General features: G+C 63.1%; 39 protein-coding genes. 28 read left to right on the top strand and 11 right to left on the bottom strand.

Annotation, left to right across the window (positions count from 1 at the left end):
• The 6 genes from G365_RS24165 to G365_RS0118460 all read right to left on the bottom strand — a co-directional run.
• The coding region (locus G365_RS24165; protein ID WP_019647028.1) for an Arm DNA-binding domain-containing protein at window positions 1-401 on the bottom strand (401 nt) is incomplete at its 3' end.
• A 92-nt stretch (window positions 402-493) separates the two neighbouring features.
• Entirely contained in the window at window positions 494-832 is a 339-nt protein-coding gene (locus G365_RS24160) for a hypothetical protein (protein WP_019647027.1), read from the bottom strand.
• A complete protein-coding gene (locus tag G365_RS0118475; protein ID WP_019647026.1) occupies window positions 814-1,140 on the bottom strand; it encodes a hypothetical protein in 327 nt (108 codons plus the stop codon). The genes G365_RS24160 and G365_RS0118475 overlap by 19 nt, the downstream gene beginning before the upstream one ends.
• 394 nt (window positions 1,141-1,534) lie before the next feature.
• Window positions 1,535-1,717, bottom strand: a complete 183-nt coding sequence (locus tag G365_RS0118470; protein WP_019647025.1) for a hypothetical protein — start codon at window positions 1,715-1,717, stop codon at window positions 1,535-1,537.
• A gap of 65 nt (window positions 1,718-1,782) precedes the next feature.
• Window positions 1,783-2,991 (bottom strand): helicase RepA family protein, encoded by a 1,209-nt coding sequence (locus G365_RS0118465; RefSeq protein WP_081628625.1) that lies wholly within the window; start codon window positions 2,989-2,991, stop codon window positions 1,783-1,785.
• A gap of 431 nt (window positions 2,992-3,422) precedes the next feature.
• Window positions 3,423-3,620: a helix-turn-helix transcriptional regulator gene (locus tag G365_RS0118460; RefSeq protein ID WP_019647023.1), complete on the bottom strand. Its 198-nt coding sequence runs from the start codon at window positions 3,618-3,620 to the stop codon at window positions 3,423-3,425.
• A 567-nt stretch (window positions 3,621-4,187) separates the two neighbouring features.
• Between G365_RS0118460 and G365_RS24155 the strand changes: the two genes are divergently transcribed.
• The 9 genes from G365_RS24155 (at window position 4,188) to G365_RS23275 (ending at window position 20,522) form a co-directional block, all read left to right on the top strand.
• Window positions 4,188-4,364, top strand: coding sequence for a hypothetical protein (locus tag G365_RS24155; protein WP_019647021.1), 177 nt, complete (start codon window positions 4,188-4,190; stop codon window positions 4,362-4,364).
• On the top strand, window positions 4,364-7,462 hold the full coding sequence (locus G365_RS0118445) for an anti-phage-associated DUF499 domain-containing protein (RefSeq protein WP_019647020.1): 3,099 nt from the start codon (window positions 4,364-4,366) through the stop codon (window positions 7,460-7,462). Before G365_RS24155 ends, G365_RS0118445 begins: the two co-directional genes overlap by 1 nt.
• Complete coding sequence (locus G365_RS0118440) at window positions 7,462-8,034, top strand: anti-phage-associated DUF3780 domain-containing protein (RefSeq protein ID WP_019647019.1); 573 nt, start codon at window positions 7,462-7,464, stop codon at window positions 8,032-8,034. Before G365_RS0118445 ends, G365_RS0118440 begins: the two co-directional genes overlap by 1 nt.
• A 7-nt stretch (window positions 8,035-8,041) precedes the next feature.
• A complete protein-coding gene (locus tag G365_RS0118435; protein WP_211217704.1) occupies window positions 8,042-11,200 on the top strand; it encodes an anti-phage-associated DUF1156 domain-containing protein in 3,159 nt (1,052 codons plus the stop codon).
• Between the two features lie 16 nt (window positions 11,201-11,216).
• The gene (locus tag G365_RS0118430; protein ID WP_019647017.1) at window positions 11,217-13,985 is read left to right on the top strand and encodes a phospholipase D-like domain-containing anti-phage protein; all 2,769 of its coding nucleotides are present in this window, start codon (window positions 11,217-11,219) and stop codon (window positions 13,983-13,985) included.
• 756 nt (window positions 13,986-14,741) lie between these two features.
• Window positions 14,742-15,593, top strand: coding sequence for an outer membrane lipoprotein-sorting protein (locus tag G365_RS0118425; RefSeq protein ID WP_155976375.1), 852 nt, complete (start codon window positions 14,742-14,744; stop codon window positions 15,591-15,593).
• An 81-nt stretch (window positions 15,594-15,674) separates the two neighbouring features.
• Complete coding sequence (locus G365_RS0118420; protein WP_019647015.1) at window positions 15,675-18,500, top strand: MMPL family transporter; 2,826 nt, start codon at window positions 15,675-15,677, stop codon at window positions 18,498-18,500.
• Window positions 18,501-18,562: 62 nt separating this feature from the next.
• The gene (locus G365_RS0118415) at window positions 18,563-19,861 is read left to right on the top strand and encodes a hypothetical protein (protein WP_155976374.1); all 1,299 of its coding nucleotides are present in this window, start codon (window positions 18,563-18,565) and stop codon (window positions 19,859-19,861) included.
• 55 nt (window positions 19,862-19,916) lie between these two features.
• Entirely contained in the window at window positions 19,917-20,522 is a 606-nt protein-coding gene (locus G365_RS23275) for a hypothetical protein (RefSeq protein WP_155976373.1), read from the top strand.
• Between the two features lie 4 nt (window positions 20,523-20,526).
• Here the strand turns inward: G365_RS23275 and G365_RS0118405 are convergent, their stop codons facing one another.
• Window positions 20,527-21,252 carry an MgtC/SapB family protein gene (locus tag G365_RS0118405; RefSeq protein WP_019647012.1) on the bottom strand — a complete coding sequence of 242 codons (726 nt, stop codon included), beginning with the start codon at window positions 21,250-21,252 and terminating at the stop codon, window positions 20,527-20,529.
• Between the two features lie 215 nt (window positions 21,253-21,467).
• On the opposite strand from G365_RS0118405, the gene G365_RS0118400 reads away from it, so the two are divergent.
• Entirely contained in the window at window positions 21,468-21,749 is a 282-nt protein-coding gene (locus tag G365_RS0118400; protein WP_019647011.1) for a DUF2249 domain-containing protein, read from the top strand.
• 5 nt (window positions 21,750-21,754) lie between these two features.
• Here G365_RS0118400 and G365_RS0118395 read toward each other — a convergent pair whose 3' ends face one another.
• Window positions 21,755-22,267: a hemerythrin domain-containing protein gene (locus G365_RS0118395; protein ID WP_019647010.1), complete on the bottom strand. Its 513-nt coding sequence runs from the start codon at window positions 22,265-22,267 to the stop codon at window positions 21,755-21,757.
• A 12-nt stretch (window positions 22,268-22,279) separates the two neighbouring features.
• Window positions 22,280-23,605, bottom strand: coding sequence for a hypothetical protein (locus G365_RS0118390; RefSeq protein WP_019647009.1), 1,326 nt, complete (start codon window positions 23,603-23,605; stop codon window positions 22,280-22,282).
• A gap of 271 nt (window positions 23,606-23,876) precedes the next feature.
• Between G365_RS0118390 and G365_RS0118385 the strand changes: the two genes are divergently transcribed.
• From G365_RS0118385 to G365_RS22345, 4 genes are read left to right on the top strand one after another with little or no spacing between them, the layout of a single operon-like run.
• The gene (locus G365_RS0118385) at window positions 23,877-24,497 is read left to right on the top strand and encodes a paraquat-inducible protein A (protein ID WP_019647008.1); all 621 of its coding nucleotides are present in this window, start codon (window positions 23,877-23,879) and stop codon (window positions 24,495-24,497) included.
• Window positions 24,494-25,120 carry a paraquat-inducible protein A gene (locus G365_RS0118380; RefSeq protein WP_019647007.1) on the top strand — a complete coding sequence of 209 codons (627 nt, stop codon included), beginning with the start codon at window positions 24,494-24,496 and terminating at the stop codon, window positions 25,118-25,120. The genes G365_RS0118385 and G365_RS0118380 overlap by 4 nt, the downstream gene beginning before the upstream one ends.
• Window positions 25,110-26,735, top strand: a complete 1,626-nt coding sequence (locus tag G365_RS0118375) for a PqiB family protein (RefSeq protein ID WP_019647006.1) — start codon at window positions 25,110-25,112, stop codon at window positions 26,733-26,735. The genes G365_RS0118380 and G365_RS0118375 overlap by 11 nt, the downstream gene beginning before the upstream one ends.
• Window positions 26,732-27,355, top strand: coding sequence for a PqiC family protein (locus G365_RS22345; protein WP_019647005.1), 624 nt, complete (start codon window positions 26,732-26,734; stop codon window positions 27,353-27,355). Before G365_RS0118375 ends, G365_RS22345 begins: the two co-directional genes overlap by 4 nt.
• A 24-nt stretch (window positions 27,356-27,379) precedes the next feature.
• Here the strand turns inward: G365_RS22345 and G365_RS0118365 are convergent, their stop codons facing one another.
• Complete coding sequence (locus G365_RS0118365; RefSeq protein ID WP_155976372.1) at window positions 27,380-28,036, bottom strand: helix-turn-helix domain-containing protein; 657 nt, start codon at window positions 28,034-28,036, stop codon at window positions 27,380-27,382.
• A gap of 187 nt (window positions 28,037-28,223) precedes the next feature.
• Here G365_RS0118365 and lhpI (G365_RS0118360) point away from each other — a divergent pair, with 187 nt between their 5' ends.
• The 3 genes from lhpI (G365_RS0118360) (at window position 28,224) to G365_RS0118350 (ending at window position 32,833) form a co-directional block, all read left to right on the top strand.
• Complete coding sequence (gene lhpI, locus G365_RS0118360; RefSeq protein ID WP_019647003.1) at window positions 28,224-29,201, top strand: bifunctional Delta(1)-pyrroline-2-carboxylate/Delta(1)-piperideine-2-carboxylate reductase; 978 nt, start codon at window positions 28,224-28,226, stop codon at window positions 29,199-29,201.
• A gap of 98 nt (window positions 29,202-29,299) precedes the next feature.
• A complete protein-coding gene (lhpI, locus tag G365_RS0118355; protein ID WP_019647002.1) occupies window positions 29,300-31,009 on the top strand; it encodes a cis-3-hydroxy-L-proline dehydratase in 1,710 nt (569 codons plus the stop codon).
• Between the two features lie 126 nt (window positions 31,010-31,135).
• Window positions 31,136-32,833 carry a methyl-accepting chemotaxis protein gene (locus tag G365_RS0118350; protein WP_019647001.1) on the top strand — a complete coding sequence of 566 codons (1,698 nt, stop codon included), beginning with the start codon at window positions 31,136-31,138 and terminating at the stop codon, window positions 32,831-32,833.
• Between the two features lie 80 nt (window positions 32,834-32,913).
• On the opposite strand, the gene G365_RS23270 is transcribed toward G365_RS0118350, so the two are convergent.
• Window positions 32,914-33,564 carry a DUF1826 domain-containing protein gene (locus G365_RS23270; RefSeq protein ID WP_155976371.1) on the bottom strand — a complete coding sequence of 217 codons (651 nt, stop codon included), beginning with the start codon at window positions 33,562-33,564 and terminating at the stop codon, window positions 32,914-32,916.
• Between the two features lie 186 nt (window positions 33,565-33,750).
• Between G365_RS23270 and G365_RS0118340 the strand changes: the two genes are divergently transcribed.
• The 11 genes from G365_RS0118340 to G365_RS22335 all read left to right on the top strand — a co-directional run.
• Window positions 33,751-35,448: a sensor histidine kinase gene (locus tag G365_RS0118340; RefSeq protein ID WP_019646999.1), complete on the top strand. Its 1,698-nt coding sequence runs from the start codon at window positions 33,751-33,753 to the stop codon at window positions 35,446-35,448.
• Window positions 35,441-36,814, top strand: coding sequence for a sigma-54-dependent transcriptional regulator (locus G365_RS0118335; protein ID WP_019646998.1), 1,374 nt, complete (start codon window positions 35,441-35,443; stop codon window positions 36,812-36,814). The genes G365_RS0118340 and G365_RS0118335 overlap by 8 nt, the downstream gene beginning before the upstream one ends.
• 231 nt (window positions 36,815-37,045) lie before the next feature.
• Window positions 37,046-38,398: an ABC transporter substrate-binding protein gene (locus tag G365_RS0118330; protein WP_019646997.1), complete on the top strand. Its 1,353-nt coding sequence runs from the start codon at window positions 37,046-37,048 to the stop codon at window positions 38,396-38,398.
• A 28-nt stretch (window positions 38,399-38,426) separates the two neighbouring features.
• Complete coding sequence (locus tag G365_RS0118325; RefSeq protein ID WP_019646996.1) at window positions 38,427-39,755, top strand: ABC transporter substrate-binding protein; 1,329 nt, start codon at window positions 38,427-38,429, stop codon at window positions 39,753-39,755.
• 188 nt (window positions 39,756-39,943) lie between these two features.
• Window positions 39,944-40,849: a branched-chain amino acid ABC transporter permease gene (locus G365_RS0118320; RefSeq protein ID WP_019646995.1), complete on the top strand. Its 906-nt coding sequence runs from the start codon at window positions 39,944-39,946 to the stop codon at window positions 40,847-40,849.
• Window positions 40,849-41,802 (top strand): branched-chain amino acid ABC transporter permease, encoded by a 954-nt coding sequence (locus tag G365_RS0118315; protein WP_019646994.1) that lies wholly within the window; start codon window positions 40,849-40,851, stop codon window positions 41,800-41,802. Before G365_RS0118320 ends, G365_RS0118315 begins: the two co-directional genes overlap by 1 nt.
• Window positions 41,799-42,578: an ABC transporter ATP-binding protein gene (locus tag G365_RS0118310; protein WP_019646993.1), complete on the top strand. Its 780-nt coding sequence runs from the start codon at window positions 41,799-41,801 to the stop codon at window positions 42,576-42,578. Before G365_RS0118315 ends, G365_RS0118310 begins: the two co-directional genes overlap by 4 nt.
• The gene (locus G365_RS0118305) at window positions 42,575-43,258 is read left to right on the top strand and encodes an ABC transporter ATP-binding protein (protein ID WP_019646992.1); all 684 of its coding nucleotides are present in this window, start codon (window positions 42,575-42,577) and stop codon (window positions 43,256-43,258) included. Before G365_RS0118310 ends, G365_RS0118305 begins: the two co-directional genes overlap by 4 nt.
• Before the next feature lie 20 nt (window positions 43,259-43,278).
• Window positions 43,279-44,448, top strand: a complete 1,170-nt coding sequence (locus G365_RS0118300; protein ID WP_019646991.1) for an iron-containing alcohol dehydrogenase — start codon at window positions 43,279-43,281, stop codon at window positions 44,446-44,448.
• A 17-nt stretch (window positions 44,449-44,465) separates the two neighbouring features.
• Window positions 44,466-44,921 carry an acyl-CoA thioesterase gene (locus tag G365_RS0118295; protein WP_019646990.1) on the top strand — a complete coding sequence of 152 codons (456 nt, stop codon included), beginning with the start codon at window positions 44,466-44,468 and terminating at the stop codon, window positions 44,919-44,921.
• 1 nt (window position 44,922) lies between these two features.
• A partial coding sequence (locus G365_RS22335) for an aldehyde dehydrogenase family protein (RefSeq protein WP_043742975.1) occupies window positions 44,923-45,232 on the top strand: 310 nt, incomplete at its 3' end.

Below are 45,232 nucleotides of genomic sequence, written 5' to 3'. Positions count from 1 at the left end.
GGAAGCAGGCGGAGACGGCAGAAGGACTCATGGTCACGGTAGGACCGTAACCGTTCGCGGGCATAGGGCAGATACTGGCCGGTGACGAAATCAGCAAAGCTGGGGATGGCGCGGAGGCGGTCGCGCTGGGCCGCCGGATCGCCGCTCAGGGACACCTGAGCCCGCAGCTCCTTTGCTTTCCTGCGGGCCTGATCGGTGCTGATATCCCGCGCCTTGCCGATCTTGATTTCGCGGCTGCGCCGGTCGGCAGCGGTATACCGGAACCAGTAGACGATGCCGCCGGTGGGCCAGACTTCCATGGTGAAACCGGCGATCTCGGTATCGCTGATCCGCAGCTTCCGGCTTCCGTCTGGAACGGCGGGAGGGGCTTTTGCCAGCGCGGCAGTGAGGCGGGCTTTCATGATAAGGGGACTCCCCGAGGACAAGAGGACCCCCGGCGGATACCGGGGGCAACAATAGGCTGTTTGCGGTCTTTTGCGGGGGAAACGGGAGCTTAAGGCAGGGGCGGGTCTGACGGATGGAAGCGGGAGAGGTCCAGCAGAGCGTGGCGGACCAGACCGGCAATCTCTGATGCCGGTGCCGGGATGTGGTCCGGATCGGTCAGGACCGCATGGCCGCCGTAGCGGGCGGTCAGCTCCCGCAGATGGAAATGCCGCCATTCGGGGATGGTCCGCAGGGTGAGGCCATAGAAAACATCGTCGGTGCGCTCGACCGGAAACCACGTCAGCTGATGCCAGCGGCAGGACAGGCGGAAGGGCAGAACCAGCTGGTCGGTCTCGCAGGCATCGGTGGACCACAGGGGCGGTAGATCGGTCAGGAAGAAACCGGACATGGGCGGGTCTCCGGTCGGGGGGTGAAGAGGAACCATGCGTCCTCGCTGGCGATGGAGACGGCGATGCCTTCCTGAACCGGCCACGCGTGGAGCTCCTCCTCGTCGGGCAGGGCATTGACGCAGGCCAGAAGATCATCGAGGCAGGCCGGGCTTCTGCCGAAGCGGGCGAGATAGGGCAGGATGCCGCCGGGATCGGCTCCGGCCTGTCGGGCAGAGGGGAAGGACACGGTGGTGATGATCCGGGGATCATCGGGATCAGAGAAACGGTCGATCAGGACCGCAAGGGACGGGAGATCGGAAAGGGGCATGGCAGTCTCTTTCGGGCAGCAGAAAGGCCACAGACCGGGCAGTCTGTGGCCTTCTGGCGGCGGTGAGATGTGGGGCTGGGCTCAGGGCTTCTTCTGGTCCAGCAGCGCCTTGGCGACTTCGGTGGCAACCAGAACAACGATCGGAATCCATAGGGGCATCGAGGGTCTCCGTTGTGCGTTTCGGCAGCGGCAAAAGGCCGGGCCAACGGAATGAAATGGGACCGATGCGCCGGGCTCAGGCGCTTGGGGCCGGGCTCAGGCGCTTGGGGTAGGATCCCATCATCCGCTAGCCGCCTAAGCGGCTTTGCGGATGATGGGATCCGTAATCCTCTTATAATAGCGGATCTGCGGATTGGCGGATTACGCCTCTGAGCATGCCCTTTGGGCAATCAAGTCACGAAAAAGGGTATTTCTTATCCCAGAGTTTCAGGAATGCTTTCTGTTCTTTCAGGGGCAGGCAACCGAAGATTTCCTCTTCCAGATCGTGAGGAAGGTTCGCGCTGAGCAAAGCCTCTCCTGTTGTGATATGGCTGTAATCCTCTTCGTCGTCGTGGTTTTCGTTTCCGTCAATGTCCATCGGTTGTCTCCTTGTGCCCCCTGCCGCTTGGCGGCAGGGGAGTCTGGAAGTCGGGAGGGCGTCAGTTAGCCGGGGGGTGCGATATCGACGAACGTCGTTTTCCCGGACGGCCCGGCAGACACATCATCAAAGATGGTCATGGTTTTCGAGCCGACGGTCGGATGCTTCCTGATTGCGGTCTTCAGCAGTTCGCGCAGGCGTTGGGGTGCCCGGGTCTGGTCGGAGCAACTGATCCCGGGAAAGAGCTCCTGATTCTGAGCAAAAGCCTGTGCCGCCAATTTGTTGATGCTGATCTTTTCGGTCAGGATGTTTGCTGCCGCTTCCGAAATCTGTTCAAGATCGTATGACCTGATAGATCTGTCTTCGGTCGCGGAAAGGGCCTTCTCGGTCAGGACGCCGACCGTGTCTCCATTGGGCAGCTCAACGGTTTCCTTCCGGAAAACGCTGGATTTTCCCTTTGCGGAGTAGTTGGCCTTTGCGATATCGAACCGGACGTATTCGGCTCCAGGATTGTCGGTGATGGTTTCCTCATCGGTGTGGTGAGTCAGGGTCGCGATTGCTCTGACCGCGCCGTTGATGGCGCTGGCTCCCCGAGACAGATTCTGATCCCCGGCTCCCCCCTGTGACTTGCCGGAGTGATGGATTAGCAGGACTGCCGTATTCCCGATCTGGGCAATCCGCCTGATATCTGCGATGACGCGCCCCATGGCGTCATTCGAGTTTTCGTCAGCATCATGCACTTCGATCAGGGGATCGATAACGACCAGCCCGGCCCCGGTCTTTTCGATCAGCGCAAGAATGCGATGGACCATGTTCTGGGAGGGCGTCCCCCCTCCGCTGCGTGGGCCAAGCCGCAGTGTCTGCCCTGCGACAATGTGAATATTGTCCAGAGTATTTTCCGGGATACCAAGGTGCGCGGTTGTTGCCGCCAGCCGCCGCATGGTTTCCATTTTCGAGTCTTCCGCCGAGATATAAATCGTCGGGCGAGGGATGGGGACGTGCTGACCGCCCCAGTCTTGGCCTGCGGCAACAGCACAGGCAACATGCAGCGCGTAAGTTGATTTTCCGGAGCCGGGGGCGCCGACCAGAAGGGAGATGGCTTCGGTCATGCAAAAGGTTCCGAAAACCCAATCCCGAGGGGGGATTGGAAGGTCACGCAGTTCTCGTGCCGTATAGGCAGGGAGAGGGAGGACGGTGGGATGTGTCGTCTGGGACCGTACCGCGATCTGAGTCCTGTTAACGCTGTACGACGAGGTACGGGGTGAGAGTTCCATGGGCGCGGGTTACCCTTTCTGACGTAGATGGAGTGTTGCTGAGAAGGGCCCATCTCTGTGTCAGCCGGTTTGGATGCCGTCTGATGAGCTGAAGGTAGTTCAGGGAGCCCGGGCACGCAATCCACGGGAAAGTTGTATGGGGGTGGTCCGTAAGCATAGAGTCAGTAAATTTATTTCCCATATGTGCTTGGGTCTGGCGAGGCTCCCATTTTTGTGGCCATACAGGCATGGGGAAAAGTGATATTGAGTTAAGTAATTGATCTTAATTAATAATTATTGATTTTTTAGAAATATCTCCCGATGGAGGGTGGTTTGGTACCTGTCTGGGTTGTGTGACTTTTTTTGGTGCGGCTTCAAAAATGGCTGAAACACTGGCGCATAAGCAAGCCCTGCCCCTTGAAGAGGCAGGGCGTCATTTCATTCGGATAACCTCATTGGCGCAGGGATGCTTCAATGAATGCCCGGATGTCACCCTGCCGGTAGCGGATGATGCGGGAGGAGATCCTGATGAACGCAGGTCCGTATATCGGACGGTGGGCGCGCCAGCGTTCCAGCGTGGCAGGGGAGACGGACAGTAGGGCGGCTGCCTCTTCCGGGGTCAGCAGATCATCAACATTGGGTAGGGGCATGGACGTTCTCCGGTAATGGACGGCAAAACCCCGGTCGCGGGCGCGACCGGGGGGCAATGTCCTGTTCTGTCGGAGAGGGTCCCCTTTTGCGGGAAAGAATGGGTTGTTCGGTGGGCCTTTCTTGAACGCGGGATTGTGTTGTCGTGTCGGGGCGTTGCATACTCCGTAAATCACCTCGGATTTCCCAGATGGTGCTGCGATTTCGTGGAGAGTATTGTATATAAATCAAAGTATTGAAGGCGATCTGAAGGGGTTGGATATGGATATGGAGATGGCGGCGGGTGACACGGAATCGGGCGATCTGCGGGTCGCTTTCGACCGCTGCCTCAAGCTGGTGTTCCACGGTTCGAAGGTGACATCGGACGCCGGGCCATTCTGCCTTCCGGTTGGGTTGGAGTTTGGATAATCTGGCGTCAATCAGGCGTGAATGGACTGCCTATATGGGAAATGTCTGCTTGACACAGAAATAACATGCCACCGTTGTGGGTAAGTCTTCGCTCGAGGGTGATAGAGGGTTCCAAAGCACATATCTTGAAAGGAAAAATCTCTCAGTGAAGGTGACCCGACATGACTGAAAAAGCGGAGCGGGCCCCTCTGGATGAACTGGTCGGCATCAACTTGGAAGTTCCGAAACGAGAACACAGGGTGTTCAAAGTATGGTGCATTGAACACGAAATCACGCAGGTGGATGCTTTTAGAAAAAGATTTCAATTTTTTAGAGTGAAAAAGGGAGAGGCGCGCTGATGAGTTCCGGGTACAATATTCCTCTGGTCACCTCCGTCTGCGACATCAGTCCGGATGTCTTCTCCATGAGTCGGTCCGAGCAGGTGGAGCACCTCTCCTCCATCGGGGACGCGGACCTCTCGACCGCGCGGTCCTTCTACGCCCGAAACCACGTGACCTCCGGCATGTCCGAGTTCCTCCGCGGCGCTCTGAAACGCCTTGCCGGCCAGAGCCAGCAGGCCGTCTTCGAGCTGCGCCAGGCGATGGGGGGCGGGAAGACCCACAACATGATCGCCCTCGGCCTCCTGGCCCGGTTCCCGGAGTTGAAGGACCGGCTCCCGGACACGATCACCGCCGGGATGAGCGACGAGCCGGCACTGATCGCCACCGTGAACGGCCGGGACGTCCGTAACTTCATCTGGGGGGACATCGCCGAGCAGCTGGGCCGGGCGGAGGAGTTCCGCGACCACTGGGTCAACGGGCCGAAGGAGATGAGCGAGGGGGACTGGGTTCGGCTGATCGGGGACCGGCCCACCCTAATCATGCTCGATGAACTCCCCCCTTACCTCGCCATGGCGCACACGAAGACGATCGGCCAGGGGACCTTGCTCGACCTCCTGAAGTACTCGATCGCCAACCTCTTCTCCGCCGCGATGAAACTCAAGCGCTGCGTGGTTGTGGTCGCTTCCCTGGATGCTGCCTATGACGAGGCGCGCCGGATCCTCGGCGGCCAGCTCGCGGACCTTCAGAAGGAGACGAGCCGCGGCGCGAAGTCCATTACCCCGGTCGACCTGAACACGGGCGAGATCTACGACATCCTCCGCAAACGCCTCTTCACCCGGCTCCCGGACCCGGACGGGGAGGAGGTAGACCGGGTGGCCCAGGCCTATCTGGCCACCTACCAGGAGGCGGTCCGAGGCCGGGCTCTTGCGAAATCCGCCGAGCAGATGGCGGACGAGATCGTCGGCTCCTACCCGTTCCACCCGAGCTACAAGGACATCCTCTCCCTCTTCAAAGAGAACGAGAAGTTTCGTCAGACACGGGGCCTCATCCAGTTCACCGCGAACCTGATGCGCGGTGTCTGGGGCCGGAAGGACCGGGAGGAGGTGTTCCTGATCGGGGCGCAGTTCCTCGACTTCTCCGACCAGGAGACCCGGGACCAAGTGAAGGAGATCGAACGGTCTCTCGAATCTGCGCTCGCGAGCGACGTCTATGACACGGATGGGTCCGCGCACGCGCAGGGGATCGACGGGGACCGGAACGACCGGGCTGCGTCCCAGGTGGCGACCCTCTTGTTCATCTCGTCGCTGTCGGACAACACGGACGGGATCCGGGGCCTGCCGCGCGACACGGTCGTGGAGTACCTGGTGGCTCCGGGCCAAGAGCCGAACCGGTTCATCGAGGCGTTCGATCAGCTCCGGGACCGGTGCTGGTACCTTCATAACCGGGACGGGGACCGGTGGTACTTCTCCGACATCGCCAATGTCCGCAAGCAGATCGAGGACAAGGTCGGGAAGATCCCGCAGGACCGGGTCGACGAAGAGATGCGTCGCCGCCTGACGGACATTTTCCGGCCGGTGAACAAGCTCGCCTATTTCGAGCTGGTCGTGCTCCCGCGGGTCGATGACGTGAACCTGACCCCGTCGAAGCGGACCTGCCTAGTCCTCTCCCCGGACGCGAAGTCCCCGCCCGCCGCAGCAGCCCGGTTCTTCAACGACGTGGTGTACAAGAACGCGTTCTGCGTGGTCGCGGGGGACGGCTCGAAGATGGCGAGCGCGGAGGACAGCGTCCGCCGCCTCCTCGCGATCGCCGCCGTGAAATCGGTCGTGGCGGACACGCCCCGGCACCAGCGGGAAATCGAGACGGAGCAGGAGACGACCGAGATCGGGTTCAACTCCACCGTCAAGAGCCTCTTCAACGCGGTCTGGTACCCGCAGACGAAGGAGTTGAAGAGCGCCCGGATCGACCTCGGGCACTTCCAGGAGAAGGGGGTGATCCAGGGAGAGAAGGCGGTGGAGGCGGCCCTCTCCGGGGGCGGGGCGAAGAAGCTCGTTGAGCTGGACCCGGAACGGATGGACGGGCTGATCCAGCGCTGCGAGGACCAGCTCTTCCCGGAGAACCAGTCCCGGACCCGCTGGTCGGACGTGCTGGAGCGGGCCGCGTCGAACCCGCGCTGGATCTGGCTCCCCCCGAAGGGGATGGAGGAGATCAAGGCGGCCGCGCTCGCGGAAGGCCGCTGGGTCGAAGAGAACGGTTACGTCGATAAGAGCCCGCCCCCGCCGCAGCCCCTGATCCGGGTCACCCGGATCGGCGGGGAGGAGGCGACCGGGGAGAGCGAGCTGGAACTCGCCGTCTCGAACGCCGGGCGCGCCCCGGAGGTGCTGGTCGCCCCGACCCGGGACGGGCTTGACGCGGGTGAGGTGATCACGGACCGGACCTACCGGACCACGGAGGTGGAGCTCTGGTTTCAGGCTCGTAACCCGGAGACAGGGGAGGTGAGCGAGCCCTACCGCTGGGCCGGGTCCATCACGATCACCCATGAGCGGCGCGACAACGCCGGCATGTGGCAGGTCACCCTCACGGCTCGTCCGGAGGCGGAGCTGCGCTGGAACACCACGGGTATCAACCCGAAGGACGGGACGGTCTATGACGGCGGGACGATTGAGATCGACGGCAGCCAGCAGACCACTCTATACGTCTACGCGGTCAAGGGGGGCGTGTCCGCGCAGCGGACCTTCACCTTCGACGCGGTCGGCGCGCAGCGAACCATCAACAACGAGCGCCCCGCCAAGGCGAAGCGGGACTTTCAGTTCGCCTCCAAGGCGGAGGTGCTCCGGGTCGTCCGCGCCGCGAAGGAGAGCGTCCGGTTCCACGGGGTCAGCGTCACCGTCGGCGAGGGCGAGCGGAACCTGCGGGTCCGCAGCGGCGGGGACGTCGCCTTAACCGGGGCGGACATCGAGACGATGATCGAGGGGCTGCGTGGCGCGCTCGGGGTGCCGGACGCTGAGGTGCAGCTCCGGTTCCGGGAGGCGGACTTCCCGGACGGGTACACCCTGAAGGACTTCGCGACCCAGGTCGGGATCGACATCCCGGTTGAGGATGTGGAGCAGGAGGCCTGATGGCGGAGACGCTGATCACCCACGGGTTCGGGGTCCCGAATGACCCGATGCCGCACCAGTTTCTGGTCCGGATCCCGGCCGGCCGCACGGACCCGGTCGAGGTCTGGGAGGACTTCGGCGCGGCCGCGCTCGGGACCACGGCGCAGAAGCTCTGCCGTGTCGCTATCCCGCGCGACACCTGGCGGCAGGTGGCCGACGGGGTGAAGGTACACCTCAACCGCCGCCTGAAGGAGAAGGACCTGAAGGCGTCCCGGTTCAACGCCGGGGACAACCGGGTGGAGCGGATCCTCGGGCGCGAGCTCTGCGTACTCGCCTGGGCGATCGAGGACGCGACCCCGGACGAGGCGGCGATCGCCTTCACCCGCTGGTCCTCGCACCGGCCGGAGGAGCTCTGGTGGCTCTTCCAGCAGATCGACAATGACGGGGGGGAGTGGGACAGCCCCAAGACCGGGTGGCGGGTCGCGATCCGGCATGCGCTGATCCGGGACGGAGAGGAGGCTCCCACAGCGGCGCGTCGCCCGCGCCCGAAGACAGCGACCGAGAAGCTGCCCGACCTGTTCAGTGACCTTTGAGGACTTGATGATGACCCTGACCGCCCCCGAGAATACCGCCAGAGAGAACACCGGGGTTGTACCGTTTAGCTTGCGGGACGCGCCATCCCTGATCGAACGGGCTTGGCCGACGGCGAAGATCTCGGCGGAGACCCAGAAGGAGCGGAAGGCGGGGTCGGGCCAGACCCTGACCGGCCTCGGGTCCTACTGGAAGGGGCGCAAGCCCCTGATCCTGACTCGGGCCTGCGTGCTCGCCGCCCTGATGCCGGCGACGGATGATCTGGAACGGGACGTCGAGATCTTCGAGAAGCTGATGGGGATGGCGGATGAGACGTTTGGCCGTCGGTTCACCAGTGGCCCCTCCGCCTTCGCCAAGCTCTTCCCCGAATATGCGGAGACGGTCGCGACCGGGAAGGATCTTGAATGGAAGATCTCCGTTCGCGATGGGGAAAGTCAGGCGCTGGAGGCGGAGAAGCTCCTCTCGCGTATGCGGGACGAGGTACCGGACTGGATCCGGCGCGACCTTGAAAGCCTCGCGCGCGGAGAACACCCCCAGGGCGATCCCAAAGAGTTCGTCGCCGCCCTGCCTGAGGACTGGTCGTCGTTCGTTGAGGAGAAGCATCGTCGCTGGATCTGGCGCGACGACATCACCGAGCAGGAGCGCGAACGCCGGATCGCCCGCGCCTTCATGACCCTCCCCTACGCGGAACGTCTTGAGAAGGTCAAACGGCCCGAGGAGCTCCCGGAGGAGGAGCTGCTTGCGGGTGTCTGGGACGAGGTGAATGCGCATCTCGGGACCGAGGCTCAGTCTATCTCGGAACTCGTGGAACAACTCGGGATCATGCGTTTCGGCCGACGGCCGAAGCTCGCGGATACCTTTTCCGGGTCCGGCTCGATCCCGTTCGAGGCGGCCCGGATGGGTTGTGACGCTTACGCCTCCGACCTGAACCCGGTCGCCTGCATGCTGACCTGGGGGGCATTCAACATCGTCGGCGCCGCGCCGGCGGAACATGACCGGATGCATAAGCGTCAGGCCTCGGTGATGGCGGAGATTGACCGTGAGATCACCAAGATGGGGATCGAGCATGATGAGCACGGGAACCGCGCAAAGGTGTTCCTTTACTGTCTGGAGACGAAATGTCCCCGGACCGGGTGGATGGTGCCCCTGGCCCCGTCATGGATCGTCTCCAAGCAGCGCAACGTGATCGTCCGGCTGGTCCCCGACCACGCGAACAAGCGATATGATTTCGAGATGAGCTCCGGGGTCTCCGAAGAGGAAATGGCTAAAGCGAACGACGGGACGGTCCGGAACGGGCGACTGTTTCATCCGATGCTGAATGATGACCTCGGGGTCTCGATCAAGGAGATCCGGGGGGACTTCAAAGACGAGGACGGGAATAACTCGAACGCTCTGCGGCTCTGGGAGAAGCACGACTTTATGCCCCGGCCAGATGACGTGTGGCAGGAGCGGCTCTACGCGATCCAGTGGATGGACGCGGCGGATATTAAGAGGGGGAAGGCCATTCCTCGGACTTGGTTCGCTGTCCCGACCCAGGCTGATCTGGACCGAGAGGAGTTGGTAAAAGAGAGCGTTGGCAAGAACCTGTCTGCCTGGCAGGCGGCGGGGTTCGTGCCGGACATGGCGATTGAGCCCGGGTTCAATACCAGTCAACCTATTCGGGAACGCGGCTGGACCTACTGGCATCACCTGTTCAGCCCGCGCCATCTCCTGATCAACGCGACTGTAGCGAAGCACCTGAACACTTATCCGGAGGGAGCCCTGATTGCTCTGAACTTTCACAATCAGAACGCGTCCCTCTGTCGATGGGCTACTGGGGCGACCCGTGAAGCACTCGCGAACGTCTTTTCAAATCAGGCGCTGAACACCCTCCTGAATTATGGCGCGCGGGGCTATGACGGCGTCGCTGCGTTCCTTGATGTCCCGAATAACAAGCCGGTCGCATTCACCGGTCATGTCCTGAACCAGGCAGCAAAGGACTTCGCGGAACCTGTTGACCTCTTCGTCACTGATCCGCCCTATGCGGATGCGGTTCAGTACGACGAGATCACGGAGTTTTTCATCGCCTGGCTCCGGAAGAACCCCCCAGCCCCCTTCAACGAGTGGATCTGGGACTCCCGCCGGAATCTCGCCATCAAGGGCGAGGGTCAGTCCTTTAAGGTGGCGATGATCGACGCCTACGGTGCGATGACCGAGCACATGTCGGACAACGGGATCCAGATCGTCCAGTTCACCCATCAGGACGCCAAGACCTGGTCCGACATGGCCCAGATCTTCTGGGGGGCGGGCCTACAGGTGGTCCAGGACTGGTATGTTTCCACTGAGACGATCACGGGGCTGAAGCTCGGCGGCTATGTCCAGGGGACCCACATGATCGTCCTGCGGAAGCGCCGGGGGGAGCAGTCCGGCTACCAAGACGAGATCGTTCACGAGATCCGGGACGAGGTGGAGCGCCAGATCCGGGACATGATCGGGCTGAACGACCAGATGGACGCTGCACGCGGCGAGAATATCTTCAACGACGCGGACCTCCAGATGGCCGGCTACGCGGCCGCGCTGCGGGTCCTGACCGCCTACACGAAGATCGACGGGCAGGACATGACCCGCGAGGCGTTGCGCCCCCGGAAGAAGGGGGAGAAGACCCTCGTCGACGAGCTGACTGAGTTCGCGGTCCAGACCGCCAACGAGTTCCTGGTTCCGGACGGGCTGGAGCGGGAGCTGTGGCTCGAGCTGAACGGGGCGGAGCGGTTCTACCTCAAGATGATGGACATCGAGGAGGCGGGCGAGGCGAAGCTGGACCAGTTCCAGAACTTCGCCAAGGCGTTCCGGGTCGGCGATTACGACGACCTGATGGCGTCAAGGACCCCGAACAACTCGAAGTTGAAAACCGCGATCAAGCTCGGGAAGTCCTCCATGGCGGAGGGGACCCCCTTCGGCCGGGACAGCATCGTCCGACTCACCATGCGGGCGATCTGGCGGATCGCCAAGAAGGATGAGGTGGAGGAGGTCCTGGAAGAGCTGCGCGAGTTCATCCCGGACTATCTGCGCAAGCGGGACACGCTGCGCGCCATCGCGGCCTATGTGTCTACAAAACGGGTGCAGTCGGACCCGGAGGAGGCGAGCGCGGCCCGGATCCTCGGGACCGCGATCCAGACGGAGCGGATCTGATGAGGGGGCCCATGTCGTGCCGAACCTGATCTCCCGATTCTCCTCCCGCAACCAGCGCCTGTCCCACGTGTTCCTGAAGGACCGACTGAGGGGGGCGGTGACCTATGATCGGATCGCCGGGTACTTCCGCTCCTCCATCTTCGATCTGATCCATGAGGAGATCAGCACGATCGGCCGGGTCCGGATCGTCTGCAACGCGGACCTGGACCCGCGCGACCTGACCGCGGCAACCCTGAGCCAGAAGGCCCGGGACCAGGCGCAGGTAGAGCGGTGGCACGAGCAGGGGGACGAGATCGACGCGCTCCTCGAGCGGCCCCGTTGGCGGCGTCTTCATGAGCTCCTGACCGCCGGTAACGTGGAAATCCGGGTCGTCTCTCGTGACAACGCCCCGTTCCTGCACGGGAAGGCGGGGCTGATCACCAGACCTGATGGGACCACCTCCAGCTTCATCGGGTCGATCAACGAGACCGCGAACGGCTGGGCCCACTCCTATGAGATGATATGGGAGGACCCGTCCCCGGAGGCGGCCGCCTGGGTCCGGTCCGAGTTCGACTGGCTCTGGAAGAAGGGGGTCTCCCTCTCCAAGGCGGTAATCGACGAGATAGGTCGGACCGCCGACAAGGTCGAGGTCCAGGTTGAGGCGATGCGCGCGGACCCGGTCGGGCTCGCGAAATCCGTCACTGTGGAGTCTCCGCTCGTCCGCCGCGGCGAGGGGCTTGCCCCCTGGCAGAAGGCCTTCGTGAAGATCTTCGTGGAGCATGATCAGAAGTACGGGGCGGCACGGCTCCTGCTGGCCGACGAGGTGGGGGTCGGCAAGACCCTCTCTATGGCGGCGACCGGGGCGCTCACTGTCCTAATGGGGCAAGGGCCCTTCCTGATCCTCTGCCCGGCCACCCTCACCCTTCAGTGGCAGATGGAGCTCTGGGACAAACTGGGGCTCCCCTCTTGTGTCTGGACCCGCGCGCCCCAGAAGGGGTGGGTGGACCACCGCGGCCACCTCTACCGATCCCGGGACCCGGAGGACGTGCTACGCTGTCCTACCCAGATCGGGATCGTGTCGACCGGGCTTCTGGTCCGGGGTGGACCGGAGGCGCAGGTGCTGATGCGTGGGTCCTACGGGATGATCGCCCTCGATGAGGGTCACAAGGCCCGGGTCAAGCGCGGGATCGGGATGGATGAGCCGGAACCGGGCAAGCTCTATCAGGCGATGGAGCGGCTCGCAGGACGGACCCGGCACCTGGTGATTGGGACCGCGACCCCGATCCAGACGCACCGTGAGGAGATCTGGGACCTGATGCGGCTCCTCGCCTATCAGAACGATCATGTTCTGGGCCGGCCGAGCGCGTCGCGCTGGTGGGACCCAGAGCAGGCGCTTGATCTGATCTCCGGCAAGATCGCTCTGACGGACCCGGAGGCGGCCTGGCCCTGGCTCCGCTCTCCGCTCCCGCACGCTCGAGAGGCAGCCGTCTTTCGGGGGATCCGGGAGGACCTGAAGGTCCCGGAGGAGGAGTCCTTCACGGATCGGGGTCTTGCGGACTTGGACGATTTCACTCGCGACGATCTGCATGAGGTTCTCGAACGAGGAGAGATCGCACGGAAGCTACCATTCATGCGTTACCACAACCCGCTCGGCCGCCACGTGGTCCTGCGCCGCCGTAAGACGCTTGAGGACGCGGGGCTGATGGAGCGGATCGCAGTGAACATCCACCCGGGCCCCGGCGCTGCACCAGGCGTTTTCGAGCGCAGTGCTGTCCGAACCCCGCATTTCTACGACAGGGCGTATGAGGAGGTCCGCCTGTTCACTCGCGCGATGAAGGCGCGTCAGGCCGGGACCGGTTTCTTGGGCAACCTGATGATGCAGCGGATCTGTTCCTCCGTCGCCTCCGGAATCGCGACCGCGACAAAGATGCTGGAGAGCCGGCGCGCAGGACTACTCCTCGAGGAGTCTGAAGATCCAGACCTCTTGGAGGCGATAGAGGAGATCGGGCCTGAGGCCTACGCCGCAGCGGTGGACGTAGAGGCGATCCACCTCGAACGGGTGCTGGAGATACTCAGCTCCGCCAAGCAGGAGGACCCGAAAGGGCGTGCCGTCCTCCACTATCTCAATCAGGAGGGATGGCTGGGACTCGGCTGCATCATCTTCTCCCAGTATTTCGACACGGCCCGATGGGTGGGCGAGCTGATCAGCGCAAACCACCCGGGTGAGCCGGTTGCTGTCTACGCCGGGGTCGGCAAGTCTGGGATCCTCCTCGACGGAGAGTGGCGCACGATAGACCGGGAGGACATCAAGCGGGGTGTCAAGGAGCGCAAGCTCCGGGTCGTCTGCGCAACGGACGCCGCCTGTGAGGGGCTGAATCTTCAGACCCTCGGTACCCTGATCAACGTGGACCTGCCCTGGAACCCGTCTCGGCTCGAGCAGCGGATAGGCCGGATCAAGCGCTACGGACAGCAACGCCGTGAGGTCGACATGGCGAACCTGGTCTACGCCGGGACGATCGACGAGCGCGTCTACCAGCGCCTCTCTGAACGGATGCAGGATCGGTACGACATTCTCGGCTCCCTGCCGGACACGATCGAGGACGACTGGATTGAGGATATCGAAAAGGTGGAGGCGGAGCTGAAGAGCTTCACCAAGCCAGAGAGCCCGGCGGACGTGTTCAGCCTGCGTTACGGGGACTTCCTCAGCGTGGACGGGGATGACAAAGGCTGGGAGGCTTGGACCAAGGTCGTAGCCCGCAGGGACATCGAGGAACGGCTGATGCGGCCTTGGAAAGGGCGGGGATAAACTTGACGACCCTCGCTGATCGGCTGACTGTGTGATTCGCTTTCCGGTGTCGATGTCGGGAGGTGAGAATAACAGGTCAAGTGGGTCTTTGGGGTCTTGAAAACGGCCTTGAAGCGCTTTCGGCGGTCTGACCGATCAGTCCCCCTTCAGTCCCCGTCACTCCGGGTTGGAGAAAGCGGGTATCTGCGGCCCTTCCGGCCCGAAAAGCTGATTGCCTGGAAGGCAATCGTAGGAACAGGCGGGCCAATGGGGGCTCCCGTAGGTCATTGCTTCCGGATGGTCCGCGAACTCTTAATCAGCGGGTCCAAGGTTCGAATCCTTGTGCACCCACCATATTTTGAAGGTTTACCAAAGCCTTCGTTAAAACCCCGGCCATAGCGGTCGGGGTTTTTCTTTTGGTGCTTCTATTTTTGGTTTTTTGGGCCCGGTCACAGCGACCGGGCCTTTTGCTTTTGTCCCGCCGGGCTGTTGTCGTCGCCATGTCCTCACGGGGATGCGTGCTTTTTACGACCGTACTGATCCGCAGTCTCTGGCCATAAAAGCGTGGTTATTCATCTTGAGTATGTTGGGGCATGGAGCGTGAAATCTGAACGGGTGTTTAATTTTTTGACGGAGGACGCGCCGGAACAGCAAATATAAGGCACCCTTTCTATTAGAAAATAAAAAGGTATTCCTGTCAGGATCCGTAATGAACTGAAGGGGTTATCGTTTTATGTCCGACTGCCTGCGCGGGGCGCGATGGGAAGGGGTGTTTGAATGAGACGGGTTACTGTACGTCTGGTGGCGATCGCAGGATTGATGATGATGTGGAGCGGGATTGGGCCCGCCCTGTCTGAAGAGCTGTCCGGTCAGGCGATTATGGACGAAGTTTCCCGGCGGCATGATCGCCCGTATGAACGGGAAGATCAGAAGATGCAGCTGGTGGATGCCCGGGGCAATATCGAAGACCGTCAGGTGCGCCGCTATGCTCGGGAAGGAGATGGCGGGCTGTACCGTTATGTTGTGGTGTTTGACAGCCCGGCGGGTGTTGCCGGAGTGGCGCTGCTGACATGGCAGAACAAGGGCGCTGATGATGATCAGTGGATGTATCTGCCTGCTTACGGGCGTGAGATGAAGCGCACCGCCAAGGGCGGCAAGCGGAACTACTTTATGGGGACTGACTTCGCCTTCGAGGACATGACAGCCGAAGACAAGGCGAAGTTCCGCTATGACCGTCAGCCTGATGCCGTGGCCGAGATCCGTGATGAGAACGGGCAGGTGGTTGAAACCGCGGATTCCTTTGTATTGGATGCCTATCCGGTGGCCGAGGATGTCAAGGAAGAGAGCGGTTATCAGTACCGCCGTCTCTACATCCGCAAAGATATCTACTTCATCCAGAGAGTGGATTTTTTTGATCGCCGGGGCCGGTTTATCAAGTCCCAGCATTCGCGCAGTCTGGTGAATGTCGACGGGCAGACCTACCGGGCTGACATCACGGTGATGGATAACGAGAAGGAAAAGCACCGGACCATTATCCGGGTGCAGGGGCGTGATCTCAATGAGGCTGCAGTACCGGCCGGAAACTTTGAACAGCGCTGGATCACGACCGGCCGCCATCTGAAGAAGTAAGCCGCAGGCTACAGGCAGAACCCGGGGCGGCGGCAGGGTCGGTTCCCGTCTCCCCCCGGGATTTGGACAGGAATTACGACAGTGGACGCATTTTTCATGCTGGGGCTGCGGCACCGGCTGCTGACTTTTTTGTTTCTGGCGGTCACCTCAGCGCTACTGGCAACCGGGATTCCGCAGCTGCGGATCGATACCAGCTTTGACAGTCTGATCAGTGCGTCAGACCCGACCAAAGCCGCTTATGAGGCGATTAAGGAAGAGTTCGGGTCCGATAACACCACGATCGTTTACATCCGGGATCCCGCCCTGTGGACGGAAGAGAAGCTGCTGGCGCTGGAGAAACTGTCCTTCGCGCTGGAGGATCTGCCGTTTGTTGAGAAAGTCGAGTCCCTGTTCAATGTCCGCTCTATCCGTGACCGCAATGGTGACATTGAATCCTCGGTGGTTCTGGATGGGGTGCCAGTGGATGCGGCCGGAGTGGAGAAGGCCCGGGCCAATGCCCTGTATTCGCCGCTGGTGACCCGCAACTTCATCTCAACGGATGGAACCGTCACAGCCCTGAGCGTCAATGTCCGCAAAGATGCGGCCTCCCCTGATTTTGACCGGCAGGCTTTTGAGGCGATCAACGCTGCCATTGATCCGGTCCGTGGTGTGTTTACGGAAATCTATCAGGTCGGTCCGCCCCGTGTGAACGAAGACCTGAAAACCAGCCTTTACGACGACATGAAAGTGCTGGGGCCCCTGTCGCTGGGGGTGCTGATGGCGACCATCGTTATCTTCCTGCGCAGCGGGATGGCGGCGGCAGTACCATTGTGTACGGCGATGCTCAGCCTGATCTGGACCTTTGGCCTGATGGGGTTTGCCGGGGTGCCGGTCAACGTTCTGTCGGCAATGCTGCCGTCTCTGGTTATTGTGATCGGATCGACTGAGGATACCCATATGCTGGCCACCTACCTGACCGGACTTTCGGAAGGGGTGCGTGGACGGGACCGGGCGGAAACCCGGCGCCTTTCCGTGGTCTTCATGGCCAAGCACATGGGGCTGCCGGTGCTGCTGACCACAACCACCACGGTTCTGGGCTTTGCCTCTAACGGGGTATCAGAAATTGCCCTGATCCGTGATTTTGCTTTTGCGTCCACCGCAGGGATTGCTTTCAACGGCCTGATCACTGCGCTGGCGGTTCCGTTGATCCTGTCCCTCGCCGGTCCGCTGCCGAAAAAACTGCTGGGCACGGGGACTGAGGGGAGCCCTGCGGCCGCATCCGCAGTGTCCCAGACCGGGGAGCATCCTGAAGAAACACATCAGCCGTCAGGAATGGTCCGGCGGGTCATTGCACTGTGTGAATGGGCCTGTGGTCATCCGAACAGCGTGATTGCCGGAACCGTGGCGATGGTGGCTCTGTTCGGGTACTTCTCGATGCAGATCACCGTTTCCAATGATCCGATCTCTTATTTCCGGCAGGATCACGCCTTGGTGCAGGACGTGGAAAAGCTGCACCGGGATCTGTCGGGGATGGAGCTGTTTTATATCAACCTTCAGTCCAGCCAGCCGATGGCGTTCAAAAGTCCCGAGAATCTACGGAAACTGTCGGAAATCAAAGCCTTCATCATGGCGGAAGGCAAGTTTGACAACGCCATCTCTCTGGCAGACCACCTGTCGCTGGTAAACCGTGAGTTCCATGGGGGTGACCCGGCCCAGATGAAGGTTCCGGCAACGGCCGATCTGGTGGAACAGTACCTGCTGTTTTTCCAGCGTTCCGATCTGGAAAGTTACGTCAGTCATGATTTTCAGCGCGTGAACATGGTGGTGCGTCACAACATCCACAACTCTCATGAGCTGACGCTGGCGCTGGCGGATCTGGAGCGTAAGGTCGCGGAGATCTCCGGCGGGACGGTCCAGTATTATCTGGTCGGTCAGAACCTGATGATCAACCGGGCGGCGGAAGCGCTGATGGTGGCACAGCTTCAGTCCATCGGGCTGCTGCTGGTGGTGATCTTTGTGATGATGTCTCTGGTCTACACGTCGCTGATTGGCGGTGTTCTGTCCCTGATCCCCAATATCGTGCCGATCGTGATGACCTTCGGGTTGATGGGGTTGCTGAACATTCCGATCAATCCAGGAACGGCGACGGTGGCTGTGATTGCCATCGGGATTGCGATTGACGACACGATCCACCTTCTGTCCTTCTATGCGGGGGAAAGCCGGAGGACACCTGACCGGCAGCAGGCGGTCCGCATCACAATCCGTCATGAGGCCATTCCTGTGGTGTCGACCTCGGTTGCCCTGATTGCCGGATTTTTGGTTCTGGTGGCCTCTAACTTCAGCATTGTGGCGCAGTTTGGCATGCTGTCGGCCCTGGCAATGGCCTTTGCCCTGATTGCCGATCTGATCATCACACCGGTGCTGATGGCTAAGGTCCGTCTGGTCAGCGTCTATGAAATCCTGCTGTTGAAGGTCGGGCGTGATGTGCTGGCGAAGAGCCCGCTGTTTGAGGGGATGACATCTTATCAGGCCCGCAAGGCGATTCTGCTGTCTCAGATGACGGAGTTTCAGGCCGGAGCCCGCCTGATTCGTCAGGGGTCGGTCGGTCGGGAAATGTTCCTGATCCTGTCAGGGGATGTGGCTGTAACGCTGGAGCGCAATGGGGAAGAAACCCGTCTTGCCACGCTGTCCGCCGGGGCGGTGTTCGGGGAGGTTGGCTTTGTGCGTGACCAGAAGCGGTCTGCCAACGTCGATGCCCTCAGTGATGGTATCATGCTGACCTTCGAGTTTGAGCGGGTGCGGCGGAATATGTGGCTGTATCCGCATATTGCTTCCCGCCTTAACCTCAACATTGCCCGTATTCTTGGCGAACGTCTGGCCGAAACCTCAACCCATCTGGCAGGGTCGCGTCAGGGGGAGGCGGCATGATGCGGCGGCGGATCTGCTGGCAGCGGGGCATTTTTTCTGTGGGTCTGTTCTGTGCTGCGGGTATGAGTGGGCAGGCCCATGCCGAGGGGTCTTTTCTTGAAGGACTGATCGGTGGGGCAACCTATGAGCTGACGGCGATCGGATCTGCCTTTCCGAAGACCATCCGGAATCCCGGTCAGATGGAACATGACCGCTATGAATCGTGGAGTCATCTGACTGTCACCGGCAAGGAATTCATTGGGGAGAACTGGGCTTTTGATGTCCGGCTCGAAACCGGGGTTTCCACCTATCAGGGGGAGGAGCGGGGTGTTTTCACGGCACCGGGCAGCCGGTCTGGGCAGGCGCGGTATCTTGATGTCAGCCAGCTGAGTCTCGCTTATCTGGGGGAGTCCGGCGAGATTCTGGCGGGAAAGGCCGGTCTGGAGTCTGGTCTGGCCGAGCTGTATTCCCCCACCGATCTTTACAGTCGTTCTAATCTCTCCAATCCGCTGCATCCCGTTGATCAGGGGGTGTGGCAGATCCGGGGTGATCTGTACTTCGGTGCCGACCGGATGACTGTGGTCGTGTTACCGGTTGATGAGGCTGCGCCGTCCGTCCCGTACAGATCCCGCTGGGTTGGTAAGTCAGGGGACTCCTCGTTCTCGTCGCTGAATATTCCCGGTGTTCCGTCCTGGGTCAGTATAAAAACGGAGGATGATTACCGGGGCAGCCATCCTGCTGAGTGGGGATATCTGCTTCGCTATCAGGGGGTTGGGGAAGGGGTGGATTATTTTGTGTCCGGTTATGTCGGGCCGTCCCCCTATCCGGTCCTGAAAACGCAGAACCTTCTGGAAGGGCGGTTTATCAAAGAACGGCCCCAGGTCGCCATTGCCTCAGGCGGTTTTGCGGTGACTGAAGGGGGATGGAAGTTTTATGGAGAAGGGCTGTCTTACCGGGCCCCGGGGGGCAAGGATGATGCTTTTATCCGGGGGCTGATCGGGGCAAAGTACCGGGAGACGGAATTGGCCGACTGGCTGGGACTGGATGAGATTTCCCCCGTTCTTGAATATTCTAACGAATGGATCGGCGATACCCAGAGTCATCCGCAGTATGGTTCCAGTTCCAGAACAGCCCGGCCGAATCCGTCAAATCTGTTGGCCAATCTGGAATTCAAGGTCGACTCTCAATGGACTTTCGGGGGCGGTTATAACCGCAATATGCGGGACGATGATGAAACCCGGAGCATTTTTGTGAGATATCAACCGCAGGACAGTCTCTCGCTGCTGCTGTCGGGGACAGACTTTCGGGGGCGCTCAGACACGCGGTTTGGCCGACACGCCGATAATGATGTCATTGAAATGTCGGTGACCTATAAGTTCTGACGGGGTTTCCAGGATCGGGGGCACTCAGGAGAGTAACGGGACCGGGGGGCGGAAAATGATCTGGGGACTGTCAGAGTTGGTCAGGGCGGCAGGGGAAGCCCTCTGCGCTGAGGACGTTGCTTTCCGAACGGCGTTAAGAAGTAACCGGGATTGTCCGGGGCAGTTCGGCGGAATTCTCAGGATGGCCAATGAACGCTATTTCCAGTTTGTCATTGCCCGGTTTTATGCCGGGATTCTGCCCTATGTGGTGAAGGTTGAGGATAACCGCCGGGATATCTCCCTCTCTCTTCCGGGCAGGCGGGAACCGGACCCCCGGGAGATTGTGATTGAAATGAAGTGCTGGCTCTCCGCCAGTGGGAACAGCGAACTCGCTGCGATCAGGACCGACATGTTTCAAAATCTGACAGCGGATATTGCTGGCAGCAGAACGGGCGGCTTTCGGGCACGGCAGGGGTTGATGCTCATTGTTTCGGCAAACCCCCGTGGTCAGATGACCTCTAATGTGCGGTGGCTCTCTGACCGGCTCGGGGTCTCGGCGGATGATTGGGAGACATTTGTTTTTGATACAGAAAATGCTGACGGCGCAGAGGTCGAGTTCTGGGTGGCCGGGTACGATGTCAGCAAGGCCGGTCTTCAGTCCCCGGCCCTGAGGGTGGAATGAGGGTTTAGTTACGGGTCGGTGACAGGCGGTATTCCAGCAGGCCGGGCAGACTGTCCAGGGCCTTTACCACCGTAGACGGTTCCGCCGGGGAGCGGGCATTGAGCACCACCTCATATTGATACTGTCTGCCGTCACCGCACAGCTGGAAGGTCCAGTCAGAGACTTCCCAGCCGCACTGTTCCAGCAGGGCGCGCAGGGCGACGGCATCGGGTGTTTCCGCACGGGGGAACTTCAGGCACAGATGCATGATCGTGGTGTGGGGCAGGGCGGTTTCAAGGCTGCGCACCCCGCTCATCAGTGCCACGGTGATGACCGCCGCTGAAATGGCCGCGCCGTAGAACCCCAGACCGATCACCACCCCGATGGCGGCGGTCATCCAGATTGATGCAGCCGTGGACAGACCCCGGATCGACATCCCTTCCTTCATGATCACCCCGGCCCCAAGAAAGCCGATCCCGGTCATGATGCCCTGAATTACCCGGGTGGGGTCCGCTGAGGTGGGGGAGTTAGACAGGCCGCCGAACCAGCTGCCGGGGTAGGCGTTGATCACCGTCAGGACGCAGGATGCGACGCAGACCAGCGCATAGGTGCGGATCCCGGCGGCACGGCCATGAAACGACCGCTCGTATCCGACCAGAACCCCAACCCCCAAAGCGCCAAGAAGGTGAAGCAGTATCAGGGTGTTGGTGGCAATCTCATTCACCGACCAATAGGCTTTCAGCAGATCCACGGTCCCTGTATCCCCCGGAATGTCATGATTTGGTCATGCACCCTACCTGATCGCGGGGAAAAGACGAGGCCGGTTTTGTTCAGGGGATCCTGAAAGGCAGAGGATTGATAACAAAAACGAAAGACCTTGACCGCTGTCAGGACAACGGACCGTAAATAGGGCAGGATGGGGGCCGGGCCGGTGCCCGGAAGAACCCAACGCATGGAACGCACAGCATGTCACAGCCGTCTGAGTTTCCCCCGATTCCTGACTGGGCACAGCCGGTGTTGCAGGCCCCGCAGGCCATGATTGACGGATCGGCGATTTTGGCCGAGGGCGGCAGCCCGCTGGACGATGCCCTTGCCGCCGCTGACGGGCTGGCCCGTGGGGAAGGGTTCATCCTCCGGGCGCCGTTTGATCCGGCACCGCTGCGGGGAATGCTGGAGCAGATGGGGTTGCTGACGGTGGCCACCCCATGGACGGATGGCCACTGGCGGACTTTTGTTCTGCGGCCCTGACCGGATCAGCCTGCCGTGTGCTTGGGGTGGGCGGCGGCAACGGCTGCGTCGTCAGCCTCGTTCAGCACCTGCGGCAGGGCTGCCAGCAGGCCCATTTCTTCTTTCTGGATATGGAAGGTTTCCATATCAATCAGATCCCGGGCGGTGGTGCGGAACTGGGCCCAGTGATCCGCGCTGACCGGGGCATCGTCGAGGAAAGTCCCGATCATGGCCCGCAGATCCTGCGCCAGTGCGCGGATGTCTTCGTGTTCCGCCTCTAGCATCTCGACCATAAAGCTGGCACCGACCGCAGACAGGCGGGGGAACAGGTTGGTTTCCTCAAACGTGAAATGATCGGTCACATCTGCTTCAATCAGGTGATACAGCCGCAGCAGGAAGGCCCGCCCGGTTTCATCCAGCTCCGGCGGGGTGCGGCGGCTGGTAAAGGTTTCCAGCTCCACCAGTGCGGCAAGGGTACTCTGGTGTTCACCATGAAGCAGGGAGCCGGTCCGGGTCTGGCCGAAAAAGTCGGAAGACATCGCAGGGTATCCTTATAAGGCGGGGGAAGAGGGGGCAGGGCGGGGGCGTCGTGGCCCGACGGCCCGGCGGTGCGACAGCAGACGGGTGAAGACGCCCGCCGCGAAAAACAGCAGCAGCAGACCGGACAGCAGACCCATTCCGGCAGCACCACGGATCAGCAGCGGACTGCTAAGGGCGATCCCCGCAGTCAGCAGCAGCACGGCCCCGGCATGGGCGAGGCTGAGGGCGGCGGTCTGACGGCGGTTTTCAAACCGGGGCAGCGGGGCTGGGCGGGCGCAGCAGCGCACCGAGTGCATGGAGGCCAGAAACGGGATGATCCGTTGCAGAATGCCCAGCAGCAGGGTCAGCAGCCACCCGGGCAGCAGCAGGGCCCCGGCCAGTTCGGGGGATAGCCAGCCGATCCGGGCTCCGGCCCCGGCGAGAAGACCGGCGGCCCATAGCCCCCACGACAGCCGGATCAGCCAGAAAGACGGACCGAGAGACCTGCGGAGGCGACGCTTCAGCACCGTCAGCATCCCGCGCAGGAACAGCCCGACCGCCAGCAGGGCGGTTGCCCAGCCGAGCCAGCCGATGACGTCGGCGGAAATGACGGCGGAGAAGGCGGCGGTCAGGACCCCGGCGGCATAGAGCAGGATCAGCGGGCGGTTGGCCCGTCGGCCCTGTGGCTCGGCCACCGCCAGCATCGGGATCAGGACAGTGGAATAGCCCATCACCAGCAGGCCCATCAGGCCGTGGACCGCCAGAATGGCATGGGCCCAGACCAGAGCCCCATGCTCCAGCGGGCTGTCCGACAGAAATCCGGTCCGGTAGTCGAGGCTTAGGCTGACCCCCAGCGCGGCAATCAGCAGCAGGCACAGCAGGGCCAGACTGTTGGCCAGCAGCAGATCACCCATGCCGGAGTGTCTGGCCTGCCACAGAAGCCGTGCCCACAGCAGGCAGAACAGCCCCAGCCCGCCTGCTACGGTGGTCGCCCCGGCAGCCATCCACAGGCTGTCCCCGCTGAGAAAGCCGGTGACCAGAGTCACCGCACCGCCTGCGACCCCCAGATGAACCGGCATCAGAACCGGCAGGGCCGGAGCAGGCACCATGGTCACCACCGGCAGAATCTGCGGGACCACCAGCACCACTGCCATCCCCAGCACCCCCAGTGTCAGCAGGTGCAGGGCGGCCAGTCCCGGGCCGGGCCCGCCGGTGACGGTCAGGGCGGCTTCCGGCGTAACAGCCAGCAGCAGCCATCCGGCGGTCAGGGCCAGCCCGATCACCGTCACGGCCAGCGGCGGCACCGGGGCGCTGACCAGACGGCGTTCCGCCCCGGCAAGAGGGACTCCGGTCAGCATCGGGCAGGACCTTGCGTGGCAGGGGCCATGGCGTCACCTATCCTGTGGTTTAAGGTGCTGTGACTTTGCGCAAAAAGTGCCTGTCCTGCCTTGAGGATGATCAAGCGGGAAGATCCGCACTTCTGTTTGGTTTTGCTGTTCCTGTTGTTTCTGGGCCGCCAGTTGTTTCTGGGCTGCCAGTTGTTTCAGGGCTGGCGGTCGGACAGGGGAATGGGGAATAATGCCTTCCGGCCCGGCGCAGCCACAGCGCGGGCCATCAGGAGCCGACAGGATGACCGTAGTGGCGGAAGATGGGCTGGCCGCCTGCCCGGAATGTGATGAGCTGCACAGCCGCCGCCCGCTGCCGCCGGGCACCAAGGCCCGCTGCGTCCGCTGTGGAACCACCCTCTACCGCGCCCCCAGCCGTCGCCCTGACCAGATGGTGCCGGTGGTGATCGCAGCGTTGATTCTGTTTGTGCTGGCCAATGTGTACCCGATTGTGATTTTGCGGGCGCAGGGGCTGGTCAATGCCGCCACGCTGCCCGCCAGCATTCTCGCCCTGTGGCGGGAAGGGCAGGAGCCGATGGCGCTGCTGGTTTTTGCCACCACCTGGGTGTTTCCGCTGTTTGATCTGCTGACGGTGCTGACTCTGCTGCTTCTGCATCGCCGGGTGGTCCGTCCGCCGCTGTTCGCCCGGCTGCTGCGCCTGCTGCTGATGGTGCGCCCGTGGGGAATGATCGAGGTGCTGATGCTGGGGGTGATGGTGTCGCTGATCAAGCTGTCGAAGATGGCCGATGTGATGCCGGGCATCGCCCTGTGGGCCTTTATCGGCCTGACCGTCCTGCTGGCGGTGATCCTGTCTTATGACGTGCGGGTGCTGTGGCAGCCGCCGCAGCGGCGGGGGGTGTCATGAGTGCTCATGCCGCTGGTCTGCGGGTCTGCCTCAGCTGTCAGCAGGTGTGCCGCCCCCCTGCGGCGACCTCAGCCCCGGTTCCTTGCCCCCGCTGCGGGGCACCGGTGTCGGCCCGCAAACCTGACAGTCTGGCCCGGACCTGGGCCTATCTGATTGCCGCGCTGATTTTATACATTCCGGCCAATCTGTTGCCGATTATGCGAACGGAAAGCCTGCTGGGGTCATCTGACGATACCATTCTCAGCGGGGTGGTGTATTTCTGGGTTTCCGGGTCCGCCGGTCTGGCCATTCTGATCTTTACGGTCAGTATCGTTGTGCCGCTGGCCAAGATGGGCATTCTTGCGTATCTGACCTGCCGTGTCCGCTGGCCGGGGCGGGCTGACCGTCATCAGCTGTCGCACCTCTATAAGTTTGTTGAGGTGGTGGGCCGCTGGTCGATGCTGGATGTGTTTGTCGTGGCCCTGATGGTCGGCATGGTGCAGTTTCAGTCTCTGGCCAGCATCAAGGCCGGATCCGGTGCAGTGGCTTTTGGTGCGGTGGTGGTACTGAGTATGCTGGCCGCCGGCAGTTTTGACCCCCGCCTGCTTTGGGATAACAACGGACAGCCCGACGATGAGCGATAACCAGCCTTTCCGCCCCGCCGAGCCGCAGGTGGTGCCGTCCCGGCGGCTCCGGCCATCGCTGGTGTGGGCGATACCGCTGATTGCCGCCCTGATCGGTGTGGCGCTGGTGATCCAGACCCTGTCCAAACGGGGGCCGACCATTACCGTTTCGTTTGCCTCGGCGGAAGGGATTGAGCCGGGCAAGACCAAGGTCAAGTTCAAGAACGTTGATATCGGTGATGTCCGCACGGTGACCCTGACCCCTGACCGCAGCCGGGTGACGGTGACCATTGATCTGGTGAAAGAGGCGGAATCCTTCGCCGTTGAAGGCAGCCGCTTCTGGGTGGTGCGGCCCCGGTTTGCCGGATCGGGGGTTTCCGGGCTGGGGACTCTGCTGTCCGGGGCCTATATTGCGGTTGATGCCGGGCGGAGCAGCAGCCAGGTCACAGAATTCGCGGGCGAGGAAGAGCCGCCGGTGGTGGCCTCCGACGTGCCGGGGCGCCGTTTTCGGCTCTATGCCGCTGATCTGGGGTCTCTGGATGTCGGGTCACCGGTCTTTTTCCGGCGGATTGAGGTCGGGCATGTCGAATGGTTTGCCCTTGATCCCGATGGCAATGGCCTGAAGCTTGGGATCTTCATCAAAGCCCCCTATGATCGCTTTATCACGCAGGACAGCCGGTTCTGGCATGCCAGCGGGGTGGATCTGCGGCTGGATGCCTCCGGGGTGAAGGTGCAGACCCAGTCCCTTGCCACCATTCTGATGGGTGGTGTGGCTTTTGAGACTCCGGGCGGGATCGGGCAGATGCCGGAAGCGGCGGAGGGCAGTCAGTTCGGGCTGGCGGCAGACCGGGCGGAAGCCCTGAAGGCCCCGGACGGTGCCCCGCAGACTCTGGTGCTGCGGTTCCGGCAGACCATCCGCGGCCTGACTGTGGGGGCTCCGGTTGATTTCCGGGGGGTGGAAATCGGTCAGGTCAGGTCCATTGATGTCGCCTATGACCGTGCCAACGGCGAATTTTTCTCTCCGGTGGTGGTGGATATCTATCCGCAGCGGCTGGGCTCGGCCAGTGCGACGTTCCGGGCCGATGCAACGCCGGAAGAGCAGTTGCAGTTGCTGGGCAATCTGGTCCGCCACGGTCTGCGGGCGCAGCTGCGGTCCGGCAGTCTGCTGACCGGCCAGCTGTATGTCGCGCTCGACTTCTTCCCCAAGGCGGACCCGGTCCGGTTTGATGCCCGTCTTGATCCGCCGGAGCTGCCGACGGTGCCGAGTGACCTGCAGGAAATTCAGGCGCAGGTACAGGGTATTCTGCGTAAGGTTGAGGCCTTGCCGCTGGAAACGCTGGGGCAGGATGCGCACCGGGTGATGACCGCGCTGGAAGGAACCCTGAAACGGCTGGATACGCTGGCGGCCCGTGCCGACCGCGAAACCCTGCCCGAGGTGGTGCAGGCGGTGCGGGATCTGCGGCAGACCCTGAAAGTGCTGGAAGGCAATATGGCCGGTGATGCCCCGCTGCCGCAGGAAACCCGGCAGGCCCTGAAAGGACTGTCGGACGCTGCCCGCTCGATCAAGGCCCTGACCGACAGTCTGGAACGTAACCCGGAAGCCCTGTTGCAGGGGAAAAAGGAACCCACCCGATGAGTTTTGCCCGTTTTCTGCTCCGTCTGACCGGTCCCGCCCTGTTGTTGCCGCTGCTGGTGGCCTGCGGGACCTCGACCCCGGTCCGGTATCACACGCTGGTGCGTCCTGATCCTGCAGGCACCGAGGTTTCCGGTTCGGCCCGGGTGCTGGTGGAGATCCTGCCGGTGGCGGTGCCTGACAGCATCACCCGCGATGCACTGGTGCTGAACACCGCTGCCGGGCAGGTCACGGTGCTGGAGAGCGACCGCTGGCTGGCCCCGGTGTCCGATGGTCTGCGCCAGCTGGTCGCCGACAGTCTGTGGCGGACGGTGCGGGCGGCGGATACCTATCAGGCTCCGGTTCCGGCGGGGACCCCGGTGCCACGGTACCGGCTGGCCCTGCGGCTGGAGCGGTTCGATGCCGTACCGGGGCAGGCCGCCACCGTGGTGGGATCATGGACGCTGCGTGGCCTGCCGGATGGTCCGGTGCAGATCTGCCGCTGGGCCGGGGCGCAGTCCCTGCCGGGGGCAGATGCAACCACTGCCGCCGCCGCTCTGGCTGACGGCAGCCGCCGTCTGGCCGACCGGGTGGCGGAAAGCCTGCGCCGGGCGGTCGAGGGGGCTGCGGACGCCTGTTCTTAAGCCTTCAGTCTTCGTGGGGTCTGTTTACAGGGTGACCTGTGTGCAGACCCACAGGACCTCGGCATCCTGTGGGCTGACTGACACGCAGGCATGCCCCATCCGGCTGTCGAGATAAATTGAATCCCCGGCTTTCAGCGTCGTCGGCTCGTACACTTCGGTGAACAGCCGGATTTCACCGCTGAGGACATAAAGAAACTCCTCCCCCTCGTGTTTCACCCAGCCGCCGAATTCTTCCAGCGTGCGGGCGCGGATGACCGCTTTCAGGGGGAACATCTTTTTGGCCCGCAGGTCAGTGGCCAGCGCCTCGTACAGATATTCGCTGGTTTCCACCACATCCCCGGCCCCGGCCCGGGTGATGCTCCGCCGCCCGGCGGAGGCCTCTGCACTGTCCGGGCTGAAGACCTGAGACAGATCAATCTCCAGCCCCACTGCCAGCCGCTGTAGCAGGTCAAATGTCGGTGAAATCAGGCTGTTTTCGATTTTTGACAGGGTGGAGCGGGCGACGCCGCAGCGGTCACTGACAGCCTGAAGGGTCAGCTTTTTGCCCTGCCGGATCCGTTTCAGATGGGGCCCAAGGTCGCAGTTTTCTGCCGTTACCGCCGAGGGGGGCGTCTGGGGGCGGGACTGCTGCGAAAGCGCGCGGGCGTTGGCGACCACCGGGCTCTCCTGTCGGTAAATCATCAAGACGGGTCAGGCCCCACTGTCGCCATCCGCCGGGGGTGCGTCAATGAGGTTTCTGTCTGATCTTCTTGCGGGAGGGAGGGATCTTTTCAGAAATTTGTCAGTTTATAAGAAAATAAGTTTCCTATAAGAAACTTTTGTGGCTCAATTCCGTCCTCAAACGCCATCAGCAGGGATCAGGTGTGATATGACGGACAAGACCACGGGCGGACAGGCCAGCATTCCGGTGTTCGGGGCAGAGGAAACGGCGGCAGCTCTGCCGTTTGCGGCCCTGATTGATGCCCTGCGCGATGCGTTTTCAAAAGGGGCCAAAGTGCCGCTGCGGCATCATCACAGTATCGCCCAGGCCGATGGTACTGAAGCGACCCTGCTGTTGATGCCGGCCTGGCAGGAAAACGGCGGGGCGATGGGGGTGAAGATTGTCTCGGTCTTCCCGGGGAACACGGCGAAGGGGCTGCCCGGCCTGTACTCCACCTATCTGCTCTGCGATGGGTCGACCGGCCAGCCACAGGCCCTGATTGACGGCAACCAGATCACCGGGCGGCGGACCGTCGGGGTGGCGGCGCTGGGGGCATCGTATCTGGCCCGGCCAGATGCCTCGCGCCTGCTGGTGGTCGGGGCCGGGCGGATTGGGTCTCTCAGCCCGTTTGCCTTCCGCGAGGTGCGTCCGGTCACCGAGGTTGAAGTGTGGGACCGGGACCGCGCCTTCAGCGAAAAGCTGGTGACCAGCCTGAAACAGCAGGGGATGGCGGCCACGGTCGCAGATGATCTGGAGGCTGCGGCCCGCCGGGCCGACATCATCAGCTGCGCCACCCTGTCGACCGAACCGCTGATCCGCTATGACTGGCTGCGCCCCGGCACTCACCTCGATCTGATCGGCAGTTTTACACCGGCGATGCGGGAGGCGGACGATGCCTGTATGACCGCTGGGGCCGTCTATATCGATTCGCCCGACGCGCTGAAGGAGTCCGGCGATCTGATCGGGCCGGTCTCGGCAGGTCTGCTGTCCCCTGCCGATATCCGGGGAACGCTGGGGGACCTGTGTTCTGGCCGGACACCGGGGCGCCGTTCGGCTGAAGAGATCACCGTCTTCAAGGCGGTTGGTACCGGTCTGTCGGATCTGGCTGCCGGGGCACTGGCGCATCGGGCCCTGCTGGCGGGCTGAATGGGATCGGTTAAGACATCCGGGCCACCGGAGCAGGGTTTTCCCCGGCCCGGTGGCCCGCTATGGTCTGACGGACAGCCCCCCCTTCGGAGCAAAGTATGATGACGACCGTGACCATGCCGATCGCCCGGGGAACCGCGCTTGTCTGGGGGCAGGCGCAGGGGCCGGTGCTGGCCAGTGATCTGGAACTCAGTTTCTGGGGTGGGGTTGACCCGACGACGGGGGAGGTGATCGACCGTCACCATCCCCTCAGCGGGCAGTGGCTGGCCGGACGGATTCTGGTGATTCCCGGCGGACGGGGGTCCTGCTCCGGCAGCGGGGTGATGCTGGAACTGCTGCTGAACGGCCACGGCCCGGCAGCACTGGTGTTTGAGCGGCCGGAAGACATCCTGACCTTAGGGGTGATCGTCGCGGAAGAACTGTTTGCCACGGCGGTTCCGGTGCTGGTGCTGCCACCGGACTCTTTCCGGGCTTTGCGGCAGGCCGGATATGCGGCGATCAGCGGCGATCAGGTGATGTATGCCGGTCAGCCGGTTACCCTGACCGACCTTCCGCCGACCGGCCCAGCGCCGCAAGCCGGGGCGCGGCTCGACCTGACGGCGGATGATCGGGCCTGTCTGGCCGGGCAGCGCGGGCAGGCGGCGCAGGCGGCCTTGCGGATGGTGGTGCGGATGGCCGGGTTGCAGGGTGCCGACCGCCTGATGGACGTGACACAGGTCCATGTTGATGGCTGTATCTACACCGGCCCCGGATCTCTGGCCTTCGCCGAACGGCTACGCGACTGGGGCGGACGGGTGGCGGTACCGACCAGCCTGAATTCCCTGTCGGTCGATCACCGGCGCTGGCGCGCACAGGGCATTGATCCGGCATTGGGGGAGCCTGCGGCCCGGCTGGGGGATGCCTATGTTGCCATGGGCGCGCGCCCGACCTTTACCTGCGCCCCTTATCTTCTCGACACCGCGCCGGTTCTGGGCGAGCAGATCGCCTGGGCAGAGTCGAATGCTGTGGTTTACGCCAACAGTGTGCTGGGGGCGCGGACGATGAAGTATCCGGATTTTCTGGATATTGCGATTGCCCTGACCGGCCGCGCGCCCTGTGCCGGTCCACACCGCGATGAACACCGCCGGGCGACGGTGGAGGTGACGGTGACCCTGCCGGAGACGACCGATGATGCGTTCTGGCCGTTGCTGGGCTATGCGGTCGGCGGTGTGGCCTCCAGCCGGATTCCGGTGGTGACCGGGGTGGCGTCGCTGGCCCCGTCATCCGATGATCTCAAGGCCTTCGGGGCGGCGTTCGCCACGGTGTCGGCGGCACCGATGTTTCATATCGCCGGGGTGACGCCGGAGGCTGCAACCTTGATGCAGGCCACCGGAGGGGAGGCCGTGCCGGGGATACGTCTGACGGCGGCAGATCTGGCGGCGGCGTGGCAGGACCTGAACAGCGCCGGGGATGCTGCCGTTGATCTGGTCTCTCTGGGGAATCCGCACTTTTCACTGACCGAGATCCGTGCGCTGGCGGCCCTGTGCCGGGGGCGGACCCGGAATCCGGCAGTGGCGGTGATCGTGACCTGTGGCCGTGCGGTTTATGATCAGGCGGCGAAGGAGGGGGTACTGGAGGGGCTTGACAGCTTTGGGGTGCGCTTTGTCACCGATACCTGCTGGTGCATGATCACCGATCCGCTGATCCCCCCGGCGGCGCAGGTGATCATGACAACCTCCGGGAAGTACGCCCATTATGGCCCGGGGCTGACGGGCAGACGGTTCCGGTTCGGCAGTCTGGCAGCCTGTGTTGATGCTGCATCCTTATAAGCCTTATGGGCTAAGCATTAAAAATTAACATGCCAAAAGTCTTAAAAAAGATTTACGACATTTATTGATCCAGAGTATAGCCGAGTTCGTATGTCAGGCAATGACGCTGTGCTCGGGAGGATACTCATGTCTGTCGTGGCAAATCTGCCGATTTTCCGTAAGCTGCTGCTCGCCTTCGGGATCATCCTGTCGGTTGTCCTGACGGTCTCCTGGATCAATCACAGCAAGGTTTCCTTTATCGAAACCAGCAACGCCGCAACCGCCCATACCCATCTGGTGCTGGATCAGTCGAACCGGATCGCACAGGCGATGGTTGATCAGGAAACGGGGATCCGCGGCTTTCTGCTGGCGGAGAACGAAACCTTTCTCGCACCATACAAGTCAGGTAAGGCCGCCTTTGCCGCTGCCCTGACCGAGACCCGGCGACTGACGGCTGATAACCCCCGGCAGCAGGCCCGGCTGGATAAGCTGGAGGCTCTGGCCAAAACCTGGGAGAGCGCGGTGGCGGCAAAGGCTATCAGCCTGATGACGGATCCCGACACGGTGCTACAGGCACGGATGCTGGAGATTGCCGGGACCGGAAAATCCTCGATGGACGGTATCCGGGTGCTGCTTGATGAGTTGCAGACGGAAGAGCGCGCCCTGCTGGCGGAGCGGGAAACCGCACAGGCAGAGGCCTTCCGGCTGAGCGACCGGGTCAGTCTGGCCGGGGGCGTCGTGACTGTTCTGGCAGCGGTGGCAGCCTGCCTGCTGCTGGCGCGGGGAATTTCCACCCCGATCCGGGCGATGACCGGGGCGATGTCTTCGTTGGCTGCCGGGGATCTGACCATCGCGGTTTCTGGCGTCGGCCGCCGGGATGAAGTCGGTGAAATGGCCCGTGCGCTGGAAGTTTTTAAGGCCAGTGCCATCGAGAACCGCCGTCTGGAGGCTGAGCAGGCGACCTTGAAGGCCCGGGCGGAGGAAGACCGCCAGAAAGCGATGCTGGCTCTGGCTGATGAGTTTGAAGGCACTGTCAGCGGCGTGGTCCGCACGGTGTCGCAGGCGGCGGAGCGGATGCAGCAGGCGGCGGACAGCATGGTCGGTACGGCGGAACAGACCAGCAGTCGGGCCACGGCAACGGCTGCGGCTGCGGGCCAGACCTCGGCCAATGTGCAGACCGTGGCGGCGGCGACCGAAGAAATGTCGGCATCGCTGGTCGAAATTTCCAAGCAGGTTGAAACCTCGTCACAGGTGGCGGCGCGGGCGGTTGAGGATGCCCGCCGGACCAATAACACCATCGCCGGTCTGTCTCTTGCCGCCCAGAAAATCGGCGAGGTGGTGACGCTGATTCAGGCCATCGCCGGGCAGACCAATCTGCTGGCGTTGAATGCCACCATCGAGGCCGCCCGCGCCGGGGATGCCGGTAAAGGGTTTGCTGTGGTGGCGAACGAGGTGAAATCGCTGGCGACGCAGACCGCTCACGCTACCGGTGAAATCGCCACCCAGATCAATACCATCCAGACTGAAACCGCCGGAGCGGTGGAAGCGATCCGTGCCATTACCGATACCATCAATCAGATGAGTGAAATTACCACGGTGATCGCTTCGGCGGTCGAAGAGCAGAATGCGGCCACGGCGGAAATTACCCGCAACGTGACGCAGGCGGCGAACGGCACTCAGGACGTGACCACCAATATTGAAGACGTGCAGGCCGCTGCCCAGCACGCCCGGACGGTTGCTACCGACGTGCTGGGCGAAGCGCAAAGCCTGTCGCAGGAGGCCGGGGCGCTGGGGCAGGCCGTCACCCGCTTCCTCAGCAGCATCCGTCCGGCGGCCCACGCCTGAAGTCCATGCCTGCCATGCACGGTATTGCATCAGCCCGGACGGAGAGATCTTTCCGGGCTGATGCCTTTCGCAATCCGGCTTTAGGCAGGGAGGCCATCCAGAGACAGAAACAGCCGCCATTCTCCCGGATACTGCGGGGGTGACCGGTGGACCAGCCCGCCGGGCAGAGGGCCTTGCTGGCCGGGCCAGAGATTGCCTTTCATCAGTCCGGCCCAGTATTCCGGCATCCGGTGAATGCCGTCACGGTCGCGGCATATGCCGCTATTGTCGCCTTTGCCAAGACCGTTGCGGTCACAGGCGTCCTCATCCAGCCAGTCGGTGCCTGCCCCGCGATAGGTACAGACCAGCCGCAGGGGCAGGGTGTCGGTATGGAACAGGCGGCAGGCATCGGTGGTGACCCGTTCCAGCCGCAGCCGGATCTGCCGTGTTAGCGGTACGGTGCCGACAACAGCCATCAGCGCCGCGATATCTGCAGCCAGTGCCCTCCGTCCGGCGTGGCGGGGGTATCCGGCATCGGTCAGCAGTGTCTCCAGTGTGGTGGCTGTGGTGCCGCAGGGCAGGGTGATGTCGATCGCATGACAGTCTGAGAACTGTCGCCCCCGCAGATAGGCGGCCAGATCCACAGGGGGCAATCGCTCCAGCAGGGCCAGAAGACACCGGGGATCGTTCAGGGTTTCTACCACGGCAGCAGCGGCGGTGATGCGGGTGTTGGCAGGCAGGGGGCGGATCATGGTGGCCTTCACTCAGTCTGATTTTGTTACGTTATAACATAATATTTTCCGGATCTGGGCAAGGGGGTTCTGTTTCTGCCGGGCATAGGAATGGCACAGCTTTTGCTTTTTCCCCGCCCTTGGCGGCGGCTATAACGGAAGGACGGGCCGGTGAAACCGGTAAATGTTCAGGGGCTGATGAGGCAGATGCGGTTCAGTCTGGTTGCGCGGTACACCCTGCTGTCGCTGGCCGTCACAGCAGGAGCGTTGGTTGTGCTGTCCGTTCTGTATGAGCGGATGGCGGGCGACCTGTATGACCGGCTGACCGGTGAGCGGCTGAATGCACAGGTGACGGCGACAGCCAGCCGCCTGACGTCATTTCTGGATAACCGTCTGTATCAGCTTGCCAATCTGTCCAATCATCCGTCGATTCCCAGCTTTCTTGACGGGCAGAACACGGCCGCTGCCGCCGAGGCAACAGCCCTGCTCCGGCTGGAGGCTGATCTGCCGGATCTATACGGCATCCTGTTTTTTAATGCCGATGGCAGCCTTAAGAAAGTGATCCCCGGACAGGCGGCATCCGGTTCGCCCTATTGGTCGGCGGATGGCTGGGATATTTCACGGTTGCCGGTGGTGACGGTGGACGGGGTGGACTTTGTCGGTCCGGCGCTGCCTGCCAATGGCCGGTCCGGCTGGATTCTGATCCGCCAGCCGCTGCGGGATGGCCCGACGGAGCCGGGCACCAGCATTGCCCTGCATCTGCGGCTGGCCTCATTGACGGAACTGCTTGGCGGCGGTGGGATCAGCGGGGTGGTTGCCCCGCTGTTGCGGGCCCCTGACGGGACGATTCTTGACGCCACCGGGCGGGTCGCCACCGGTCTGAAGGAACTGACCGACGGGCCGCGTATCCTGCCCGGCTGGTCGATTGTGCTGGATGCCCGTTCTGACACCATTCTTGAGCCGCTGGCACAGGCCCGTCTGTGGCTGTATGTGACGGCGGCTATCATCATTGCCTTTATCCTGTTGGTTTTTCTGGCATTCTCACGCAGTTTGCGCCGCCGGATCGGCACGCTGGTCACCGGGGCGGGCAGTCTGGCCGCCGGGGATCTGGGATACCGCCTGCCGGAGGGACCGAACCATGATGAAATCAGCCGGGTTGGCCGGGCTTTCAACACAATGGCGGAACAGCTGTCCGGCCTGATTGACCGGATGGTCCGGGCTGAGAAAATGGCGGTTCTGGGGGAATTTGCCACCGGCGTGGCGCATGAGGTGCGAAACCCGCTGGCAACGATGAAGACCACGGTGCAGGCCCTGACCCGGCAGGAGAGAGATCCTGACCGTCAGGAGCTGCTGACCGACATGGGCAGCCAGATTGACCGCCTGTCGCGGGTGGTCAGTGATCTGCTGACCTATGGCCGCCCCAGTCCGCCGTCGCCGCGCCCGGTGGCTGCCGGGGATCTGTTGCGCCAGACCGTCAGTCTGCTCCGTCCGCTGGCTGAGGAACAGGGAATCACCCTGTCGACGGGGGGAGAAACCGGCCTGCTGCTGTTTGCCGATCCTGATCAGATGGTGCATGTGCTGGTCAATCTGGGCCTGAATGCGGTGCAGGCGTGCCGGGCCGGGGGCGCCGTCACCATGCGGGTGACGGCGCAGGGCGGTCAGGTGGTGCTGACTGTCAGTGATGATGGCTGCGGCATCGCCCCGGAGCATCTGGCCAGTGTCCTGACCCCGTTTTTCACCCAGAAACCCCGTGGGACCGGGCTGGGTCTGACCATCAGCCAGCAGATGGTTGATGCCAATGCCGGATCCTTGCAGATCGCCAGTGTGCCGGGGGAAGGGACCACTGTGACCCTGCATCTGCCGCTGGCCGGGTCCACCCTGAAGGAAAGTGCCGGTCATGGCTGATGTGCATGTGCTGATCATCGACGACGAGGAAACCTTCGTCCGGTCGCTGCGGTTTGCCCTGAAGGCCGAAGGGATGACCGTGCGCGGCGTGCATAGCGGCGAGGACGGGCTGGAGGAGGCCGGACGCCAGCGGCCCGATATTGTGCTGCTTGATCTGCGTCTGCCGGGGATCGGTGGCATGGAAACCCTGAGCGCCCTGCGCGACCTTGATCCGACGCTGCCGGTGGTGATGATTTCCGCCCATGGGGATACCCGGGCAGCGGTGCAGGCGGTCAAGCTGGGGGCGGTGGATTATCTGACCAAGCCGTTTGAGCTGGATGAACTGCTGCACACCATCGCCTCCACCCTCGATCAGGGCCGGGTGGCGGAAGAGCTGGACTATCACCGCCGCCGCGATGCGGTGCCGGTCAGCGGTCTGATCGGTGACAGCACTGCCATGCGGACCCTGCGGGCGACGGTGGACCGGATTGCCGTCAGTTCTGCCAGCCGGATCCTGCTGCTGGGGGAATCCGGCACCGGCAAAGCGGTGGTGGCCCGTGCCATTCATACTCAAAGTCCGCGCCGTGACCGTGCATTTGTTGAGGTCAACTGTGCCGCCCTGCCGGAACACCTGATTGAGGCCGAGCTGTTCGGGGCGGAAAAGGGGGCCTATACCGGTGCCCATCAGAAGCGGACCGGGCTGGTGACGCTGGCTGACGGCGGCACCCTGTTCCTTGACGAAATCGGCGAACTGCCGCTGCCGATGCAGGCGAAGGTTCTGCACTTTCTCGAGAACGGAACCTACCGTGCGGTTGGCTCAGGCCGGTCTGCGACAGCCGATGCGCGGGTGGTGGCGGCCACCAACCGGGATCTGGCGGAAGATGTGCGGCAGGGCCGCTTCCGCGAGGATCTGTTTTATCGCCTGAATGTCATCACCATCGGCATCCCCGCCCTTCGCGACCGGGATGGGGACGTGGTCGGTCTGGCCCGTCACTTTGCCGCCCGGCAGGCTGCCGAGGAAGGCTGCCGCCCGGTGGAGCTGACCGCCGGGGCAGAGGAACGGCTGCGGCAGCACCGCTGGCCGGGCAATGTGCGCGAACTGAAGAACCTGATCGAACGGCTGACCATCCTGTACCCCGGCCAGCGGATTGATGCCGAGGATCTGCCGCCGGAGATTGCCGGGGCATCTCCCTCCGCTGCCGGGGCGGACCCGGTGACGGCAGAGGTGGGACGCCCGGCCCTGAACCAGCAGCTGGAAAGTGCGGAGCGCGATCTGGTGCTGGATGCCCTGCACCGTGCCAGTGGCCATAAGGGGCGGGCAGCGGATCTGCTGGGCATCTCCCGTCATGCCCTGAAGCGCCGCCTGCAGCGGCTGGGGCTGTCCTGAGCGGGGCGGGCCCCGCCTGAGCGTTCCCGATGAGCGCTCACCCCGAGCGGTAGCCGCTCATCGGGGGCGCTCACTCTGAGCGGTATCCGCTCAAACTTTCCGTCTTTGCCGCCAAAACCGGCGTTCCTGCGTGCTTCCGGGCTGTGGATACAGTTGGCACGCCCTTTGCCATTCATGACCCCAACGGTACAAAAGCGGATGGATCAACCATTCGCCCGGAGGAATAACGTCATGTCGGCCTGTGCCCCTGCACATCGCAGCACCGGGAGCAGCCCTGCCATCTGTCTGATGGCCGGTGCCCTGTTGTCTGCCGCCGTGTCGCTTCCCGCCCATGCTGCCCGGATTGAACTGGGGGCTCCGGCGGAAGAGGCGGACGTCATTGTCGGCTGTCTGTACCCGATGACCGGCCGTGCCGGAACCTATGGCCTCGACAGTGTGTCGGGGATTGAGATGGCCCTGAAGGATCTGGCGGACGAAGCCGCCGCCGGCCTACCGGTGCCAAAGCTGCGGGTCGTGATTGATGATCCGGCGTCCAAGGCCTCTTACGGGGTGCGGATCGCCGAAGACTTTCTGCGCAACGATCATGTGCAGGTGCTGTGCGGTATGGTGTCATCCGGCGTTGCGCAGGCGGTGTCGGAAGTGTCACGGCGCGAGAAGGTGATCCTGATCGGCACCGATCATGCCTCCAGCCGCCTGACGATTGAGGCCGGGCACCGCTATTACTTCCGTGTCACCAACGACAGCTGGACCTCAATGGCCGCCGGGGCGCGCTATCTGCGTGATCTTCAGGCCAAAAATGGCTGGACCCGGCTGGCCTTCATCGGCCCGGATTATGATTACGGACATGTCAGCTGGCTTGATCTTCAGCATGCGCTGGCCGATCTGGGCGTGACCTATGAAACCGTCGCTGAGCTGTGGCCGAAACTCTACGAGCCGGATTATTCGGTCTATATCGCCGCCCTGCAGCAGGCGAAGCCGGAGATCGTCGTCACCGCCATCTGGGGCGGGGATTTCATCGCCTTTGTCAAACAGGCGGCCAGCACCCGTTTCTTCGAGACCATCCAGCTCGCCAATTTTGATACCGGGGCCAATTACGATGCGCTGGTGGCGCTGGGCGACACCCCGCCGCCGGGGCTGATCCTGTCGGCCCGCCATCACAACAACTGGCCGGAAACCGGGCGGAACCAGCGTTTTGTCCGTACCTTCCACGACCTCAATGGCCGCTATCCCACCTATGCGGCGGAAGGGGCCTATACCGGCATCCTCGCCGTCGCCCGGGCCGTAGAGATCGCCGGTGGGGCGAAGGACAGTGAAAAACTGGTCGAGGCGCTGGAAGGCCTGAAGCTGGCCCTGCCGGAAGACCCGCCGGGCTTCGCCTCTTACATCGACCGCGATACCCATCAGATCGTTCAGGCCATGGCGGTGGGAACCGTCGTGCCTGACACCCGTTTTCCTCCGGCAAAAGTCATGGTCGGCAACTGGGCCGTTTATGACGCCGAGGATCTTAAGCCGTCTCCCGATGTGATCCGCCGCCGCCGCGATGCGGCCCGCAGCGGATGGGAGTCGGCTCTTCCACCCCCCTGAACCAACAAGTCCAAATCGGGAGGACACCGTGACCAATACCGTTTCTGTAACTCGGAAGACCCTGCGTCGTCTGTCGCTGACCATGGCTGCCTCCGCCCTTGCGCTGGCTGCCGTTGCCCCGGCGCAGGCCGCTGAGAACGGCAAGTTCCGTCTTGGTATCGTGACCTTCCTGTCCGGCGGTGCTGCCGGTCCGTTCGGTGTGCCCTCCGCCAACGCCGCCAAGGTGGTGATCGACCAGCTTAACGCCGGTGCCCTGCCGGCCCCGTATGCCAGCAAGGGCATCAACGGTGCCGAAATCGAAATGGTGCTGATCGACGAAAACGGTGGCGCCACCAAGCAGGTGGAAGAGTTCCGCAACCTCGTCCAGCGCCAGAAGGTCGATGCCGTGGTCGGCTATATCTCCTCCGGTGACTGCCTCGCGGTTTCCCCGGTGGCGGAAGAGCTGGGCGCGCTGACCGTGTTCTATGACTGCGGCACCTCCCGCCTGTTCGTCGAGAACAAGGCCCCGAAGTTCGTGTTCCGCACCGGTCTGGATGCCGCGGTGGATAACATCGGCGCGGCCCGCTATCTGGCTGCCACCCGCCCGGATATCACCCGCTATGCCGGTGTCCAGCAGAACTACTCCTGGGGTCAGGACAGCTGGGCCGACTTCACCGCCGCCATGAAGCAGACCCTGCCGAAGGCTGAAGCGGTGGAATCGCAGATGCCGAAGCTGTTCCAGGGCCAGTACGGCGCGGAAATCTCCGCCGTGTCGGTGAAGCGTCCGCAAATCGTCCATTCCTCGCTGTGGGGCGGCGATATGGAAGCGCTGGTGCTGCAGGCTTCGGCCCGTGGCCTGCTGGATGATGCCACTGCCATCCTGACCTGCGGTGAATCGGCGCTGGAACGTTATCAGGGTCAGGCCCCGAACGGCACCATCGTCGGCGCCCGTGGCCCGTTCGGCGCGTTTGCGCCGCAGAACGCCCTGAACACCTGGTTCACCGGCGTCTATCAGAACGCCTATCAGATGGCCCCGACCTACCCGGCCTCCAAGATGGCGCAGGCTATTCTCGGCCTGAAGCATGCCGCTGAAAAGGCCGCCAAGGCCCCGGGCGAAATCCCGGCCCCGGCTGCGATTGCCGCTGCTTTCAAGGGCACCAGCTTTGAGTCGGTCTCCGGCACCGTGCAGATGTCCCGCGCTGATGGCCATCAGGCGCTGCAGGGCATTTCCTACGGCGAATACCACTACGACGCCAAGACCAAGAAGGCTGAGCTGAAGAACGTCAAGTCCTTCTCCGGCACCTGCGTCACCCCGCCGGACGGCACCGAGGCCCAGGACTGGATCAAGGCCGGCTTCCCGGGTGCCAAGTGCGAGTAATCTGAGTGTGACGGCGGGGTCCGGTCCGGCAGTGCCGCAGACCTGATCCCGCCGGGTTTCTTTGCCTTATCCATCCTGTTCCGGCATCCGGCCGCCCGTGGTTTCACGGGCGGAAGGGGCGGTGCGTCCCTCTTCCGACCCGGCCGGAGCGGTTTTCCCCGCGATCCCCCGAACGGAGATCCCTTGGTATGAACAGTATTTATGCGGTCCTGATTGACGGCACGATCTATGCGTCGTGGCTGTTTCTGGTCGCCGCGGGCCTGACGGTGATTTACGGCGTCATGCGCATCCTCAACATGGCGCACGGCAGCTTCTACGCCATCGGGGCCTATGCGGCGGCGTCCATGGTCGGCTGGTATTTCAACGGCGAAGGCGCGGCCCTGCCGGTGTGGGGCAGCTACCTGATGCTGGTGGTCTGCGCACTGGTTGCCGGGCTGGTGGTCGGTCTGGTGATCGAACGCGGCCTGCTGCGGCTGATGTATGGCCGTGATGAAATCCTGATGGTCATCATCACCTATGCCCTGCTGCTGATCCTTGAGGACGGCATGAAAATGGTCTGGGGGGTTGATCCCTACATGGCCTTTCAGCCTTACGCCGAAATGGGCCGCAGCGTGCTGGGCGGCCTGAAGGTTTCCAACTACGACCTTGCCCTGATCGCTGTGTCACTGGTGGTCGGCGGCGGCCTGTGGGCGTGGCTGGAACGTACCAACACCGGCAAGGTGCTGCGGGCGGTGATCCATGACCGCGAGGTGGCGATGGCGATGGGCGTCAACGTCGGCCTGATGTTCACCCTGACATTTGTGCTGGGCACCACGCTCGGCGCGCTGGCCGGGGCCCTGACCGCGCCCGCCATTTCGGTGGCGCCGGGGCTGGGGGTCGAGGTGATCGTTCTGGCGTTCGCCGTCGTGGTCGTCGGCGGTCTGGGCAGCATTGAAGGGGCGGCAGCCGGGGCGCTGCTGGTCGGGCTGGCCCGTGCGGCGGCGGTGCATTACGCGCCGGAACTGGAACTGTTCGTCATCTACGGCGTGATGTCGCTGGTGCTTGCGGTGCGCCCGCAGGGCCTGTTCGGGCGAACCCTGGTGAGAAAGATCTGATGATGCGTCTGGACAGAACTGAACTGTGCCTGATCGCCGCCGCCGTTGTGCTGGCGGCGGGCGGGCTGATCGCCCCCGGCTGGCTGGTGTTCCTGCTGACCATGGCCTTTGCCAAGGCCCTGGTGGTGCAGGGGGTGGTGATGCAGATGCGGGCCGGTCTGGTCTCCTTCGGGCAGGGGCTGTTTTACTGTGTCGGCGGTTATGCCGTCGGCATGGGCGGTCAGTTTTTCGGCCTGACCGATCTGGCGGTGCTGCTGTCAGCCGGGGTGCTGGCCGCGATGCTGCTGGCGATGGTGCTGGGCCTGCTGCTGACCCGGTACCGCGATATTTTCTTTGCCATGCTGTCGCTGGCCTTTTCGATGATCCTGTTCGGCGTTCTGGTCAAAAGCCCGCAGCTTGGCAGCACCGATGGCTTTAACGTCGTCAGCTGGACCCTGTTCGGCTGGTCTCCGGCCAAGGAAACCGCGCCGATGGCGCTGCTGACGGTGACGCTGGTGGCCGGACTGGCCGTGGCCCTGCTGCTGCACCGCTATGTGCAGGCCGGGGTCGGGGTGCTGTGTGAGGCGGTGCGCGAGAATGAGGTGCGGGTTGAGTACCTTGGCCTGTCGCCGCGCTGGCTGCTCTATTCCAACTATGTTGCCGCCGCTGCCGTCTCGGCGCTGGGGGGCGGGCTGACGGCGCTGGCCGCCGGGCACATTGATCCGGAAATGGCGTACTGGACCACCTCCGGCGAATTCGTGTTCATCGCCCTGCTGGGGGGCACCGGTCACGTGGCCGCGCCGTTCCTGGCGGCGCTGGTGTTCGCCGTGGTCCGGACCTACGCCATCGAGTTCGTGCCTCACAGCTGGCAGATGATCCTCGGCTTCACCCTGCTTGGGGTGATCGTGTTCCTGCCCAAGGGCCTGTGGAGCCTGTTTTCCCGCGCCAAGGCCAAAGGAGCCGCCGCGTCATGACCGCCATTCTTGAAACCAGAGCCCTGTGCAAGTCCTTCGGGGCGGTGACCGCCGCCAAGGATCTGAACGTCCGCATCACCAAAGGTGAAGTGGTGGGGGTGATCGGCTCCAACGGGGCGGGCAAGACCACCTTCATCAACATGGTGACCGGCTATCTGCCGCCCAGCAGCGGCGAAATCCTGTTCAACGGCCGCCCGATCCTTGGGCATACCCCGCGCGCGATCACCCGCGCCGGGATGGCCCGGTCGTTTCAGGTCGCGCAGCTGTTCCCGGAACTGACGGTGCTGGACAACCTGCTGATCGCGCTGGCGGCGGCGGAAAGTCCGCGCCCGTCGTTCCTGCGGCCGCTGCGCACCAAGGCGCGGATAGCCCGGGCTGAAACCATCCTCGAGGAATTCCGGGTCACCCGGTTCCGTGATGCGGTGGTGACGGCGGTGCCGCAGGGCGCGCGCAAGCTGATCGACATCGCCATGGCCCTGATCGGTGAACCGCAGATGCTGTTGCTGGATGAACCGACCAGCGGCGTCAGTGTCGAGGAAAAGACCGGCCTGATGGATACGGTGATGTCGGCGGTGCGTCACCACGGCGTGACCGTGCTGTTCGTCGAACATGACATGGATGTGGTGCGCCGCTACGTGTCGCGTCTGCTGGCTTTCTACAGCGGCGAGATCATCGCTGACGGTCCGCCGACGGCGGTGCTGGAAGACCAGAAGGTCCGCGATCTCGTCACCGGCCACGGCCACGGTAAATCCAGCCAGAAGGGAGCGTCCGCATGACCGCCGCACCCCAGTCCTCTGCCAGCCTCTCCACCGGTCTGGAGATTTCCGGCCTGTCAGTGTCGATCGGCCATATTCCGATTCTGCGCGATGTCACCCTGACGGTCGGCGCCGGGCAGATGGTCGGCCTGATCGGTCATAACGGCGCGGGAAAGACCACGCTGATCCGCTCGATCATGGGGTTGCTGTCCCCGACCGCCGGGCGGATGACCTTTGACGGTGCCGATCTGCTGTCCCAGCAGCCGTACCGACGGGCTCCGGCGGGGGTCAGCTACATGCCGGAAGACCGGCGGCTGATTCCGGCCCTGACGGTGGAAGAAAACATCCTGATGCCGTTCTGGGCCAACAAGATCCCCGATGCCGCCCAGCGGCTGGAGTGGGTCTACAGCCTGCTGCCGGAAATCGCCCAGTACCGGGGCCGCCGGGCCCTGCAGCTGTCCGGTGGCCAGCAGAAGCTGGTGGCACTGGCCCGTGCCCTGATGCCGGGCCGCCGTCTGCTGCTGCTGGATGAGCCGTTCGAAGGGGTTGCCCCGGTGCTGTCGCGCCGCCTGACCGAGGTGATCGCTGGGCTGCGTAAGGAAGGCCTGTGTGTGCTGATCTCGGAATCCGATGACACTCATTCCGCCGATCTGGTCGATGCGGTGTACCGCATCGAACGCGGCAGTGTCCGTCCCGGCTGAGGACGGCAGGAGAAACCATCATGACCATTCAGACGTCCCTGAATTTCTCGTTTGAGACCACCCCCCGGGTGATTTCCGAAACCGGCGGAGCCCTGAAACTGGGCGCGCTGGCCAAAGATCTCGGGGCCAGCCGGGTGCTGGTGATCACCGATCCCGGTCTGGTCAAGGCCGGGCTGCTGGATGCCCCGATGCAGGCACTGGCAGACGCCGGGCTGACGGCGGCCCTGTACAGCGATGTGCAGGCTGACCCGCCGGAGGCCTCGGTTGATGCGGCGGTACAGGCGGCCCGTGATGCCGGGGCCGAAGCGGTGATTGGCTTTGGCGGCGGCAGTTCCCTTGATACCGCCAAGCTGGTTGCGCTGCTGGTGGGGGCACCGCAGTCCCTGCCGGACATTTACGGCATCGGTCTGGCCAAGGGGCCGCGCCTGCCGCTGATTCAGGTGCCGACCACCGCCGGGACCGGGTCAGAAGTGACGCCGATCTCCATCGTCACCACCCCGACCCATGAAAAGAAGGGTGTGGTGTCGCCGCTGCTGTATCCTGACATTGCCCTGCTGGATGCCGAGCTGACCCTCGGCCTGCCCCCGGCGGTGACGGCGATGACCGGCATCGACGCGATGGTCCATGCCATCGAGGCCTATACCAGCCGTCATAAGAAGAATGCTCTGTCCGACGGTCTGGCCCTGAAGGCCCTGCACCTGCTGGCGACCAACATGGACCGGGTGATCGCCGACGGGCGGGATCTGGCCGCCCGGGCTGCCATGCTGCAGGGCTCGATGCTGGCCGGGATGGCGTTTGCCAATGCCCCGGTGGCGGCGGTTCATGCGCTGGCCTATCCGCTGGGCGGGCACTTCCATGTGCCGCACGGTCTGTCCAATGCGCTGGTGCTGGCCCCCGTGCTGGCCTTCAACCGCGATGCGGCGGAAGCCCAGTATGCCGAGCTGGCGGCGGTGGTGCTGCCGGGGCGGCGGTTTGCCTCGCAGGCTGATGCCTGTGATGCCTTCATCGCTGAGATGACGGCGATGGTGCACCGGATGCCGTTTGCCCAGACCCTGCGTGCTGTCGGGGTGGCGGAAAGCGATCTCGACCGTCTGGCCGCTGATGCCATGAAGGTTGAGCGCCTGCTGATCAATAACCCGCGCCCGGTCACGCTGGCCGATGCCCGGGCGATCTACGCCTCTGTCCTGTAAGTATCAGGGAGCCACCGATGACCGCCGCACCGGACCGCAAAACCGAAGGCCGTGACAGCTACCGTCATTTTCTGACCATCCCGACACGGTGGATGGACAATGACGTCTACGGCCACGTCAACAACGTGGTTTATTACAGCTACTTCGATACGGTGGTGAACCAGTACCTGATCACCCGTGGCGTGCTGGATATTCATGCCGGGGCGGTGATCGGGCTGGTGGTGGAAACCGGCTGCTCCTATTTCGCGCCGCTGGCGTTCCCTGACCGGGTAGAGGCGGGCATCCGCGTCACCCGGCTGGGGACCAGCAGCGTCAGTTATGAAGTCGGTCTGTTCCGCAATGACGACCCGACCCCGGCTGCCGCCGGGTATTTCATCCATGTGTATGTCGACCGTGACAGCCGCCGCCCGGTGCCGCTGCCCGCCCCCTTGCGCGCTGCGCTGACCGATCTGTCCTGCGAAGAAGGTAAATGACATGACCCTGACGTTCTCCAATCCGTCCCTGTACCGCACGCAGGGTTACATTGACGGGCAATGGCAGGCCGCGGCGAGCGGCAAGACCTTTGCGGTCCTGAACCCGGCGACGGGGGAAGAGCTGGCGCAGGTTCCTGATATGGGTGCCGCCGAGGCGAAGCAGGCGATTGCAGCGGCGCATGCGGCGCTGCCGGCCTGGCGGGCGAAGACGGCGAAGGAACGGGCCAACATTCTGCGCAAGTGGTACACCCTGATTCTGGCCAATCAGGAAGATCTGGCGCAGCTGATGACCGCCGAACAGGGCAAGCCGC

It is taken from the genome of Novispirillum itersonii subsp. itersonii ATCC 12639 (assembly GCF_000381985.1).
In the GTDB taxonomy this organism is placed as follows: domain Bacteria; phylum Pseudomonadota; class Alphaproteobacteria; order Rhodospirillales; family Rhodospirillaceae; genus Novispirillum; species Novispirillum itersonii.
Note: the sequence above shows the minus strand (reverse complement) of the source record. Positions and strands in the feature narration are given on the sequence as shown.

Bases quoted from the DNA above. Each gene is read 5' to 3' on its own strand.
- G365_RS24160 (WP_019647027.1), bottom strand. From the start codon at position 832: ATGTCCGGTTTCTTCCTGACCGATCTACCGCCCCTGTGGTCCACCGAT.
- G365_RS0118475 (WP_019647026.1), bottom strand. From the start codon at position 1,140: ATGCCCCTTTCCGATCTCCCGTCCCTTGCGGTCCTGATCGACCGTTTC.
- G365_RS0118470 (WP_019647025.1), bottom strand. From the start codon at position 1,717: ATGGACATTGACGGAAACGAAAACCACGACGACGAAGAGGATTACAGC.
- G365_RS0118465 (WP_081628625.1), bottom strand. From the start codon at position 2,991: ATGGAACTCTCACCCCGTACCTCGTCGTACAGCGTTAACAGGACTCAG.
- G365_RS0118460 (WP_019647023.1), bottom strand. From the start codon at position 3,620: ATGCCCCTACCCAATGTTGATGATCTGCTGACCCCGGAAGAGGCAGCC.
- G365_RS24155 (WP_019647021.1), top strand. From the start codon at position 4,188: ATGACTGAAAAAGCGGAGCGGGCCCCTCTGGATGAACTGGTCGGCATC.
- G365_RS0118445 (WP_019647020.1), top strand. From the start codon at position 4,364: ATGAGTTCCGGGTACAATATTCCTCTGGTCACCTCCGTCTGCGACATC.
- G365_RS0118440 (WP_019647019.1), top strand. From the start codon at position 7,462: ATGGCGGAGACGCTGATCACCCACGGGTTCGGGGTCCCGAATGACCCG.
- G365_RS0118435 (WP_211217704.1), top strand. From the start codon at position 8,042: ATGATGACCCTGACCGCCCCCGAGAATACCGCCAGAGAGAACACCGGG.
- G365_RS0118425 (WP_155976375.1), top strand. From the start codon at position 14,742: ATGAGACGGGTTACTGTACGTCTGGTGGCGATCGCAGGATTGATGATG.
- G365_RS0118415 (WP_155976374.1), top strand. From the start codon at position 18,563: ATGAGTGGGCAGGCCCATGCCGAGGGGTCTTTTCTTGAAGGACTGATC.
- G365_RS23275 (WP_155976373.1), top strand. From the start codon at position 19,917: ATGATCTGGGGACTGTCAGAGTTGGTCAGGGCGGCAGGGGAAGCCCTC.
- G365_RS0118400 (WP_019647011.1), top strand. From the start codon at position 21,468: ATGTCACAGCCGTCTGAGTTTCCCCCGATTCCTGACTGGGCACAGCCG.
- G365_RS0118395 (WP_019647010.1), bottom strand. From the start codon at position 22,267: ATGTCTTCCGACTTTTTCGGCCAGACCCGGACCGGCTCCCTGCTTCAT.
- G365_RS0118390 (WP_019647009.1), bottom strand. From the start codon at position 23,605: ATGCTGACCGGAGTCCCTCTTGCCGGGGCGGAACGCCGTCTGGTCAGC.
- G365_RS0118385 (WP_019647008.1), top strand. From the start codon at position 23,877: ATGACCGTAGTGGCGGAAGATGGGCTGGCCGCCTGCCCGGAATGTGAT.
- G365_RS0118380 (WP_019647007.1), top strand. From the start codon at position 24,494: ATGAGTGCTCATGCCGCTGGTCTGCGGGTCTGCCTCAGCTGTCAGCAG.
- G365_RS0118375 (WP_019647006.1), top strand. From the start codon at position 25,110: ATGAGCGATAACCAGCCTTTCCGCCCCGCCGAGCCGCAGGTGGTGCCG.
- G365_RS22345 (WP_019647005.1), top strand. From the start codon at position 26,732: ATGAGTTTTGCCCGTTTTCTGCTCCGTCTGACCGGTCCCGCCCTGTTG.
- G365_RS0118365 (WP_155976372.1), bottom strand. From the start codon at position 28,036: ATGATTTACCGACAGGAGAGCCCGGTGGTCGCCAACGCCCGCGCGCTT.
- lhpI (WP_019647003.1), top strand. From the start codon at position 28,224: ATGACGGACAAGACCACGGGCGGACAGGCCAGCATTCCGGTGTTCGGG.
- lhpI (WP_019647002.1), top strand. From the start codon at position 29,300: ATGATGACGACCGTGACCATGCCGATCGCCCGGGGAACCGCGCTTGTC.
- G365_RS0118350 (WP_019647001.1), top strand. From the start codon at position 31,136: ATGTCTGTCGTGGCAAATCTGCCGATTTTCCGTAAGCTGCTGCTCGCC.
- G365_RS23270 (WP_155976371.1), bottom strand. From the start codon at position 33,564: ATGATCCGCCCCCTGCCTGCCAACACCCGCATCACCGCCGCTGCTGCC.
- G365_RS0118340 (WP_019646999.1), top strand. From the start codon at position 33,751: ATGCGGTTCAGTCTGGTTGCGCGGTACACCCTGCTGTCGCTGGCCGTC.
- G365_RS0118335 (WP_019646998.1), top strand. From the start codon at position 35,441: ATGGCTGATGTGCATGTGCTGATCATCGACGACGAGGAAACCTTCGTC.
- G365_RS0118330 (WP_019646997.1), top strand. From the start codon at position 37,046: ATGTCGGCCTGTGCCCCTGCACATCGCAGCACCGGGAGCAGCCCTGCC.
- G365_RS0118320 (WP_019646995.1), top strand. From the start codon at position 39,944: ATGAACAGTATTTATGCGGTCCTGATTGACGGCACGATCTATGCGTCG.
- G365_RS0118315 (WP_019646994.1), top strand. From the start codon at position 40,849: ATGATGCGTCTGGACAGAACTGAACTGTGCCTGATCGCCGCCGCCGTT.
- G365_RS0118310 (WP_019646993.1), top strand. From the start codon at position 41,799: ATGACCGCCATTCTTGAAACCAGAGCCCTGTGCAAGTCCTTCGGGGCG.
- G365_RS0118305 (WP_019646992.1), top strand. From the start codon at position 42,575: ATGACCGCCGCACCCCAGTCCTCTGCCAGCCTCTCCACCGGTCTGGAG.
- G365_RS0118300 (WP_019646991.1), top strand. From the start codon at position 43,279: ATGACCATTCAGACGTCCCTGAATTTCTCGTTTGAGACCACCCCCCGG.
- G365_RS0118295 (WP_019646990.1), top strand. From the start codon at position 44,466: ATGACCGCCGCACCGGACCGCAAAACCGAAGGCCGTGACAGCTACCGT.